Origin of the sequence: Paenibacillus sp. FSL H7-689, assembly GCF_000517905.1 — a bacterium.
Lineage (GTDB): Bacteria > Bacillota > Bacilli > Paenibacillales > Paenibacillaceae > Paenibacillus > Paenibacillus amylolyticus.
The window spans coordinates 230,686-288,356 of the sequence record NZ_ASPU01000005.1; the positions used below are offsets into that span (position 1 = coordinate 230,686).

Sequence of the window (57,671 nt, forward strand, 5' to 3'; positions counted from 1 at the left end):
TGTATGGCTTGGACAAAATGTAACGATCATGCCTGGTATCACGATTGGAGACGGGGCAATTGTTGCCTCCAATTCAACCGTTGTTAAGGACATTGAACCCTATACGATTGTTGGTGGTAATCCAGCCAAGACTGTTAAAAAGCGTTTTGACGAAGAGACGATTGCACTGTTACTGGAATTGAAGTGGTGGGATCAGGATGAGGAATGGCTGGATACGCATTTGGAACGTCTTGTCTCTACATATGATCTACAGATCTTGCGCGAACTTCTGAACAGCAAATAGGATGGTTGTGCATTGTGCTTAAAAGACAAATAAGCTGGTTCCTGACGGAGCCGGCTTCCAAGCAAATCAGGCCCTGGACCGTTTTGAGCGGATCAGGGCCTCTTGTTGTCCAAGATGAAATGTAATTTAACGGGTGGGTGGTCGTAGGGTACAATCAGACTTTGTTGATGGGGGCTTCAAATGAGTGTGATTTTCTGTATGATCCGAGTTTGTCTGTTTGCCTGAATAAAAGTTAATGATATCATCAACGGTAGTAAACACGACATTTAAATCCATATTATCATTGTGTGTTTGAATAAAAACCTCTTTTCAATAAGTTGTTGCGTTGTTTAATTTAAAGCTTCTTTCATGCTTAAGCCTGCTGTGAATACAGGAACTTTACCTGCAGGTAGTTGAATTTCTTTGCCTGTTTTCCGACTTCTTCCCGTTCTTGCCTCACGCTTCTGCACTTCAAATTTCCCGAATCCGACCAGTTGAACTTCTTTGCCTTCTTTGAGAGCTTCGAGAATCGAGTCCAATACAACGGTTACAGCTTTTTCAGCATTCTTCTTGGAGAAACCGCCAGCCTTAGCTACTTCTGTGATCAATTGTTCTTTATCCATGGGGAATACCTCGCTTTCAATCTTGGGATGTGAAATCTTTTCTTTACTGTGCAACATATGTGTAAATAAAAAGCTGCCTTATTAATAAGGCAGCTTTCATATAATTAAAGTTTAGTAACGTTCTCAGCTTGTGGTCCACGGTTACCTTGAGTTACTTCAAATTGAACGCGTTGACCTTCGTCCAAAGATTTGTAACCTTCACCTTGAATTGCACTGAAATGAACGAATACATCTGTTCCTTCTTCAGTTTCGATAAAGCCGAATCCTTTATCCGCGTTGAACCATTTCACTGTACCTGTTTGCATGTGATTCCTCCAAAAAATAAGTTTTTAGCCGATCATTATGACGAGTATAATTTAAAATTGACACTCACCTGGTGCATTTAAACCACGAACTTGATGTCCGCTAATGTATCGATTAATATGATAATACCATGTCCGCTAATATAAGTCAAGATTTGGAGGTATTTTCTAATGAATCAGTCATCAGGGGTTTCGGTGCAGCGGGAACCGACAGTAGAGGAATTCATACATATGCTTGCTAAAGAGGGAGAATTACATCCCAAAACCGTGAAGGAATATGCAAGTGATCTGAAGCACTTTATCGAATGGTACAAGGAAAGCACCATGCTCAGCGAAGAGTTCTCACTGCGAATTGAAGATGTGGATACATCCACTTTAGTCAGTTATCGTGAAGATGCTCACCAAGTTATGTTATTGAAACCAGCCACCATTAACCGGAGATTGATTACGCTGAAGCGTTTTTTCAAATGGGCTGTCTTGGAATCCAGGCTCAGTCATGATCCTTCCAAACCATTAAAATTCATCCCGGAAGACAAAGTAAGTCCACGCCGAATGACATTGGAAGAAGAGCAGGCATTCCTCGCGGCAGTGGAGTATGGTAATTCCCTTCGTGATCAGACCATCCTCACCCTTATGTTTCACACAGGCTTGCGAACGATGGAGGTATGCAACCTCAAGCCTCATGATATCGAAATTGGTAGACGAAGCGGTCACCTGACAGTGAGCGCAGATAAACGCAACGTGCAACGTAAGATCCCTCTGAATATGCAGTGTGTTGTCATGTTGAATCAGTACTTATCTGATCTTGCTACCGATCGTGCGTACCTTTTTCCCTCAGAGAAGACAAATGATCGTTTAACGGAGAGAGCACTGCGCCACCTGATTAAAAAAGTAATGATAACAGCAGGGCTGGAAGGACTGAGTTCACACGACCTGCGTCATCGTTTTGGCTACGCCATGGCTGAGCATACGCCACTGCACCGTTTGGCCGAGATAATGGGACACACCAACCCAGATACAACAATGATTTATTTTAAAGCATTAAGTACGAATCATCGTAAAGAACAAGAATGAAGACTGAATTATAGTCAGAATCAAAACACCTCTTATTAGAAGTACTTCGAAATTTTCCGTGTTTGTATTACTTTAACCTACCTTTAGCATTCATATACGATCCTTCACATTTCACTTAGGCACTGCCCGACAGGGTTGCCTTACCTCTACTAAAGAAAGCGATTACATATCCCTGATAATATTGTATATAATGATGGCAACCTTGGAACAGATCAACATGAGCCTTTGCATTTGCTTCAATTCGGTGAGCAATAAGAAATCAAATGGATTCACAATGCTACATATATATTCGTTGATAGGGCTAAGGCCGTCATCAAAAGGGAGGAATCCAAACGTGTACCGGGTACTGCTGGTGGATGATGAAGAAGATGTGCGTGAAGGACTTGTTGTAGAGGTCGATTGGGAAGCGCTCGATCTGCGGATAGTCGGTTTGGCTGAGAATGGGCGGGAAGCATTGGAGATGGCGGAGAGGGTAGAGCCGGACATTGTGGTGACGGATATCAGCATGCCATTCATGAATGGTCTGGAACTCGCACAAAGATTGAGGAAACGTAATCCACTCGTAAAGGTGGTCATTTTGACTGGATATGATGAATTTGATTATGCGAGGCAAGCCATCTCGTTAAGTGTGGACGAATATCTACTGAAGCCGTTCTCGGCAGGACATCTCACCGAACTGCTCACAAGATTGCGCGCCCAGATGGCGTCTGAAGTGGCTGAGCGTGAAGATGTACAGCAGCTGCGTGAGCACTATCATACCAGTTTGCCTTTATTACAGGCAGATCTGATGGCGACCTTGCTCCATCGACAGAAATCCTCAACATATATTCATAGTAAAGCCAAACAATGCGGATTGGATCTGACAGGGGAACGCTATGGGGTGTCCGTATTGACACTGCATATGGATGGAGATGTACAGAAGGAGAAGTCTGAGGGAGTATTCAGCGAGCCCCCACAGCGACATAACAAAACAACATCCGAGGTAGCGGATCAGTCTGAGATATTCATTCCCGGAGGTTCCTTGCGTCAATCTGAGGATGCTGAACTGAAGCGCTTTGCTGCACTTAACATTGCGGCAGAAGTTTGGGCGGAGCATGGGGCTGGTCATGCTTTTATGCATCAGGAGACGATTGTCCTGCTCTATGTGGATCGCTCGGGCGGTACAGATGGAGCGAAGCGGCAACAGAAGGCTTTGGAAAATGTGATGCGCAGCATCAACCACTATTTACGTATCCCGGCTACGGTGGGCTCTGGTCAGATTGTGGATACACTCGCGGATGTGAATCATGCCTATGAAGATGCCCTGCTGGCATTGGATTATCGGCTTGTGCCCGGGACAGATTCAATCATATACATTGCGGACGTAGAGCGACAGACGGCGGGCAAGCTGCGTTTCGACGAGTTGAAGCAGCAGACGCTGACACGATGCCTGAAGGCAGGTACACAAGCAGAGCTGGAGGAAGCACTGGCGATCATTTTCCGGGAAATTACAGTGGAACACGGGCGAAGTGATATTCAACTCTATTTAATTGAAGTATTAACAACAGTATGGAAGGCAGCACAGGCATCAGGAGAAGCGATGGAAGATATCTTTGGTGCAGGGTTCCAGTTGTATGCGGATTTGTTCCGACTGCCGGGACTTACTGAGGCACAGAAGAAGGTACGGGAAGTCTGTCTACTCGTACAACATCGCATTGCCAGCGGACGCCAGCATGTATACAAAGATATTGTCGAGCAGGCATTAGTTTTCACGAAAGAGCATTATGCTGACCCGGACCTGTCCATTCAGAAGGTGTGCGGACATTTGCATATCAGCTCCGGTTATTTTTGTGGCATTTTCAAAAAAGAAGTACAACTTACCTTCCTGCAGTACCTGATGCAGATCCGAATGGAGGCAGCGCGTGAACTGCTTCGCTCGACCGAGCTGAAGTCGTTTGAGATTGCGGAGCAGGTTGGCTTTGCCGAACCCAATTATTTCAGTTTTTGTTTCAAAAAACATATTGGCGTCTCGCCCAAAGAATATCGTAAACAGGCTTCCCAGGCGGCAAGTGAAGGTTCAATCCGATGAAGTTGTTGTCCAGATGGGTAAAGTCCATGGGACCTCAATTACGCTCTCGTCTGCGTTCGTCCAGAGTCAGCAGTATCCGGTTTATTATTACATGGTCCTTTTCCGTCTTCATCGTCTTGGTGCTAACCATCATGGCGATGCTTCTGCATGACAAGTTCACGCAGGCTGCCGAGCGAAGTGCGGAACTCACGACGAGACAAATTGTGGATCAGGTCAGTTATAACCTGGAGGATTACGTCCGCAGTATGTCGCATCTGTACCGTGCCATTGAGGAACACATGTTGCGTGACGGGACATGGGAAGGGGAACTGGTGGACAAACAGCTTGACACACTGCTCAGCAGTCGTGAAGATATCATCTCGATTACTTTGCTTGATTCCACGGGGAAATTGCTCAAGAACCGACCTACAGCCGAATTAAAAACCAGCGCCCATGTGACACAGCAAGGGTGGTTTCAGTCTGCGCTTCGTGTGCCGGATCACCTGAGTTTCTCGTTACCTCATATTCAGAACATGTACACAGGCCCATATAAATGGGTCGTTTCCATGAGCAAAGGCATAACGATACGGCAAAATGGTCAGAATCGGCAGGTTATCCTGCTGGTCGATATCAATTTCAAGCAGATGGATGAACTGAGCCGTCGGGTCAGTCTGGGGCAACGAGGATACGTGTATATCATCGATGAGAGTGCGGGCAATATCGTGTACCATCCGCAGCAACAATTGATGTATATGGGACTCAAAAGCGAGAATATCGAACAGGCTTTGGTGGCTTCCGGCAGTTACGAAGATGAAGCAGATGGGCAGAAAAGGCTGAATACCGTAAAGTCCGTTGCCAATATCGGGTGGAAAATCGTCGGTGTTGCTTATTTGGATGAGATTATGACAACGCGTCAGGAAGTGAACGGATATCTCATTCGTGTATTGGTCGTTGTACTGGTACTGGTCATTCTTGTCTCGCTGTTCTTATCCTCCAGTCTGACTCGTCCGATTCGGCGAATGGAACGTAAAATGAAGGCCGTAGAGCGCGGGGATTTCAACGTGGAGTTGCCTATTGAAGGGCCGCTGGAGGTGGAACGACTATCCCGTCGCTTCAACCTGATGGTCAATAAAATCCGAACCTTGATGGATGAGATCATCCATGAACAGGAACAGAAGCGGCGTCTGGAGCTGGAAGCCTTGCAGGCCCAGATCAATCCACACTTCCTATACAATACGCTGAATTCCGTGGTGCGCATGGTAGGCATGAGCCGCAATGAGGAAGTGATTACGATGATTACATCACTCTCGCGACTGTTCCGCATCAGTCTTAGTCAAGGTAAAACGATTATCACGATCAGGGAAGAGCTGGAGCATGCGCAGCACTATCTGACGATTCAACAGATGAGGTTCAAACGCAAATTCAACTATACCATCAATGCCGATGAGACGCTCCTGGATTGCCTGACATTAAAGCTGGTGCTTCAACCCCTGATTGAGAACGCCATTGTTCATGGCATCGAGTACCACATGGACGAAGGAAGTATTGAGATCGATGTTTATCGTGAGGACAACAAACTGGTGTTTCGCATTACAGATAATGGGGTCGGCATGACGGAAGAACAGATGTCGGGATTACTAAGTGGTCGTCCGGTTGTCAAAAGCGGTGCAGGATCAGGCGTAGCTGTACGCAACGTACATGACCGAATTCGGCTCTATTATGGGGAGGCATATGGCCTTGAATTTGCAAGTGAGTTGGAAGAAGGCACCACGGTCTGGGTTCGGATCCCCATTCAATCGCAGCAGAAGGAGGGCGAGCCTAATGACAGACAACCAAGTGAATAGGAACGATGACCATAGAGTTAAAGGATTGAATATTCGTACGTTTTGGAAAAAGGTTGCTGCGAGTTTCCCTGGAATTCGGAAACGTCGGTTAGTAACCCTGACAGTTGCAAACTGCTGTCTGCTCATATGTAGCGCCTGTGGCTTATCGAGTCCCGATACTACGGCAGTACCGCCACGTATTGCGCTCATTACGCCAGCTGGGACAGGGGAACTTGCGGAAGCTATCCGGCTTGGCGCCGAAGCGGCTGCCAAAGAGAACGGAGCCGAACTGATTACTGTGGAAGCATACCCTTCCGATGGTGATGTGTACACGCCTGCCATTCTGGACTCCGCGGGTAGTCAGATGCAGGTCAAACAGGCAAATATCAACAGCCAAACGTTGTCTCGCAGTGCGCGAGAGCAGGCTCAAGTGGAGGCCGCCGCATCGGCTCTGAAGCAGGGGGCATCAGCTCTATTGGTTGATCCCCTAAGTGAAAAGGCACTTAGTGACATCATTCAGGAGGCACAGACAACAAATTCCGATGGAACCATTGTTCCTGTCATTGTGCTTAACGATGAATTTCCCGTGAAAGGCATCACCAGTTTCATCTCAATGGATAATGTTGAGGCGGGAAGACAGGCCGGGCAGGCTATGGCGGAGCTTTTGGAAGGGAAAGGGCATGTGGCTTTATTGGGCCCCGATCCTCTTAATTCTGGTCTTATTCAGAGAGAGCAGGGAGTCATGGAAGCCTTGGTACAGTATCCTAATGTTCAAGTGGAACCCAAATCGATATGTAATACACGGGATGGATGTTGGCAGACTGCGAAGCAATTGCTGGACCAGCAGGAGGTGGATGGTTTCATTACTCTTCAGGAACCTGCTTCTCTGGGGGCGGCTGATGAACTGAATCGACGCAACTCTGCGGACAAGGTAAGGATTGTTGGATTCGGCAGTGAACAACAGCAACTGGAGCAATTGCAAGAAGGGGTCTTTGATCATCTCATCGTCCAGAATGGATACAGTGCAGGTTATCTGGGATTGAATCAAGCCGTTGCGCGGCTGAACAATCAACAGGTGCAAGCGAGAGTGTTACTTGAGACCAAGCTGGTTAGTACAGACAATATGTTCTGGATGGATAACCAGAAGCTGTTGTTTCCTTTTGTACAATGAACCAATGCTGGAACGAGTGCCGGAACGAATGCTGAATGAAGAAATGAAGGTGTGTGTTAACTTGAGGAAGATTTCGATAGAACAGGTGAAGATATTGTATTCGAATTTAATGTAAACCCTTTCATAATAAAGACATCGGTGAAGCCGAATGAACTTGGGGGAGGTCATTAGGATATGAAGAATATGAAGAAAACGTGGATGACACTTTTGATTACGGCATGTATGGTTGTGGCGGCGGGGTGTAGCAGCGGCGGAGACAGCGCAGGTGGAAGTACGGGAACAGATACAGGAGGCCAGACAGCAGCCGGTACGGAAACGCCAAAGATTGGTGTTGCCATCTACAAATTTGATGATACATTCATGACTGGTGTACGTAATGCCATGACCGCAGCAGCGGAAGGTGTTGCGACTCTGGATATCGTGGATAGCCAGAATGCACAGCCGACCCAGAATGAGAAAGTGGACCTGTTTGTGTCTAAGAAATATAACGCAATGGCCGTGAACCCGGTGGACCGGACGGCGGCGGGTGTCATCATTGACAAGGCCAAGGCAGCGAACATTCCAGTGGTATTCCTCAACCGTGAGCCGGTGGCGGAAGATATGAACAAGTGGGATAAGGTGTATTACGTAGGAGCCAAAGCGGAGGAGTCCGGTACGATCTCCGGTCAGCTGATTGTGGATTACTGGAAAGCACATCCGGAAGCGGACAAAAACGGCGATGGCAAACTGCAATACGTCATGCTGAAAGGGGAACCGGGTCACCAGGATGCAGAGCTTCGGACCAAATATTCGGTTCAGGCGATCCAGGATGCCGGAATCGAAGTGGAAGCACTGGCGGAAGACACGGCGATGTGGGACCGGGTGAAAGGTCAGGAGAAAATGCAGGCGTTCCTGGCTTCCCATGGTGACAAGATTGAAGCCGTTCTCGCAAACAATGATGACATGGCCTTGGGAGCCATTGAGGCATTGAAAGCAGCCGGATACTTCAAAGATGGCAAATCCATGCCGGTGGTAGGTGTGGATGCAACAGCTCCAGCCATTCAGGCTCTCCAGGATGGCACAATGCTGGGCACGGTGCTTAATGATGCCAAGAATCAGGGTGCAGCCACGGTGGCACTGGCTTCCGTACTTGCCAAAGGTGAGACACCAACAAAGGAAAATACCAAATACGATATTACAGATGGTAAATATGTCTGGATTGCATACAAAAAGATTACAAAAGACAACATCGCCGACGCCCAATAACAGCACGAGACAGGGACGTCCGACATTCGGGTAGCGTCCCTTTTTTGCCGGTCATATGGAAGGGAGGAACCAAGATGGAGTCACCTTACCTGCTGGAGATGAATGGAGTTTCCAAAGCATTTCCGGGTGTGCAGGCACTAAGTCAGGTCACATTGAAAGTGAAACCGGGGACGGTTCACGCCTTGATGGGAGAGAATGGAGCGGGGAAATCCACACTTATGAAATGTCTGTTCGGCATGTATCACCCGGATGAAGGAACGATACGTATCGAAGGAAAGGATGTGGATATTCCGAATTCCAAAGCGGCACTTCAGCAAGGCATATCCATGATTCATCAGGAGCTGAATCCGGTCCCGCATCGTCCGGTGATGGAGAATATATGGCTGGGTCGTTTTCCGATGAGGGGAATACTGGTGGACGAGAAACGGATGTATACCGATACGCTGGCGCTGTTCAAGGACTTGAACCTGGATATTGATCCGAAGGCTCAGGCGGGAACACTGTCTGTCTCCAAGATTCAATCCATGGAAATTGCCAAGGCGGTCTCTTTTCAATCCAAAGTCATCGTCATGGATGAGCCAACTTCTTCCCTGACAGGCAAGGAAGTGGATCAGCTCTTTACCATTATTAATGAACTGCGCAGTCGCGGTGTATCCATTATCTATATTTCACACAAGATGGAGGAGATCCTGACGATCTCGGATGAAGTGACGATCATGCGTGATGGCTTTGTTGTCGGGACATGGGATGCTGCTGATCTAACGACAGATCTGATCATTACGCGTATGGTTGGCCGTGATCTGGACGAACGTTTCCCGGAACGGACGAACGTACCCGGTGAAGTGATATTAAAAGCCGAGGGTCTGACATCAAACCAGTCCAAATCGTTTTGTGATGTATCCTTTGAGCTGCGAAAAGGTGAAGTGCTTGGCATTGGCGGCCTGGTTGGAGCACAGCGGACAGAACTGATTGAGTCCTTGTTTGGACTGCGCGGACTCGCTTCAGGTACGATTTCGATTCATGGGCGCAAGGTGAAGATTAACTCCCCCGCAGCAGCAAAGCGTCATAACATCGCGTTGCTCACGGAAGAAAGAAGGGTCACAGGAATCTTCCCGGTGTTGTCGGTGTATGAGAACACGATCATTGCCAGTCTGGGGCGCTACCGAAATCGTGTGGGCTTGCTGGACGAGAAAAAGGGCCGCGAAGAGGCACGTGAGCAGACGCAGAAGTTCAGAACCAAAACGCCTTCAGTTAACACGCTGATTCGAAACCTGTCTGGCGGCAATCAACAGAAAGTTCTGTTAGCGCGCTGGTTGCTGACCGACCCGGAGATTCTGCTACTGGATGAACCGACACGTGGAATCGATGTAGGGGCCAAGTTTGAGATTTACACCATTATTACGGAACTGGCTCGTCAGGGCAAAAGCATTATCATGATTAGCTCAGAGATGCCTGAGCTTTTGGGTATGTCGGATCGCATTATGGTGATGAGCGAAGGGCGTCTCACCGGAATCGTGGACGGAGCCGAGGCAACCGAGCAGGATATTATGAGGCTGGCCGCGCAGCAGCGGATGGCTTAGTCAGGAGGGAAACAGATGAACACACAGATGATCAATCAAGTGAAACAATATGTAACACAGCGCGCCATCTTTATCGTATTGATTCTGCTCATCATTGGTATTGCGATTGCCGATCCGAATTTTCTTGCCTTCTCCACACTGCGGGACATCTTACAGCAGTCCTCCACAAGGGCCATTATTGCGCTCGGTGCAGCCTTTATCCTTGTCACGGGCGGGGTTGATCTGTCCGCTGGACGTGTGGTTGGACTGACGGCTGTTGTATCGGCATCGATGTTGCAAATTGACGAGTATGCAAACCGCTTCTTCCCTGATCTGCCCCAATTGTGGGTGGGTCTACCGATTCTTGTTGGGATTACCGCAGGTCTATTCGTGGGATTGGTGAATGGACTCATTGTCGCCAAATTACATGTGCCTCCTTTTATCGCAACGTTGGGTACGATGGTTGCCGTGTACGGACTGAACTCCATTTATTTTGATACGGAACCCAATCAGTCACAGCCGATCGGAGGATTGCGACCGGACTTCACTGTGATTGGCTCTGGATACATTGATCTGGGCGGGGGTTATTCCATCCCGTATATTGTCCTGATCGCGATTGCGGTGGCATTAATCTGTTGGGTGATCTTTAACAAAACACGTCTAGGCAAAAACATGTACGCGATCGGTGGCAACATTCAGGCAGCGCATGTATCCGGGATTCATGTGGCACGCAACCTGGTTGCCCTGTATGCCATTGCCGGTGCGTTGTATGGCCTGGGTGGTGTGCTTGAGGCAGCACGCACAGGTGGAGCAACAAACAATTACGGTAACATGTATGAACTGGATGCGATTGCCGCATGTGTGGTAGGCGGCGTATCAACGGCAGGAGGTATTGGAACGGTACCCGGGGTTATGGCGGGTGTGCTGATCTTCGGGGTCATTAACTATGGTCTAACGTTTATCGGTGTAAGTCCATACTGGCAGTTAATTATCAAAGGATTGATCATTGTTGCTGCGGTGGCTTTTGATATCCGTAAGTATATGGCGAAGAAATAAGATGAGCCTCAAGAGGTTACACCAGTCACTCCGATGACAGAACAACCTTCTGATCGCTGTTATCCCCAGATTTTTTGATTCCCTTCTAAAGAAGTGAAAATCCGGGGATAGCATACGCTTCCGATGCAGCTTTCTTTCAGAAAGCTTTTAGGCGAACGCTCCGCTTCTTCAGGTTATTTCTGTCCTCTACGTTATCGTGTAAACAATTTGTTCATCTTATATGGAAAAGCAGCAAAGAAGCCAGCCCTCGGGATATAGAGAGCTGGCTTTAATTGTTTAACCATTGACCATCCAATCGATAACGGGGATAACTGGTCCAATGATGCATAAGAGCAACATAAATCCGGCGACGTTATAAGATACACTTGTGCCATAATGTGAACGATTTTTTTTGGCGATCAAGAAGGCTGGAATCCAGAAGAGGGCTGCTACTACAAAAGGAATGTGAAGTCCTTGAGTTCCGTTGCTATAAATAGGTATGTTTATTAAGTTGAAAAGATAATGACTGATCATAAAATTTGTTGTGCCCCATTGGAAATTAAAGGCGAGACCCATCAATAGTACGAGTAGAGAGAGCGTTCCGAGGCCCAGTGGTTTTCGTTGTGTTGTCATGTGATATCCTCCATAAGAAAGTATTTATCCTAAATTAATCCATTAATGTATTGTACCACAATATTGATCTATGCGAAGAGGAATTGTTTCACTTTTGTTGATTACAATTACATCATATGTCCTATTGCCTTCATAATTTATACATTCGTGCGAATTTGGCGAGCCTCCACTAATCGACAACATCAGCTAATCATAATCGATATAATACATGTACATAAGTTATTTGATGTGAGTTTTATGTCAAAGGGGGCGAGGCTGTTTGCTTAGTTACACGATGAAAATGGTGATATTCCCGCTAGGTTGTCTGCTTGTCATTCTGTCCTCTTATGTTCTCAGGCTTACCCCTAATATGGCAATAATGTCACTTTCGGCGACATTATTGGTAGCAAGTATTTATGGGGAGAGACGATATCCTGTGCTGCGAAAATTTCAGTGGATTTTTCTCGGGATATTCCACTATTTCAGTGAACTGAACTGGTGCAACATGCTGTATTATATGCTCATTATTTCAATGATCCAGGACAAACCAAGGTTGACGCAGACCTTGCCGATTTCGTTGCTGCTTATGCTGCAATATACGTTGATTCGGCTTTCGTATGTGCCTGTAGATACATATGCTTTGCTGGTTTCGTTATTTGACCTGTTAACCTCGGTTGTTATCATTTTTTTGTACCATACCTTAATCAACAGTGAGGTCGAGAAGCGTAGGCTTCGGGAAAAAAATCGGTTCCTGACCCTGCATGATCCGCTTACCGGACTGTTGAATTACGAAGGTTACATGGAGGTGTTACATAAGACAGTAGAAGAGCAACGGTCTTTTTTGCTTGTCCTTCTGAACGTCAATAACTTTAGCGGCTTTAAAAAAGAGTCAGAAGATCCTTGGTGTACGGTAATCACAGGTACAGGCCAGATGATCAGCAATCATTTCACCGAGGCCTATGGCATATCCCGGTATGCAGGAGACCGATTTGCGGTCGTTTTGCCAGAGATACAGGATGTGGAAGAACGAATGTCGTCACTACTATCCGTGCAACTTCAAGGACTCCAGGTAAGCTACAGCATCTCCCTGTACCCGGAAATGTCGGATTCGTTGCAGCACTTTATGACGGTAGCCGAGGATAGGCTGCTTCAACAACAGCGCAGCAAATGGCTGAAAAATGAAGAAGAAGTATTTCGTTCCGAGAGACTAAGGGCTGTAGGTGAACTGGCCGCGGGTATGGCTCACGAAATTCGGAACCCGCTTACCGCAATTCGGGGATTCCTGCAGCTGTCCCGTGGACAAGCGTTTAATATCGCGCCATGGTATGAAGTGATTATGGGTGAGGTGACAAGAGTAACCGATCTGACGGCTGAATTTTTGCAGTTTTCCAAACCACATGCGAATCACATGAAGCCTGAACATTTGGGTCACTGCCTTGAACGAGTGATGTCTTTGACCGAGTCAGATGCGGCATCCCGAGGGCATCAAATTACGCTTGAAATGACTAATGAGCCAGTTGTGATCATCATGGATCGAGATAAAATTGTGCAGGTATTGATCAATCTGATTCGTAACGCTTTTGAAGCAATGACAGACCCTGGTGAGGTCCATATGGATTTGTTGCAGGACGGAGACGCAGTGCTCATTTCAATTACAGATACAGGAAGCGGCATTCCGGAAAATTCGCTATCCACCATCTTTAATCCATTTTATACAACCAAAGAAGAAGGTACGGGACTGGGACTTGCGCTCTGCCAGAAAATCGTTCAGGATCACAATGGTAAGATTACCGTCCATAGTGAAATGGGGGTTGGTTCCACCTTCACGCTTCATCTGCCAATGGAGACGTAAATCATATAACTTACCAGAGATAGCAATTAAGTAGTCATTAGACAAAAACATAAAAACGCCGCATGGGTCCAGAAGAACCCCGTGCGGCGTTTAATATTTCGATTAATAAAGTTAATGTGTGGAGACCACATCGGTTCCGATCATTTTAGATATATAAGAGTGTGACTTTAAATTCAAGTAAGCGATATGATGATGGAGGTCAGCGTATAAAAGTCTGAAGTTCAAGCCGGTTGATCCTGGCGAATGGGTAGTCGATTTTCTAAGGAACATAGGACGTCTTATTTGGCCTTCAAGTCCTTACTTTAATTTGTAAGAAACTTCAGACACGTTATTTCCCAACATCCCATGAAAAAACGCTGAAAATGGCTGTTTATTTGGATATAACGTGTCTCAGGTTCTTTAGATTTCTGAGGGAGCTTCAAAAGCTTGAATAAGGCGCCTCAGATTCGTTAGTTTACGCTCTTGCTCTGTTCCAACCGCGAGCTGGACGATGTCCTCAAGCCCGCCCCGGCACGGAGTGGAGCTTTTCATTTGGAATAGATTAAATCCACTTTTGTGGCATATTGATCGCTTGTTCGCACGCGAAGGACATGTTCTCCCACATTCAGGATACAGCACATTCGCTTGCTCCGTACGCGCTAAGGTCCACTTCGGCATGGATTAACTTTGCAGAGTCGCTTTAGTTCGACTTATTGAGCTGTCCCTGATGTAACTGATAGTAGAATCCTTGTTGCTTCATCAACTCATCATGGTTGCCCCGTTCAGCGATCTGTCCATCATCAATGACGAGAATCTGATCGGCTTCACGAATCGTGCTCAGTCTGTGGGCGATGACAAAGCTGGTACGGTCTTTCATTAAAGTGCGCATCGCTTCCTGAATGTGCATCTCCGTGCGCGTATCAATGCTACTCGTTGCTTCATCCAGAATAAGAATGGCCGGATCAGCCAGAATTGCCCGGGCAATGGTCAGCAGTTGTCGTTGTCCCTGACTCAGGTTGCTTCCCCCGGAAATGATGGGGGTGTCGTAACCTTGTGACAGTTTTCGGATGAACGAATGTGCATTCGCCAGCTCAGCCGCTTGCCTGATCTGTTCATCGGTTGCGTCGGGCTTGCCGTAGGCGAGATTGTCGCGAATGGTACCCGAGAACAGGTAGGCATCCTGAAGTACAATGCCGAGTTGCCGACGGAGTTGATCCTTCTCCAGTTCCGAGATGTTACATCCATCGATGGTAATCCGTCCGCCTGTAATCTCGTAGAAACGGGGTAACAGGTTGATAATGGTCGTTTTGCCTGCGCCGGTGGGTCCAACAAGTGCAATCATCTCCCCAGGTTTTGCAGTAAAACTGACCTTCTTCAAAATGTCTCGCTCCGCACTGTATCCGAAAGAGACGTCTTCAAATACCACTTTACCTTGAATCTGGTCCAGTTGTTTCTTCTGTTCCTCTACGTATTCGCTAGGCGTATCCATAATGTGAAACACACGTTCAGCACCTGCAATTGCAGCCTGAATCAGATTGTACTGATTGGCCAGATCGTTGAGCGGCCGCTCAATCTGGCGGGAGTAAGCGAGAAAGCTGACGATCAGTCCGATGGACGTCATTTCATGATAAGCCATCCATCCACCTACAGAAGCCAGTATGGCAAACCCGATATTATTCATCACGTTCATCGTAGGTCCAACCAAACCCGAAACGGTCTGGGCCTGTGTGCTGGAAGTGCGCAGTTTCTCGTTCAAATTCTCAAAATGTTGATGTGCCTGATCCTGACGGTTATAAGCCGCTACGACTTTTTGTCCAGCAATGGTTTCCTGAGCATACCCATTAAGCTCACCAAGCAATTTCTGCTGGGCTGTGAAGTGTTTACGTGTTCTTGACGCGATCAGGCGAGTGGCGATGGTAATCAACGGTACAGTCACCAGACTGAGCAGGGTAAGCCGTACATCAAGTGCAAACATGATCGACAAGGAACCAACGAGCAGGATGGCACTGGACATCAATTGGGTTACGCTTTGATTCAGCGTTGTAGATACGTTATCGATATCATTGGTCGCCCGGCTCATGAGATCCCCGCTTTGATTTTTATCAAAAAAATGGACAGGCAGCTCTTGTAGTCGGGAGAACAATGCATGTCGCAGATCCTTAACGGTCAGTTGGGACACACCAATCATGACATAGGATTGAGCCCACATCAGGAGTGAGCCAAGGACATACACACTCAGCAAAAGAAGACATTCCTTCAGCAAACCCGCTGTTACTTTGGGCACAATATGTTCGTTTACGGCGCGGCCGAGAAGGTAAGGTCCTGCCAGATTGAGCAGTGTTCCAAGAGCCGTCAGCACTAATGCAGCGATAACTCCTTTGCGATGACGTCCCATGTACGACCATACCCGAATCAGGGCGTGGCGAGCATTTTTGGCTCTGACTTTGGGAACAGGTCCTCTGCCCGCTGGTCCGGGTCTTCCGATGGGAGGCACGACCGTTTGTTGTATGGAGGAAGATGCAGGTTTAGCCAAATTGAACATCCTCCTTCCGTTGCTGCGAATAATAGATGGCTTGATAGTGTGATGAATGAGCCATAAGGTCATCATGTGTGCCTCTGGCAACGATCTGTCCTTCATCAATGACATATATACAGTCTGCATCCTTCACGGAGGAGATCCGCTGTGCAATCAAAAAGGTCGTGCTGTCTTTCATCAAGGACTGCAAAGCCTTCTGAATGCTCGCTTCCGTACGCAGATCAACAGCACTGGTGCTATCATCCAGAATCAGTACTTCCGGTCGCATGAGCAGGGCGCGTGCAATGGATATCCGCTGTTTCTGTCCACCGGACAGATTGACCCCGCGTTGACCCAGCTCCGTGTCATACCCATCTTTCAGTTTCATAATAAAATCATCCGCTGCCGCAGCTTGTGCCGCAGCACGCAATTCAGCATCCGTTGCACCGGGCCGGCCGAAGCAAATGTTATCCCGGATGCTGCCGCTGAACAGGATGGATTCCTGTAGCACAATGGACACACGGCTGCGAAGATCCTGAAGATCCCAGTGGCGAACGTTCACTCCATTCACGAGCACTTCACCCTGCGAAGCATCGTATAGACGGGGAATCAGCTGCACCAGCGAGGTTTTGCCTGAACCTGTTGAACCGATCAGGGCCACTTTCTCACCCGGGCGAGCCTTCAGGTTAATGTCAGTGAGTGCATGGTCTCCGTCATAACGGAAAGATACGTCTCTGAACTCCACTTGACCGCCTGTGTGGGAGGGAAGAGAAGACGTTTGGTTTCGGGACTGATCACGAGTAGACGGGGATGACTGTACATTCCCGGAGTTATCGGTTCCCGATTGAATATCCGGCTGTGTATGTAACACCTCGTTGATCCGTGCAGCAGATACCTTGGCACGGGAGAAACTCATCATCATCATGCCGATCGACGTGAGGGACGAGAGTACAACCGTGACATAGTTGATAAAAGCAATCAGATCTCCGGCAGCAATATCGCCTCCGACTACCTGGAAACCTCCAAACCACAGCACCGCTACAATGGTAGCGTTCAGCATCAGGCTGAGTACGGGTGCATTCAGTGTGACAATACGCCAGGCTTTGACGGCAGTTGAGGTGTAATCTTCATTGGATTGTTTGAACCGCTTTTTCTCCAGACGCGCACGTGCAAACGCCTTGACGACACGAATGCCGGCAAGATTCTCCTGAAGCACAGCGTTGACCTGATCAAGCTTGCTCTGCACACTGGCGAACAGCGGATAGGAAGCTTTTATCAGAATAAATAAAATAATAAACAGCACCGGTACAGTTGCAATAAGAATCAAAGCTAGCTTTACACTGATCGTAAACGCCATGATGATACTACCGATGATTAGCATTGGTGAACGGATAAACATCCGTAGCAGCATCTGTACAAAGGTCTGCATCTGGGTAATGTCACTGGTCAGACGAGTGATCAGAGATCCTTCCTGAAACGTATCCAGATTGCGGAAGGAGAAGGTTTGAATATGGTCAAACAGTTCTTGGCGCAGATCTGTGCCGTATCCAACGGCAGCTTTACTTGAATAGAGTGTACAGCCTGCGCCGCCAACCCAGCCGATTAACGCAACAAGTAGCATGATCAGACCTGTAGTCACGATATGGGGCAGATTCCCTGCAAGTACACCATCATCCACGATGCTGGACATCAGCTTGGGCTGGAGCAGGTCCATGGTAACCTCAAGTACCATGAGCAGCGGGGCGACGATTGCCGCCGACTTATACGGGGTCAAGAATCGTTTTAACGTCCACAATAGGGAATCACCTCAATCTTCATAGCATAAGTGAATCAATTTCATAATACCTTTAGCTGCTTCAATCGCGAATCTGCATCACCTCAAGATTCACGCAGGTTTTGGAGCATACGATGTGCAAGTGCAGACATGATCTCGGATTCTTCCGGTGTAAAATCTTTCTGGGCTTGCTGTTCCAATTTCTGAATCACTTCTCTCAATTCTTGTAGCGCGGAGCGCCCCTGATCCGTCAGGTATACCCGCAGACTGCGCATATCTTTTGGGTCTGCTTCACGTCTCACATAACCGGATGATTCCATGCGCTTGAGCATCACGGTTACCGTTGCGGGACTGCGCTGAAGTTGTTTGGCCAGGTTTTTCTGGGATTGGCCATCTTCCCGTTCAAGCTGGAACAGCAAAGGGGGCTGCCCCGGGTATAACTCGGGGTGGTTCACAAGTTTCTCATGAACCTTGTAGCGTTTCAGTTTCACGAGTTCGGATAGCTGTCCCATTAACCGATCATTTTGGACTGGGTTCATATCATCTACTCCATTTCTACCTTCATTCCATCTTCTCGGTACTGAAAACCAGACTTTTTGAACATGCACATTTAGTTAGTCGACTAAATAAATCTTAAGTTTGATTTGAAATATCGTCAAGTGAATGTCGTTAATTTTGGATTTAAGGTATTTCCAGGTCGATTGGCTGGAAAGTAAACAAGTAAAATAGATAAGAAAAAAACAAAAACCTCTGCTTTGAGCGGAAGAGAGTATGATAACTAACTCTGTTCCGGTCTCTAAGAGAGGTTTTTTGGTATTGTGACACGTTAAGTGTGGAGTGTAAGGAAAATCATTTTTTGGAGAACATTTCTTTGGCTTCATCCATGGCCATTTTATTACCGATCGATGAATAATCCAGCCAAGGTTGTGCGCCAATCGTGTAGACATGGCCGGCTTTGACTGCTTTCAGACCTTGCCAGATCGGATTGTTTTGCAGCTCCTTGAACATGGTCTGGGCTTCATCATCCGAATTCACAACTACAAAGATCACATCTGCATCATAGTCCGGCAATATTTCACGAGAGACGACTTGATACGGTTTAGTCGAATCGATATCTGTGATCCCTTTGGCAGGAGTCAGACCGAGATCCTCATACAAAATGGGACCCATGGGACGGCGTGTACTGAATACACGTAATTCTTTAGCAGTAACACGGATTGCCATCACAGTCCCATCACCAATCGTGTCATGAATCAGAGATTTCACTTCTTCCGTTTCGGTTGCGTAGTCCTGAATGTATTGCTCGGCTTCCTTCTCGCGATTTACGAGTTTGCCAATGTCTTTCAGATGGTCGCGCCATGTACCGTCATCCAGATTGAAGACATGCACCGGAGCAATTTTTTCGAATTTGGCAATATCACCACCGGAGAATTCTTCGTCCAGATAGATCACATCGGGTTTCAGGGCAAGCAAAGCTTCCATATCCGGGTCTTTAACCGGACCAAGTGGCGTTGTATTTTGAAGTTGATCAGCAACATGGGACAGGAAACCTTTGGCTTCGCCACCGATAACGGAACCAACCGGAGTAATGCCGAGAGACAGCAGATCATTGGTCAGATGGATCGACATGGAGGCAATACGTTGCTCTCCCGAACTTGCACTGTTGTCTTGATTCTTGGTTGAAGTATCCGTGGACGAACCACCAGAAGCAGATGATGAATTATTGGTCGTTCCACAGGCTGCAAGCACAAGCACCAGACAGATACTCATGACAAGCATAAGATTTTTCTTTAACATGGGTAATCACATTCTCCTTGAACATCTCTTGGATGTCTTAATTGTTTTTTTGAAAAAAAGATCACTTGCTTCGTACTAACAGGTACAAAAAGTAAGGTGCACCAATCGCAGCAACCACCACGCCTGCCGGAATGGCATTAGGCTGAAAGATCGTTCGCCCGATTGTATCGGCGGTCACCAGAATAACCATACCGATGAGTCCGGCAGCAGGGATCAGATGCCTATGCATCGGACCGACAAGCCTACGCGCCAGATGCGGCGCTGCCAGACCGATAAAGCCGATTCCACCAGCCATGGATACACTGACGGCAGACAAGGCCACGGCACAGAGCAGCAAAATAACACGCTGGGATCGAACAGGCGTCCCAATACTGGTTGCGGCAGCATCACCAAGGTTGAAGGCATCAAGCGTTTTGGATCGACTCCAGATGTACGAGATACATAACACCACCCAAGGAAGCAAAGCTTGTACATGAATCCAATCCCGGCCCCAGACGCTTCCTGCCAACCAGCGAGCGGCAAAGGAATAGGTGTCTTCATCCAGACGCAGGGAAAGGTAGAGTGTCAACGCATGGAACCCGGCCGCTACCGCGATTCCCACCAGAATCAGCTTAATGGGTGATACGCCGTTGTGCCGATCATAAGATAACAGCATGATGATCAGGGCGGCAGCAACACTGCCTGCAAAAGCAAACAACGGGATCAGCAAGGCCACAGAACCATCCATCGTAAAGGAGAGACTAACAAACACCATTAGTCCAAATGCAGCCCCTGCATGTAATCCCAGAATGCCCGGGTCCGCCAATGGATTGCGGGTGATCCCTTGCAAGGCTGCTCCGGCAATACCAAGTCCTGCTCCGGCCAGTACAGTTACCAGGATGCGAGGCAGTCGGTAATCAAACAGTACAATCTGATCATCCGAACTGCCATTACCAAACAAAGTCTGTAACACAGCCGCTGGGGAGAGACGAATGGTTCCCGTGTTCAGGCTGATCACAATAACGGCAATGGCGATACAGAGCAGCGTGATACTGACGACTATCGAACGTTTACCTCGTGAAGGTGTATTAAAATTCATCGCTACAAGGCCCTCCTTTCTTTACGGGCCAGATAGAGGAAGAAAGGTACACCGACAAAAGCGACCATAATGCCTACCGCGAGCTCCTCGGGCGGGTTCACGATGCGTGAGCCCAGATCAGCGAGCACCAGTAATATCGCTCCAAGCAGAGAAGACATCGGAATGATGAGTCGATAATCCACACCCACCAGTTTGCGTGAGATATGAGGGATGACAAGTCCGACAAATCCAATCGAGCCTACTGCCGACACGGACACACCAGCCAGCACAACAACCGCTGCGAGGGCGAGAAACCTCGTCCAGCGCAAGTTAATCCCGAGATTAATCGCTACTTCTTCACCGAGTGACATAAGGGATACACGCCGGGCGAGTGGCATGATCAGTACCAGCGTCACGAGCAGCACGGGAAGGATTAACTTCAGATGCCGCCATTCTATTCCGCCAAAACCTCCCGCATACCAGAAGGCCAGATCCTGACTCAGGTCAAAATAAATGGCAACACCTGTGCTGAGCGAGGTTAACATGGCTGCAATAACCGCTCCGGCAACGGTCAGTCTGATGGAATTCAGACCACCAGGTGCTGCCATTCCAAGCAGGAAGATAAGCAGTGTGCCCAGAACAGCTCCCACGAATGATAAAAACATAATCCAGCCGTATGGCAGTCCGGGCCAAAAGGCAAAGCTCAGTGCTACGACAAAAGTGGCTCCAGCATTAATGCCCAGAATGCCCGTGTCTGCCAGCGGATTACGCGTAATGCCTTGCATTAAAGCTCCTGCAACGGCAAAGGCAGCGCCGATAATAACCGCGGCAAGGACACGAGGCAGCCGCAGCTCATGAATAATCTGATGTGGTGTCAAAGCTGGGTTGTACTGAAATATGGCAGCCCATACGGTTTCCAGCGTTAGCCCTTTGGCACCTAAAGAGATTGCGACAAACATACTTAGCAGCAGTATGGCTATGGCAGACAAAAACGTCAGCCCAACGGTCACTGCAGATTTTCTTGAATTAGACGGACGATGTGGCAGTCCCGGATGTTGAATACGGGTCACTCCTTTGGTACCAACAACGTATTTCATTGTTATTGATTATCATTATCAATTAGTGATCATTATAGAATCTTAATTCAGGCCCGTACATGGCATAAATTAAGATTCTGGAGATGGACATTTTTTAGATTACAAAAGTGAAGGTTTGTTCGTCAACATAGAGAGCGCTTCATCGAGCTGGATGTTGATGGAATATGGAGCATATACGACCCATGAATTCCAGTCGATGAGATGTACACGTCCGTTTTTTACCGCAGGATGGCTGTTCCACAGTGGATTCGAAGCCATCTCTTTCAACAGTGTTGCCTTTTCATGCATAGAATTAATCGCCAGTACCAGCACATCTGCCTCCAGTCCGTCCCATTCTCCTGGTGTGAAGGGCAGCCAGTTGAATCCAACGCCGGGAGATTTGCCAGCCAGTTCGGTTTGAATGCGCTGAGGAGCGGCCAATTGCAAGGTTCGATAAAAGACATGTCCAAAGTTCCGATGGCTGTACATCCGTGGACCTTTAGGTGTTAACGTGCCAACGGCAACGGTGATGTCCCCGACGAATTCCTTGATTTTTTTGCGTGCACGCTCTGCCTTGCGTTCATGTCGATCCAGCCAATCTGTGGCTGCCTGGGTACGATCCACAATGGATGCAATCTGATGCAGATGACCAAAGACGTCTGTCTGGTTCCAGGCAATCGTAATGATGGGCGCGACATCGCCAATATGCTCCATCGCTTTGGCAGCTGCATTGTCCTTGGTCAGAATCAATTCAGGATTCACATCCAGGAAAGCCTGACGTCCCTGTTCCCAAGGTTCATAGGCGTGGAAGGGCAGCGTCAGCGATTTGGGCATATGAGGAAGATGGCCTTGGATCTGAGCTGCGCATGGCGTGATGCCAAGTGTCATCAGGTGGTCCGTGTATGGATAGGAGAGCGACACGATATTTCGGTGGACCTGCTTCGAATAGGAAGTTGGCGCATAACCGGCATGGTTTCGGAAACGTCGGCTGAAATAAAATTCGTCACGGTAACCCACTTTACGAGCCACATCACGGATACGCAGATCGGAAGTGAGCAGCAATTCCTTGGCCCGGTTCATACGCAGATGAGTGATGTACTCAATCGGATTTTTCTGCATGCGGCTCTTGAATAGCTGCGAGTAATAGGACGGGTGCATGTCAGCCAGTTCAGCCAGCTTCTCCAGCTTGATCTCGTGCATATAGTTTTCGCGCATGTATTGCAGGGTGGACCTGAGCCACTGTTCGGGTTCATCCTGCCCAGCCCCCACGTCAGTCTGGTCTTCTTGAGGCCAGAGCATATGTAACAGTTCCGTCAGGAAGAGCTGTGCTTTCAAGCCCCTTTCCAAACCTTCATTGCTTAATTGTGTAAGCTGTGCGGCAATGCGCTGTATACCGTAAAATGGGCCCTGAATCCAGCCTGTAACAGGTGAACTGAGCTCACGTTCGTAGATTCGTCTGGCTTTTGTTTTCTCCGTAGCCCGATACATATCAAAGTGAATGATATACAGTTCAATATCATGGTCTTCATCACTAAACAGTTCAATTGCAGTTCCTGGTAGGGACAGAAAAGCTGATTTGCGAACCACGTGAGATTTGATTCCATTCATGATCAGTTGGCCTGTGAATTTGTGCATGTATATGAAGGTATGATGAGCTAACTCAGTTGTGGACCAGCGCCATTTCTCACGGGTTATAATATGTTCTGCCTGACGAAGTTCGATCAGGGTATCATTCAAGAATGTATCCAGGTCTGCTCGGATTGAGGATTCCTTTTCTGAATTGGGACTCGTCTGCTGGTGCAACGTGTGTGGATTCATGCCGCTGTGGGCGGTAGCGGGGATGGTAGTCATGTTGCTATGCGACCTCCTCTCTTTGGAACAGTTTAGGTAATAATTGAATCTGGAACGTACCATATTTTCTCGGACCTGAACGTCTATTGATACGTTTGGCATGATGTAGTGAATACTGGCTGCCTTGTCAAAAGCACGTTTGCAGTATAGCCAGATGTTTTATGAATAGCACAGGGTATATGATCCCGTTATCAGATGTGATCGATAGTTTAACCAGATTGTCGCTTTTACAAGTATGTTTACGGACAAGACTTCTTGGCCCTAGTCTGCTGATAATCTTAGCAAATCTACTGGAGAATTGAAATGTACACAGATATGTTCGAGGCCCTGATGAGCTTGAAGTCTATTGAAAGCACATAATCGAAATCGTTTTCTGACGTAAGCGTTTCTTTTTGGTAAAATAAAGGGGATAACATGTTGGCCTGATCTGAATCATGAACCTTTTCAACTCAAATTGCAGTAGGGAGGCTTTAATATGACAGAAGTAGTGGGACGGGACAAAGTACGCTGGGGCATTATGGGCACGGGATGGATTGCATCCCAGTTTGCAAGGGATCTGGAGCATGCGGGAAACGCTGTGAAAGCAGCGGTAGGTTCACGGACAGCGGGAAGTGCGGAGAAGTTTGCAGCTGAATATGGTTTTGCACGCGCTTACGGTTCTTATGAAGAGATGCTGCAAGATCCTGAGGTAGATATTATCTATGTGGCAACACCTCACCCTGTGCATAAGGAGAATGTAGTGGCTTGTCTGGAGGCAGGTAAAGCGGTGCTCTGTGAAAAGCCATTTACGATGAATGCACGTCAGTTGGAGCAACTGGTGGAGACGGCACGGGAGCGTAACCTTTTCCTGATGGAAGGGATGTGGACACGCTTTTTGCCACCGATCGCTCAAGCCAGAGCATGGATTGCAGAAGGACGAATTGGTGAAGTACGTTTGCTCCAGGCAGACTTTGGATTCCGTGTCGGCTGGGAGCCGGAAGGAAGGTTGCTTAATCCGGATCTGGGTGGAGGCGCATTGTTGGATGCAGGGGTGTACCCGATCTCCTTTGCATCGATGATCTTTGGCGAACAGCCCCAGCATGTATGGAGTACAGCCAATATCGGTGAGACGGGTGTGGACGAGCAATTTTCCGTGTTGTTGTCCTATTCCGAGGGACGTTCTGCATCACTGAGTGCTGCCATTCGTCTGAACCTTAGCAATGAAGCGGTCATATACGGTACGGAAGGCAAGATTCGTCTTCCTTTATTCTTGGCGGGTAAAGAAGCCTATCTGCATGTGAATGGTCAGGACGAGCCGGAGAAGTTCACGGATGATCGAACATGTATTGGTTATGCTTTTGAGGCAGAAGAAGCGGGACGTTGTATCCTCGAAGGTCGGATGGAGAGCAACACCATTAAACTGGACGAATCCTTGGAAATCATGAAGCTGATGGACACGATTCGGGGCCAGTGGGGATTACGTTACAAATCGGAGTAAACAGACAGGAGCTGACGTGTGATGGTGAAGATTCTGATATCCGGGTTTGAACCTTTTGGCGGGGATGCGGTGAATCCGACGGGGGTATTAATGGATGCTCTTGCAAACGAAGTGATCGAGGGTGCTGAGCTAAAAACAGTACTGTTGCCCGTGCACTTCGATGAATGTGCAGACCTGCTGATCGCAGAGATGGAAGCCTATCGGCCAGATGTCGTTATCGCCTGTGGGCTGGCCAAGGGCAGAACATCCATCACACCGGAGCGGATCGCCGTGAATGTCAAAGATATTCCGCCAGGCTCCTACGCGGATAACCAAGGACAGCGTCCTATGGACGAGCCAATTGTAGATGGCAGCCCGGACGGTTTGTTCTCCACGTTGCCCATACGTGCCATGGTGAATGACATGTCCGCAGCGGGTATTCCAGCTACCGTGTCCAATACAGCAGGTACATATATCTGCAACAACACAATGTATCGAATACTGGATTATATTCGAGTAGGGCAACTTCCAATCCGTGCCGGATTTGTACACTTTCCCGCCTCCACAGAGATGGCGGTGTTGCAACCTTCCGTCCCTTCGCTGCCTATTCCCATGATGCTGGATGCGCTGCGGATCATGATCCGTACGGTTGTGGCTGATTCGTAGGGGATGGTTGCGATCGTTCGGCTGCGGTTGCAGCAGATCGTAGGCGATGGTTGGTTGGATTCGTAGACCGCAGTTGTGAGAGGGAGAGTAGTGAGTTGGGGTGATGGAGGTACAGTAGGGTTCAAGATGACGTGGAGAGCGTGTAGTTGCATGGTTTTTGTCTGCTTCGATCTTGGGTTGAGCAGAGTGTTAGATATGAGTATAAATATGAAGTTGAATATAAAGTGAAAAAAAGAGCTGTCCCATCGTCATAAGTCTGACGTTAGGGGACAGCTCTTTCTATTTCGTGTGTCATGTGTCATGTGTAGTGTAGTCCAACATGGTTAGTGAGGTCACTAGTTTGCAGCAAGTATCTTGATGAAAGTTTTTTGCCTAGGTAAAAAATAGACTCTAAAACCGCAAACCGCAAACCGCAAACCGCAAACCGCAAACCCGAAACCCGGTAAGGCTTATATAACTTTTGCTGGAAAGTAGGGAATCAGCTAAATAGGTACAGGGGAGTTTAAAAGACGGACTCCGATTCGTGCCCTCCTGAATACGACCTTTACTACCCCTAAGTAACTAAGCTCTTAAGAAACAAGACGCAAGGACACCAGCATCACCCTGGCTAGCTAAGTGGTTTGTATCCACGAAAACCCCGAATAGACTTCTACGAAGCTTACTCCTCAGAACACCTTGGAACGGACTCAAACGAACCGAGCACACGCTATTCGCCGAGAATCCGCACACACCAATTTCTAACGAATCGTAGGATCGTTATTGGGTGGAATGAAGCGAATTTGTTGGTGATATGACCGATTTCTAACTGAATAGAGTGTCTGGGATTCGTTAGAATTTTCGTAGCATGATATTTGGCTAAATAAGGTGCACTGGGTTCGTAAGAGAAAAAAACTGCGAATTTGTAGCACCCTAAGTCTACTTTTACAAACCATTTAAAGTTCGAATACCTAGGATAGGCTTCTACGAAGCTTGCTCCTCAGAACGCTTTGGGACGGACTCAACGAATCGAGCACACGCTATTCGCCGAAAATCCGCACATACCAATTTCTGACGAATCGTAGGATCGTTATTGTGTGAAATTAAGCGAGTTGGTCGACGATATGAACGAATTCTAGCCGAATACGGTGTCTGAGATTCTTTAGAATTCTCATACCACGTTATTCGGCTAAATAAGTTGTGCTGTGTTCTTTAGATATAGAGCGAAGTGAAACTAACTCAAATTAAATCAAAGTTAGATTCGCAACAGATCAAGGTCGAACTCGGGAACGAGTCCTTCTTTTATGGCGCGGCCAAGCAGTGCAGTGATTGCACCGTAACCATCATCACCCAGGTTGGCGCTGAATTCATTAACATACAGGCCGATATGCTGTGCAGCTACATCAGGGTCCATTTCTTGCGCATGTTCCATAACGTATGCTCTCGACTCATCCGGGTGCGCCCATGCATATTCAACGGAGGCGCGTGCCCATCCGGCGAGGGCGTGAGCATCCATGTCGCGACGTGCGATGATCGCCCCAAGTGGAATTGGTAGGCCTGTGTCGCTTTCCCACCAGTTCCCGAGATCTGTCATTAGTTTGAGATCATAATTCTGGTACGTGAAGCGTGCTTCATGGATGACAAGTCCGGCATCGATCTTGCCGTCACGAACAGCAGGCATGATCTGGTCGAATGGCATGACAACAATCTCGCCTACACCGCCAGGAACATTTTGCGCTGCCCACAGACGGAATAATAGATATGCTGTCGAGCGTTCACTTGGCACAGCAACCCGTCGTCCAGACAGATATGCTGGATCGGTCGTGCCATTTGCGGTCAGAACCAAAGGACCACAGCCTCTGCCAAGTGCGCCTCCAGCAGGAAGCAGAGCATAGTCAGATAACACGTATGGCAGTGCTGCATAAGATATTTTCATCACTTCAGGTGTATTGGGTCCATCCGGATTTGCTGCCAGACCATTGGTAATATCAATATCAGCATAACGGACATCCAGCTTAGGTGCGCCCGGGATTAACCCGTGCACCCACGCGTGAAAGATAAATGTATCGTTTGGACAAGGGGAAAATGCAATTTTCATGATGTAATAACCTCCCGTAAAATGGAACTTGCAGCCTGAAGCGCATCAAGGGCATCCTTGATGCGCCAAGCGTCGCGGTCGCGTGGACCGACCGCGTTGGATATGGCCCGCAGTTCGAGTGCTGGCACGCCGAACTGCTGGGCAGCTGTTGCCACGCCGAAGCCTTCCATGCCTTCGGCGGCGGCATCGGGCACGCGGCGCAATAGCTCCGCGGCCGTCTCCGCTGTTCCGGTCGCCGTAGACACGGTGACCGCAGTGCCTCCGCTGACAGCGAGCCCAGCCCGCTTCAGCTCATGGCGCAGGCGAGCGGCAAGCTCTGCGTCCGCCGCCACAATGGACGAGCCGAATCCGAGCTCGTCCACACTAAGGAAGCCGTCTGGCGTCTGCGAGCCCAGATCGGCAGCAACCATGGCGTCGGCTACCACGAGGGAGCCGACGCCTGCCCGGCCGGGGAACCCGCCGCCGATGCCGGCACTGATCACCAGCATGTAGGCTGGTGATCCGGCTCCGGCAAGGGGCCCCGGCCCATCCGATGTGGCAGATGCCTGTGCCACATCGGATGGGCTTGGCGCAGTGGAACCCTGCGCCAACGCCCTAGTGCTCGCAGCCGCTACGGCATATGCCAATGTAGCGGCTGTTCCTGCTGCGGCCGAGGCTGGGCCAACGCCAGCAGCGATGACGTCAAATCGTTCCGCGGCCGTATTTCCCAAACCACGGAGGACCGCATCTTTCTCCGCATCAACCGCGGTTACAATTAACACACGTTGTGATGAATTTGCTTTTACCGGACTAGTATCTGAAGTCGTTGTTGCCCCGCTTAATTCTCCCTGTTGGTCACTAGTCTCGAATGAGGCGTTCGCTTTATTATTCTGATCTTTATCCTGTCTATGTTCATTCATCTCGGATTCTCCTTATGAGGTATTAGAAGTGTAACATATGCCTCCATAGTATCTTTCTTACAGCAAGCTTCTAGTTACACTTCTTAGGGTTACTACTTACTTCTATATTTTCGTGTAGATGTATAGTTCTGCTTATATAAATGGAATTCGGGCATATATTTGTCCACTACCAAGGGACATTTATCTTAATTTTGTCTTTCAAAGAGTGGACACTTTTTCTAAAAAGATACTATATCCATCCAGGAATATGAAACACTACATATAGATGTTTTCGGATATAAAATTAAAAATGATCTATATGTAGAATATCAATTCCGAAGTGCTTTCTCATGTCCGTGTCCACCCTTTGAAAGACATATCTACAATATGTATGCTCAGTGCGGACAGCTCGAGTTGGCCCTCCAAACGAACAGATAAACGATTGAAAAGGCTGGAGTCTGCCCGACCCATCCAACGCGAATCATATATAGCCTTAGGATTTTAGACCAACAAGCCAAATGAATAACGGGCCCAGTCTACACTCGACCACTGCATAGTAGCTTATTTGTGCAAACCCGAATTTAAAGCAAATACACAGTTTTGCTAGCTCTGATATAGCTGACCACTTTCCGACCTACCGTTTGTGCAGACAATAGATCTATAACGCGAGACAACACAACACAACTAACGCAAAACAGACCTAACAATCAATCAGGTTAAACGCGCACAAAAAGTAACAAAGATAAAGTGATTATTGAACAATATTTCATCTCCATCATAACGGAAGGGGAAAGACCTGAACAACCTTTGCATGTAATTCTGTCAAAAGCGGTCAAGCAAAGGTTGCGGGTAGCCGTCTCACTTCGAGTAGCCACATCTAGCCACATCGCTTCAGATAGCCGTTTTGCCTCACTTTATGTGAACGCCACCCTGATCGAGCCCCGTCGTAAGCCAGAATGAACCTGCTTCCAAAAATTATATATGTCATTTAAACCATATAATCTTTCTTTATTAACGTACTCCCAATAAAACAAGAAGTCAAAGTCAACAGTTGACAATCTGATTTAACTGTATTAATAATAGTAGTACAGTTAATACACCTAAGAGTTGAATATGAAGGCTCTACAGCAGTACAGCTTAGGTTGTATCTTTTTTACACCCAGATAACTACACATACACCTCAGATACAGTCATTTAAAACCCATAGGTTATTTCACACATTTACAGAAAGGAGGTGCGGGATGTTCGAATTAGATGTACGCAGCCGTAAGGCGATCTACGAGCAACTAGTGGACAAAGTCAAAGAAATGATCGTATACGGTATTCTAAAGCCTGACGAGCAGCTTCCTTCCGTTCGTGCGTTATCCACGCAGCTGACCGTGAATCCAAATACGATTCAGAAAGCGTATCGTGAGCTTGAACGTGAAGGTTACATTTATTCTTTGCAGGGAAAAGGGAGCTTCGTATCATCGTCAGTGGAACATCCGAATGAAGCCATGAGAGATGAGATCAGAGAGTCTCTGGTGAAGTTGATTGCAGAAGCTTCGTATTCCGGTTTGACCAAAGCGGATATGACGCTTTTGTTTGAGGAAGCGATGGCCCGTATAGAGAAGGAGGAGCCTCATGATTGAGCTGAATCAAGTCGTCAAAGCATTTGAACAGGAAAAGGCAGTGGATGGCGTAACGATGCACATACATAAGGGGTCGATCTATGGTTTGCTCGGTTCCAACGGGGCAGGCAAGACATCGCTGCTCAAAATGATGGCTGGTATTTACCGTCAGGACAGCGGGACTGTTCGTATCGAAGATAATGAGATTTATGAAAATATGGATCTCAAAGGCCGCACAATCTTTATGGCCGATTCGCCCTACTTTTTCCCGCAATCTTCAATAACTCAGATGGCTGCATTTTATCGTTCGGTATATCCACGCTGGAATGAGGAGCGGTTCAAGCAACTGGCTACCGTGTTCAAACTGGATGTAAAACGCAAGCTGCATCGCATGTCCAAAGGCATGCGCCGTCAGGCAGCCGTATGGCTGGGACTTAGCTGTATGCCTGAAGTGCTGCTGATGGATGAGCCAATTGATGGCCTTGACCCGGTCATGCGTCAGCAGATCAAAAACTTGCTGTTCCAGGAAGCAGCTGAGCGTCAGGTAACCATTGTCATCTCGTCCCACAACTTGCGTGAGATCGAAGATCTGTGTGACCATGTGGCGATTATGCACAAAGGCCGAATTATTGTAGAGAAGGATCTTGATGATCTGAAGGCCGATACGCATAAAATCCAAGTCGCTTTCCGCCACCCGGACCATGCCAAAGCCATGGATGAGCAGATTGATATTTTACATGAAGAGAAACGGGGAAGTGTATCCCTGTACATTGTCAAAGGCAACCGACAACAGGTAACGGATCAATTCCGTATACATGATCCGTATCTGCTGGATGTACTGCCTTTGACGCTCGAAGAAATCTTTATTTACGAAATGGAGGACGCAGGGTATGATATTCAACCGATTGTTCTGTAACCGGGGCATCCTGATCCAAAATTTCAGACAGCATGGATGGATAGGCATTTTATTTCTCATCACATTGTTGTTCTCACTTCCGTTATATATCGCTACCGAGTACAGAGATGTGCCACAGCAGATTACAAGTTTGTTTCAGGCCAATGGTGAAGTGCAGATTTTGTTCGCTATCACACTGCCCGTAGCGGCTGGAATCTTTCTTTTTCGGTACATTCAATCTGGTGCACCTTCGGATCTGTTCCATAGTTTGCCGTTACGTCGTAAACATCTATTAACGATTAATCTGTTGACCGGATATGCCATGATCCTGATTCCAATCTGGATTACAACTGCGATTACCGGCTGGGTATGGGCGGTACTGGATCAACCTGCGTTTTTGTTCGATGGCAGTACAATCTGGATGTGGGGCTTGAGCATGAGTATCTACTCGCTATTTATGTTCATGCTAACTGTAGCGGTCGGCATGTGTATTGGTCAATCTGTATTGCAGGGACTCACCGTGTACGCACTCGTCTTGTTACCTGTAGTCGTATGGTTCATTATGTCACTTCATCTCCAGCATTATTTGCTCGGATATGCTTTTGAAGAAGTGGGCTTTAATGCGGAGAAACTCTCACTTGTCCTGCGTGTGGGTTCGATCAGTAACCTCCCTGTAATCCGTCTGGAGTTAATTATCTATGCTATATTTGCAATCCTGTTTATTCCTCTAACCTATTTACTTTATGCGAAGAGACAGGTTGAATCTGCTACTCAAGCAGTTACGTTTAAACTTATAAAACCTATATTCCGCTTTGGATTGATGTTTACATTGGTTCTGATTGGCGGAGGTTACTTTACAATGATTGCTCCAAGAGGATCAGCTGGATGGGGAATCTTCGGATATATCCTCGGCGGAATTGTAGGTTATATCGTTGCCGAGATGATTATTCGCAAAACATGGCTGATCTGGAGCAGCAGGCTGCTACCCAAGCTGATTCTATATGGTATCATCGCTGGTCTGATACTGTACGTACCTATTGCCGACTGGAATGGATACGCCGCTCGAGTGCCTGAAATGAGCAAGGTGAACAGCATCAAGCTTGGTGGGGAGAGTTATACCTACAGTAACGGTGTCACTCAGAAAAAGGACGATACTCACCTCTATTCTAATGATCCGGAATACATGGGGGCAGTTATCGCTCTTCATCAAAAAATTGTGGATTCCGATCTTCCTTTACTGGATGATCCGATTAATACAGGTATGCGTAATGATGAGTCTATATTAATTAACTACAAGCTGGATAACGGCAAAGTGATGAAACGTAAATACTACATTCCAGAAGCCGAATTCCATCAGGAATTAAAGGCTCTGAAACAGTCCCAGGATTACAAAAGAGTCGCCTTTGAAACGTATAAGCTGGATGAAGATGCGTTAAGTTTCGGTATTCGTTCTGCCATAAGTTCATACCGGAAGGTTTATATTAGCAATCCGGAGCAAGTCCGTGAGTTCAAAGCATTGTTGAAGCAGGACATTTTGGATCAGACCTATGAAGAACAGCGCTCCCCGTGGCAGTCGTTTGCTTACGCGGAGATGAATCAGGACTCTACTTCGAAAGATCCATTTCAACCGAGGGAGATGTGGAATTATGAGATCAAACCTAGCTATGATCGGGTATTGGCTTGGCTGAAGGAGAACAAGTTATACGACCAGTTGCTTGTCCAGGCAGATGAGATTGTCTCCGCTCAGTTTGCGAAACAGGAGATTAACAGTCCGGGTTCGCTTCAGTGGACTACTCCGCAGCCAGAATATATTGATGGAAATCTAAGTGGTAACAAACAGATAGCGACTAAAAACAAAGAAATCATTAATGATTTGCTCAAACGTCAACGGTCTGGTTATCTAACAGAGAATGATACCATCTATCAGATCAAGTTGAATGTAAATCGTGGCGAGAACATCTATATGATGCTGAAAGAAGAGGATTTGACCGAGGAAATGAAAGCTATTTTGGTCAATCAATAAGCTGGGCTGTATCAGTTGTTAACTATAAGCGGGAAGGGTTCTCCCGTTGATCAAAGGTTTGATATTAGTACAGTGAGACCAGATATACTTGACCAGATCCAATGAATGGAATATATTAGAAAAAGGAAAGGTTCGAGCGACTCGTTCAATCGAATCTCATATGGAACGGCTTATGAGGGAAGCACCCGTAAGAGCAGGCAAATGCCTGACTTGCGGGTGCTTTTTTTGTCGTTCGCTTATTTTGTTGCGATTCTGCTAAATATTTTAGAAGAAAGGGTGTAGGGACGGATGCATACAGAAGCGTGGAAGGAAACGATAAATGAACAGGAGGTAATGGTATGTTGTTCCCTATTGGAACGATCAAGCGAAACTGACTTCTTAGATCATCCTGGCTTGATGGAAGGAAAGAAGGGTCGACAGCATATCAAAGATATAGCTTTAATGGAGACGAGTGACATTCTATTCCCTTCTCCAATAGCAGGTAGCCATAGTCACATGATGGAACAAAGTAACGTCCGGCGTCGTCAATTGCCATCGATGACTCATCTTATTTTTGGATCACGCCTGCTTATAGGGCTTGTAATTCTTTTCAGCGCAGGCACGATCTATTTTGCTTCTTCAGTGGAGGCTGCGGGCATAGATCTTGGCGTAACCGCGCAAAAAGCATGGGATTCTGTTTTGAACAAAGCTGATGCACAAACCAAGTTAACGTTGAAGCAAGCGTACGAGAAAGTGGGGAACTGGAAGGCTCAAGAGCAGGTTTGGGAACAAAAAATAAAGACACTTCATGCCGCCAATACCGCGGAATTGGAGCGATTACGTGTGAAAATAAGACAAACCGATGATGCGAAGGTCGCAGCTCTAGCTGAAAAGGTAAAGCAAACCCAATCCCGATATGAACCACTATTCGCCCTCTATAGTTCAGTCAATAGACAGTTGGATGCAGCCAAAGCCATCAAAAATAAGGAATGGAGTGCAGCGATCCGCACACAGGCAGAGACGTTGAGACCCGTTGTGAAGCTTGCCAGAGAAGACATCCGGATCAAGAAAAAGGAACTTGCTGAAGCACGTAAACGGAAGAGCGCTGAAATAAAACGTTTACGAGCTATGCTAGCAGGGGCCGACTCCGCGAAGAAACAGATTCAAACGGCTAAAAAACAGGCGAGTCTGGCAAAAGAACGATATTCCAAAGCTCTACAACAGTTCAAACAGAGTACAAAACAAAGCCAAACGTCACGTGTACTCAGCTCATTGAACACCTTGGCGTCTGTAGCAGAGAAGTGGGCAGGAACAAAACAAAGTATTCATACACTGGAGCAAAACGTATCCACTACGTATGTGAAAGTCAGACAGGAAATCGCCAAGAGACCCAAATAAGAGGAAACCCGGTCCTCTCTGCAACGTACACAACTTTAGATGTAAAGACGCTTCGATGATGATGGAACGAGGTGAAGCTATTGCAGTCCAAGTTGGAAACGAAACGTACGGGGGCAAAAGGTTTTAAACGTAAACGTTACTGGATTCCCAGCGTTGTACTAATTTTGATCATAGGTTTTATTGGGATTGGTACACAATGGACACCCAAAATAACGGTATTTTTATTAAAATCATTAATTGAAACTGCTAATACAGACACAAATAGCAAGGACACTATGCTCTCGGGTGGGATAACTCGTGTTGCGGATGTGCCCTATGCAGACGAAGGTCGTAATGACAGTACAATGGATATCTATTATCCTTCCGTAACATCAGAACCTTTGCCTGTCGTGCTGTGGGTTCATGGTGGTGGATGGGTCTTGGGGGACAAAGCGGACATCACAGATTATGCCGTACAATTAGCCAAACAGGGCTACGTTGTTGTCAGTATGAATTATGCGCTCGCACCGGATACGAAATATCCCATTCCCGTGGTTCAGACGAATCAGGCTTTGACTTACGTGAAGAACCATGCCAGTGAATTTCAGGGTGACCCGAAAAACATATTTCTCGCAGGCAATTCGGCAGGTGCCCAGATTGCAAGTCAGACCGCGGCAGTGGTGACCAATCCATCCCTCGCCAAGCTGATGAATATAACGCCAACCACCCAGCCGGAAGAGTTACGCGGGGTCCTTTTATTCTGTGGACCTTACAATCTGAGCACGGTAGCGGAAACGGGATTTCCGCTCATACGGACATTTCTCTGGTCATATACCGGAGTCAAAACATTTGAAGAGTACCCGCGTCTGGATGAAATGTCTACCGTGTTTCAGGCCACAACAGAATATCCACCTGCCTTTATTACCTCAGGCAATGATGACCCGTTGACCAGTCAATCGATTGAGCTGGCACAAGTATTGAAGCGCCTTGATGTTGAGGTGGAAACCTTGTTTTTCTCAAACTCATCCGAGAAGCTGGGACATGATTATCAATTTGATCTGGAGAGTGACGCTGGACAACAGGCGATACATTCGGCAGTACGATTCATGCAACAGTATAGTCGATGAGCAGACAAGTCTGTGGTACACTCGAAGCAAATGAGCGCGCAGGAGGAGAAGTATGGCAGATAAAGAAGATTTGACCCGGTTCGGGGTGGCGTTTCCTACACCTCTAATTGAGCAGTTTGACCAGTATATTGAGGAACAGGGATACAAAAACCGATCTGAGGCTTTCCGTGATCTTGTTCGCAAAACATTACTGCAACCTTCTGCACTGCAATCCGATCAGGATGTGGCCGGCACCATTGTGATGGTCTACGATCACCACATCAGTGATCTTCCCATTCGTTTGATGGAGCTGCAGCACGAGGCGCATCATGACATCATTTCCAATATGCACGTGCATCTGAACCATGACCAATGTCTGGAGGTAATTGCCGTACGGGGTAACCTGGGACGATTGCGTCATTTGCATCAACAGATCCAGGTGCAAAAAGGGGTATTGTATGCGGAGCTCTCCGTGACTTATGTGGATGAACTCAACAAACTGGCTCATGCTCAGAGCAGCGGTCAGGATCACAATCCGAATCAAAGCCTGGATCATAACCACAGTGCGGGTCAGCATGGTCACAGTCATCATCATCGCTCTGCGGATTAAAACGAATTGCGAGTGTAATTTCTATGAAAATATAGCGAATCTAAAAAACAGACTATTGGTTAGATGCCAACCGTCTGTTTTTTTGTTTGTTATAATACCTGACTCTATAGAGCGCTACAAATGCTCGGTTAAAGAATTTTTTAATTATCAATTCTGAAATATGAAAAAATATGGATTACTAAGTTAACTTTGTTGACATATGATTTGTATTTTGTGCTACAATTCCTCTAAAAAGTAACACGAAAAAGTGTGTGCAGCACATATTTAGAGGGGGAACGACCATAATGGGCAGATTTTCATGGAGATGGGGAAAACGAAAAGGTAGAACAGGATTAGGGATCCTGCTTGTATGTTCTATTGGATTAACGGGTTGTGCACAGGGCACAGCACCAACAGCTTCATCAGCAGAGAATGGACAATCAGGAACAACCTCAACCAAAGACGAATTGGTGCTGGCTGTGGGCACTGAGCCGGAAGGTGGATTTGATCCGACAACTGGATGGGGGCAGTATGGTTCACCACTTTTCCAGAGTACCTTGCTGAAGCGAGATGCCAAGTTGCAACTGGTTAACGATCTGGCAACTACATATTCTGTTAGCGAAGATGGTCTGACCTGGACAGTTAAGCTTCGGGACGATGTGAAGTTTTCGGATGGGGAGCCTCTAACGGCTGAGGATGTGAAATTTACATTTGAAACAGCTGCCAAGAGTGGGTCCGTGATTGATTTGACCAATATGGCTGATGTGCAGGCATCCGACAATCGAACGGTCGTATTCACACTGAAGTCGCCGCAGTCCACATTCATCAGTCTGCTGACGACACTTGGCATTGTACCTGAACATGCCTATGGTGCTGATTATGCAGAACATCCGGTCGGATCAGGACCGTACAAGCTGGTTCAGTGGGACAAAGGACAACAGGCTATCGTTGAAGCCAATGAAGAATATTACGGTAACAAGTCTGCATTCCACAAACTCACCTTCCTCTATCTGGATGAAGATGCTGCCTATGCTGCTGCACAGGCAGGTACGGTGGATATTGCTGCTATTCCGGCAGCGTTTAGCAAACAACAGGTGAGTGGCATGACATTAGAGGCTGTGAAAACCGTAGATAACCGGGGCATCATGTTTCCGATGCAGCCTGCTGGTGCCAAGTCCGGCGATGGTCTTCCCGCAGGAAATGATGTGACATCCGATCTGGCGATTCGCCAAGCGGTGAATGTCGTGATTGATCGTAAGGCTTTGGTTGAGGGCGTACTGGAAGGGTACGGTCGTCCGTCTTATTCCGTCAGTGATGATCTGCCTTGGAGCAATGCAGAAGCTGTATTTACAGATGCCAATCTAGAAGAAGCAAAGCGCATTCTGGCGTCTGGTGGCTGGGGGGATGCGGATGGTGATGGTATCGTCGAGAAAAACGGCGTTAAGGCCGAGTTCAATCTGCTTTATTTTGCAGGGGATTTAACAAGACAATCTCTGGCACTGGCTGCTGCGGATATGGTTGCCCCGGCGGGAATTAAAATCAATGTGGAAGGCAAAAGCCGTGAAGAGACGAAAAAGATGGCTTACTCCAACGCTGTATTGTTTGGTTGGGGCAGTCATGATCCTCTGGAAACCTATAATCTCTATAGCAGCACTCATAAAGGAGAAGGGTATTACAATGTGGGATTGTACAGTAATCCTGTCGTGGATTCTTGGATGGACAAAGCCCTTCAGGCAACCAGTGAGGAAGATGCATTGCCGTTCTGGCAGAAAGCCGAATGGGATGGAACAACAGGTTTCAGTTATCAGGGTGATGCGCCATGGGCATGGCTCGTAAATATAGATCATCTGTATCTGGTTACGAATGGACTGAACATTGGCGAGCAGCAGATCCATCCCCATGGTCACGGCTGGCCGGTGACAACCAATCTGGAGGAATGGTCCTGGGATAACAGTACAAAGTAGGAAACGTAGCGGTAGCATTAGCCTGAATTGGGGAGAGATTGGATGACAGGCAGGAATGGATGGGCCAGATTTGTTGGTTTTAAAATGTTGCGACTCGTATCTTTATTGGTCGGAGTCAGTGTGTTGTCTTTTATATTAATGCAATTCTCTCCTGTTGATCCGATCGAAGCCTACATTGGTGGAGACATGATTAGAGTAAGTGCCGAACAGCGCAGTCTTATCGAAGAACGGTGGGGATTGAATGAATCCCCTACAGAACGATTGCTCACTTGGGGACAAGCGCTTATTCAGGGAGATCTGGGAACTTCGATGATCTACAGACAACCTGTAGCGGATATTATCCAGGAACGATTCATGAATTCTGTCGCACTTATGGCTGTAGCTTGGATAATATCCGGCATCATTGGTTTTACTCTTGGTGTAGTTGCTGCCATGAGACGGGATTCGAAGCTGGATCGCCTGATCTGTTGGTATTGTTATACGCTGGCCTCCACGCCGGTATTCTGGATTGCGCTGTTGTTGCTGATGGTATTTGGTGTGTGGCTTGGATGGCTTCCGGTTGGGCTTGGAGTACCCGCAGGTCTGTCGGCTGATCAGGTCACATGGGGAGATCGGGCTATTCATATGATTCTGCCAGCGTTGACCCTCAGCTTGACTGGGGTAGCTTCAATCGCTCTGCATACCCGGCAGAAGCTCACGGATGTGCTCGAGTCAGATTATATTTTGTTTGCGCGAGCGCGGGGTGAGCGTGGATTTCAGCTGTTCCGTCGACATGGGTTCAGACATGTTGTTTTACCAGCGATAACGCTACAGTTTGCTTCGTTCAGTGAACTGTTTGGTGGGGCTGTGCTTGCAGAGCAGGTATTTTCATACCCCGGCCTTGGTCAGGCAACGGTTCAGGCGGGGTTACGCGGTGATGTTCCACTGCTGCTCGGACTTGTGATGTGCAGTGCAATCTTTGTTTTTACAGGTAATATGGTGGCCGACATTCTGTATCGCATGATTGATCCGCGGATGAAGGAGGAGCTGATATCATGAAACAGACGGTAGAACGCTCCTCCGAGCAGACCCCAGAAACAGTCGAAGTGCAGAAAGTGAACACTGCAACTCAAGAGGCAAGGGGCAACATTAATCAGGGATTGCTACAAGCTGAGACTGGAAAAGGAACAGGAACAACACGCCAAACGAGAAGAAGGTACATGGGGGACAGAAACCAACATTTCCGAAATTCTCGCCAAAGAGCGGTGATCTGGGGAAGCCTTGCGGTGATCTGGATTGCCGTTGTGTGGTTGACGGGCAGGCTGCTTCCAGCTGGTTCCACGCTGACTTTATTAATGGATCGGAATTTGGCTCCAACCTGGGCGCATCCATTCGGCACGGATTGGCTCGGAAGAGATATGTTCATGCGTACGTTAAAAGGATTGGCGACCAGCATTCAAGTTGGATTACTTGCTGCATGTGGCGGTGGACTGATCGCACTGATGTTAGGTCTAGGGGCTGCTTCTAGCAAGGCTGCTGACCGAGTGATCTCGTGGATTATCGACTTGTTCCTCAGTGTGCCTCACCTGGTATCGCTGGTCATGCTGGCATTTGTATTCGGTGGAGGTTTGGTAGGAGTGGCAGCAGCAATTGCGCTGACTCACTGGCCGAATCTGGCCCGGATTGTAAGAGCGGAGATGATTCAATTGAAATCCGCAGAATACATTCAAATTTCACACAAGTTAGGCCAATCACGGTTACAGATTGCGGTGCAGCATATGCTGCCACACCTTGTTCCACAACTGTTCGTGGGCGTACTGCTAATCTTTCCCCATGCCATTTTGCATGAAGCAGCCATTACGTTTCTGGGGCTAGGGTTGTCCCCGCAGCAACCGGCAATCGGAATTATTTTGTCCGAATCGATGAGATATTTATCTGCTGGCATGTGGTGGCTCGCCTTTTTCCCGGGACTGGCATTGTTGCTGGTTGTTCGTGCGTTTGATGTATTGGGCAACAGTCTGAAGACGTTGACGGGTACAGGTAGTTCAAGGGAGGTGAGGTAAATATGGCTCTTCTTGATATTGAGGGAGTGTCGGTGTCATTTCTGCGCGCTCGTGGCTGGTTTGGGCACGAACAGACTTATGTCATTCAGAATCTGGATCTTTCCATAAACGAGGGCGAGATCGTGGCTGTTGTAGGCGCAAGTGGATCGGGTAAAAGTGTGCTGGCGCAGGCTATCATGGGCATTATGCCTGCCAATGCCAGGTTAGAGGGACGTATTAGCTATAATAGCGAGCCTTTAACCCCAGAGCGGCAGCTTCATCTGCGTGGAGACGAACTGGTGTTGATTCCACAATCCGTCAGTTATTTGGACCCGCTGATGAAGGTGGGAAGACAAGTTCAGCCGGTAACCCGAAATCCGGGACGGAAGCGCGGCTTCATAACTCGATCCCATACGAAAAAGACGGAGCAGGAGCTGACGGAGCGATATCATCTTCCTCAAGGAACAGCCGGAAAGTACCCGTTTGAGTTGTCCGGAGGTATGGCAAGGCGGGTGTTGATGGCGACAGCGACCTCAGGTCAGCCGAAGCTGATCATTGCAGATGAGCCGACACCAGGCATTCATCCCGAAGTGCTGGCCGAGACGATGAAGCAATTTCGCGAGCTTGCAAATCAAGGCGTAGGTATCCTGTGGATCACCCATGATGTCACGACAGCCCTGACGGCAGCCGATCGCATCGCTGTATTTTATGCGGGTGCCAATGTAGAGACGGCGCTGGTTGATGATTTTAAAGGGAATGGAGAACGTCTGCGTCATCCATATACAAAAGCACTCTGGAATGCGTTGCCACAGAATGGATTTCAACCACTTCCGGGCTCCCAGCCATTGGCGGGTCAAGAGATTACAGCAGGATGTTCATTTGCTCCCCGATGTAGCGCAGCAACCGTTGCATGTACCCGCGAACGTCCTCAGCTCCGTAAGGTACGGGGCGGAGAAGTGAGGTGCTTCCATGTCACTTGAAGCACGGGACGTGAGTTACCGTTATGATCCGAAATCGTGGGTGTTCCAGCAGATGAATATGCAGGTGAAACAAGGCGAAGTCGTTGGCTTGTGGGGACCAAGTGGCTGTGGAAAAACAAGCCTTGGGCGCATCCTCGCAGGATATGCCGAACCTGTGGCAGGGCAAGTCCTTTTGGATGGGAAACCACTCCCACGTACAGGAGTATGTCCGGTTCAGCTGGTGTTCCAGCACCCGGAGAAGGCCGTGAATCCACGCTGGCGGATGCGCCGCGTGTTGCAAGAGGCGTCTGTGCATGATGAACAGTTGCTCGAAGCATTGGGTATTCAGCAAACCTGGTTGGACCGTAGGCCGAGTGAATTATCCGGTGGAGAACTGCAACGTTTCTGTGTGGCGCGAGCACTCGGTACAGCGACACGTTATGTGATTGCAGATGAGATGACAACCATGCTGGATGCAATCACGCAGGCACAGATCTGGCATACCGTCATGGAAGTGGCTCGCCAGCGTGATCTGGGGCTATTGATCATAAGCCATGATCGGGAGTTGCTGAACAGATTGTGCGACAGAATTACACCGATGCCGATATCGATGTGACTGTAATTTTAATTATGTTCGAATAAATAAAATGATCGAATGCAAAAGGGGTGCCCCTTGTGAAGTCATTGACCATGAATGTGAATCATGGACTTGACTAAGGCGCACCCCTTTTTTATATTGACAAATATTCACCATTTAACGAACAGTACACGTTCTGTTCGCAACGCATATAGATGTAACTGGCAGCTTATTTGCCCGACACATTGTTTAACAACACAGATAACCTGCGCATCGCCTCTTCAACCGTAGAACGTGGACAAGCTACATTAATGCGCATGAATCCTGTACCCTCTGTTCCAAAGAAACTCCCGTCATTGAAAGCAAGCCCTGCTTCATGAAGCAGCATATTGCATAGTTGTGCATGTGGGATATTCAGCTCCCGGAAATCCATCCATAACAGATAGGTTGCTTCAGGCAGATGCATTTTAATCTGAGGCACATGTTCCGCAACATATTGCTGTACATACTCCATATTTCCACGGATATAGGCAAGGCACTCATCCAGCCATTCCTCGGCATCATTGTAAGCAGCTTCGGTTGCGACAGCCCCCAGTGTGCTGATATTGGCAAGTCCCATCGTTTTTACACCCTGCGCGAACGATTTCCGCAACTTGGCATTGGGGATGATGATGTTGGATGTGCAGAGACCAGGAATGTTGAACGTTTTGCTTGGAGCCGTACAGATGATACTTAGATCAGAGACGGCGTCCGAGATCAGGGTCAGTGGTGTATGAGTTCCGCGCTGATGAACAAGATCGGCATGGATTTCATCTGAAACCATCAGTACGTTGTATTGCAGACACAATGACGTAAGCCCTTCAAGCTCTTCACGAGTCCATACCCGTCCAACCGGGTTATGAGGACTGCACAGAATCAGCATTTTGACCCGACCGGTCTGTAAGCTGGATTCCAGTTGTTCCAGATCCAGCGTGTAATGACCGTTATTCTCTACCAAAGGATTGGTGATCAGTTCACGGCCCTGACCACGTACTACTTCATAGAAGGGAGCATACACCGGGGTTTGGATGACCACTGCATCTCCCGGTTGAGTGAATCGTTGTACAGCAATGCTGAGTGCGGGCACAATACCTGGAGTGAATACAATCCAGTCATCGTTAATCTTCCAGTTGTGGCGCCGTTCCATCCAGCCTGCAACAGCTGCATGATACGCTTCAGTCCGTACTGTATAACCAAAAATCCCGTGCTCCATCCGTGTTTGCAGGGCCTGAATGACGGATGGTGGAGCAGCGAAATCCATATCGGCCACCCACATCGGAAGCGCATCAGCAGCGCCGAAGATATCCTCAAGCGCATCCCATTTTTCTGATCCGGTAGAGATCCGGTTAATAGACTGATCAAATGTACTGGTATTGTTCATTGCATAAATCCCCCTTGAATTCCGTTCCTTCGACCACAATCGACAAATAATTATCTAATACATTGATTATTTTCGCAACTGTTATGCATGTATGAGAGCTCCATATGTATGGTCGGAAATTCAGGACTTTATTCATATAAGAACAACTTAACGAGCGAGAGTACAGCGGGAATACGACAAAGACTATTTTTGTACGTCCTTGGTCCTGTTTTGTCCATTTATCGTTTACAACCTCTTGTCAGATGCTATTATATTGCTAACATTTGGTGGAACAACGGGCTGTTATCCGAATAAGCTCGTACCCATACATGATGAGCATAACTACATGAGTCTTTCGCGTACATCGAGCGCTCGCTTGAATCGTATTATGCATAAGGCTGACATTTGAACTCAGGAGGCGTTTAGGGATGAAAAGCAAAAAGTGGTTGATTGCTGCGGGTGTGTTTGGCATGGTGTTAACCGGATCGGCAGGTGTATATGCAGGTACACAACTGGAGACAATCAAAGCTTATCTGAACCATGGGCTCGCCATCGAAGTGAACGGACAGAAATTTACACCGACAGGTGACCAGGGCAAAAAGCTTGCGCCAATTACATATCAAGGCAGTACATATCTCCCCGTTCGTTCGATTGCTGATGCATTAAAGACCGAAGTGAAGTATGATTCCCAAAACAATAAAGTAAGCATCGGCTCTTCAAGCTCTTCTGGTGGGTCAACATCCACAGGCAACAGCGGATCGACATCGTCCTCAACAGGTACTAACACACAGGCGGCAGGAGTGAAGTCCAAGTATCTTCCGGCTGATTTCCCATTACCTAAGGATGCGAAGGCAACAAGTCTCATTGAGAACATAATGGATGGTGACAAAAAAGTAGTGCTCACGTACACAACCAAAGAAACGTTGCTAACCGTTGGAACATCCTACAAAGACTACTACCAGACCAAAAATTTGAGTCAGAACACTCAGGATATCCAGGCAGACGGCTTCAGCATCGTGGGTCGTGAAGATGGCAAATATGCCGTGACCATCACAGGTTCGGTGTCTGCAACCAACAAGGATCTGAATGAAATCACCGTAGTGTGGGGCGAAGAGTAATCCTTCCTTCTATAAAAGGTGAACAGCAAAAGCCGTCCAATGAAATCATAACAGATTTCATTGGACGGCTTTTAGGGTTGAATCCATATCTGGTTCTATACTCTGAATTAATAGTCTAAATATTAGTCCGTTACAGGTACTCGTTGAACCATCCGGCAATATGCTCCAAACGGCGTACCCTCAAGTGAGGGTGACCTCCACGGGACAACTCGTGGTTTGCCCCTGGGAAACGAACAAGTCTTGTGGTCTGCTTGCGCCGTTTTAATGCAATGAACAACTGCTCGGCTTGTTCAATTGGACACCGCAGATCCTGTTCGCCATGCAAAATGAGCAGCGGAGTACTGACGTTTCCGACATAAGCGAGCGGGGAATGTTTCCATAGTTTTTCCGTGTCATCCCACGCGTTACCGCCAATCTGGTCTTCCGTGAAGAAATATCCAATGTCACTTACACCGTAGAAGGATAGCCAATTGGAGATGGAACGCTGGGTAACAGCCGCCTTAAAGCGGTCCGTGTGTCCAACAATCCAGTTGGTCATGAAGCCACCATAACTGCCCCCGGTTACGCCCAATCGTGATTCATCGATAAACTCATACTGGGACAGGGCATAATCCACACTCTCCATGAGATCGCGATAATCGCCACCGCCATAATCTCCGCGACAGGCGTCTACAAACTGCTGCCCGTATCCGAGGCCACCGCGTGGATTGATATACACAACAGCGTAGCCTTGTGCGGCGAGAATTTGGAACTCGTGCATAAACGTAAAACCATACATCATGTGCGGGCCGCCATGAATCTCCAGAATGGTCGGGATTTTGACCCCGTCGACCATGCCATGAGGTTTCATGATCCATCCTTGCAGTCGCAGGCCATCTGAGGAATTAAACCAGAAGGTCTCAGGTGTACTAAGGTGGATCTCATCCTCAAGCTGTGGATTGCTACGGGTGAGCTGAATCGGTTCTACCTCAGAATCTTCCGGTTGTTCATATATATATAGATCACCAGGATTTAGTGTATCGGCTACAGCGGCAACGATCTGCCCGTTTTCCAACTCGGCAAATTGATAAATCTCCCGTTCGTTAGGCCATATATAGTCAGCACTGCTGCCGTCTCGAGCGAATTTGGCGATGCGTACACTACCATGGATGGTCGCCAGACAGAAGATTGAAGAACCATCCCTGCTGAATACTGGCCCCGTGGTTGTCAGATGTGAACGCATGTCGCCAACAATGCTGTGATTCAACTGTACGTCCCAATCCGTGCTCAGACATACGAGTTCACCACCTGATATCTGAAGGGTGTACAACTTCACAAGCGTGGCATTTCCATAGGAACGGTCACTGGCGAGCAGTGCAAGAGATTGTCCATCCGGTGCAAAGGCCAGTCGGCTGAACGTATACCCTTCAGGGGTCAACTGTTGCACATCCGATCCGTCTGCTTTGGCAAGGTACACATGATTAGTCAGGGTGTAATCATTATGGTCCTCGCCTTCTTCGGGCATCTGCGCAATCCAAGCGATGGATGTTCCGTCCGGGGACCAGGCGTAGTCTCCGACGTCATAATGACCTGTAGTTACAGGAATTGCTTCCGCATCGATCGGTGCGAGAGCGAAAAGGTGGGAACGTCGACCGTTCCACAATCCACTGGCATCTGACTTCATGCGAATCCGGTCTACGACATGTTCTTGCAGCAGTTTGGGTTTATCGTTTATAGGATCTGTATGTTCTGATTCTTCATCTCCGCTCATATCCACGGATGATTTCACAAGCAAAGTATGACCATCCGGTGACCAGAGCAGGGAACTGACGCTATGTTTCAGGTGACTGATTTGCTGTGCTTCTCCGCCATCTGATGCGATAATCCACACTTGGGATTTCCCATCAACCTCTCTTAAAAAGGCAAGCTGAGACCCATCGGGCGACCAGGCAGGGGAATGATCCTTCTCACCAGAGGTAAAGGGCCTGTCCTTCTGACTCCCCAGATGCAGCAGTCTCAGGTGAGAACAATAACCGTCACGTGCTTCATTCGTTTTCCGGCTTACATATACCAGTTGTCCGCCTTGAGGGGACGGAGTTGGATCATTAACCCATGTAATCTGATAAAGATCTTCCGATGTTATGCCGCGCTGACTCATCATTGTTTGTCCTCCCACCGTGAATTAGAATCGGTTAATTTCCTAACCTTTCCATTTATATTAACGGAAAGCTAGGGACAGGACAATATGACTAAGGATGGGAGGGGAGAATTTTATAACAGAGATCGGAAGGGTGTTCTGTCATCGGAGTGGCCAGTGCAAACATTCTTTGTTCAATTCATATAGGTGTGTTAAAAGGATTTGCTCGAAGGATGACGAATCCTAATGTTGAATAAGCGCAGAAATGACGAAAAATGGTCGTAATTCAATGTTTAACATTGATGAATTTGGTTTAATGTACAATGCAATTCCTGTTCTACATTTAAGTATTTGGTTCATAGCCATTCGTTTATATAGAACTCGTATGATTCAGTCACAATGGAGGAGGAACGTCACGTTGAGCACATCCTATGAGCAACATGTGGAATATCCAAACCGGAAACGAATGGCGTGGCTCACGGCAGGGGCAGCACTTTTTGTGGCAGCCGGATTTTTTTTGATTTTTGATCGTTCTTCAGTTACGAATGATTCCATCCTTTCGGATGTGATTGGGCTTCTATCCATTTTGTTTTTCGGGCTATGTTTCTGTTACAGTCTGGTAAAGATGATTAAGAAGGAACCTTCTTTTGTAATCGATGAGGATGGGTTTGTGGATGCATCTTCTTATACCGCAGGAGGAGCCGTGGCTTGGAACGACGTTGAGAATATTTTTATGTATGAATTGATGGGACAGAAAATGATCGGGGTCAAGTTGCGGGACGAGAAAGCCTTTCTGGATCGCCAGAACGGGATGAAACGCAAATTGATGACGGTCAACAGCAATATGGTCGATGCAACCATCAGCGTTGCCCAAAGTAGCCTCACAGTGCCACTGGATCAATTGTATATCATGATGATGAGCCACTGGAGACATGTGAGTGATAACATGATTTATGATTCGTATAATCGTCGTTAGAGAGGTCAGAATGTCCATAAGTCTTCAGAATGGAGGAATATAGATGATGCATGGTAATCAAACACGCACGATTCTACTTCCGGATGGAACTGCACTGCCTGCGATAGGACAAGGCACATGGAACATGGGAGAGAAGCAATCCAGCCAGCAAGAAGAAGTACGGGCACTGCGTTCCGGTATTGAACTGGGAATGACCGTGATTGATACGGCGGAGATGTATGCAGAAGGTGGGGCAGAAGTTGTTACGGGAAAGGCCATCGCGGGCTATCGTGATGAAGTTTTTCTCGTATCCAAAGTGTATCCCCATCATGCGGATCGCAAGCAGATGATTACTGCTTGTGAGCGTAGTCTCACGCGTCTTGGTACAGATCGTCTGGATCTGTATTTGCTTCACTGGCGTGGAGGAGTACCGCTCGAAGAGACGGTTGAGGCTTTGGAACAATTGAAGCAATCCGGTAAAATCATTCGCTGGGGTGTATCAAACCTGGATACAAGGGATATGCAGGAGTTATGGAGTCTGCCGGAGGGGTCTCAGTGCATGGTGAATCAGGTGCTCTACCATGCAGCTTCGCGTGGTATTGAACATGATCTGCTTCCCTGGATGCGGGAACGGAGCGTTCCTGTAATGGCGTATTGTCCACTGGCACAGGGTGGCAGACTTCGAAGTGAATTGTTGGAGCATCCAGTCATTCAGAAGATTGCGCAGGATCGAGGAGTTACGACTTCGCAGATCGCATTAGCCTGGGTGATCAGGGATGGAGATGTACTGGCGATTCCGAAGGCGGTACAGCTGAATCATGTGGCAGACAATGCAGCAGCAGTGAATATCGTTTTGACACAAGAGGAACTCGCCCGTTTGGATGAGGCATTCCCTGCACCTAAAGGCAGTGTACCTCTAGATATCGTGTAGCTGGCTCTTTTTTATTGGATAAGCATATGAAAAAGATAACAATACGATTAATAATGTTATGCAGAGCAGATCTTCACGATCTGCTCTTTTTTTTGTATGGATATCGATAGCAGAAGCTTGCCCATCAATTGAGAGAATATATATTTTAACAAATGGGCTTTACAACACTATTTCACTAGTGTACTATGTAACTAACACACCAGTACAGAGGGGAGCGAGAGCTTTGTGACTATAGAATTTGATAACAATTTACCAATCTATCTGCAGATCATGCAGTACATCAAGAGACAGATTGTAACCGGGACACTTCAGGCAGGTGACAAAATTCCTTCGGTTCGTGAACTGGCGGCTGAACTACAGATCAATCCAAATACAGTACAACGGACATTTCAGGAGCTTGAGCGGGAAGAAGTGGTCGAAACCAAACGGGGCTTGGGCAGATATGTGACCAGTGAGGAGCGGAAGATTATGACGATCAAAAAAGAGATGGCCGGTGAATTGCTGGAACGCTTTCTGACCGGAATGCAGGAACTGGGGATCGAAGAGCAGGATATCTTATCCATCGTAGCCGATGCCGTTGCGGAAGGAAAGGGAGGAACAACGCATGAGTAACATCCTTGAACTGAACCAGATCAATAAGACATATGGCAATAAGAAAGCGCTCAGTAATATTACATTGGACATTGCTCCAGGACGAATCGTAGGTCTGCTGGGTAGCAACGGTAGTGGAAAAAGTACGCTCATGAAGCTGGTTGCAGGGTTGTTACATCCGAGCAGCGGAACGATTCAAGTCACAGGTAAGCCTGTTGGGCTGGAGACGAAGGCGTTGGTTTCATTTATGCCGGATCGTCCATTAACCGAAAAGTGGATGAGAGTGCGGGATGCGATTGCGTACTATCGCGATTTCTATGCTGATTTTGATGAGGAGAAGGCGCGGGAGATGCTGGACTTCATGAACCTTGTCGAGAGTGACCGGGTAAGGCATCTGTCGAAAGGGATGAATGAACGACTACAACTAACACTGGCACTTTCTCGTAAGGCTCGTCTGTATTTGCTGGATGAACCGATTGGCGGAGTAGATCCGGTTGCGCGAGGCAAGATTCTGGATGCGATCGTCAAGTTCTATGATGAAGACAGCAGTCTGATTATCTCCACGCATCTTGTGAATGATATCGAACGGATTTTTGATGAAGTTGTCTTTATTCGCGAGGGTGAGCTGGTGATGCGGGAAGAAGTGGAAACGCTCCGTCTGAAATATGGGAAAAGTGTGGATGAGATGTTCAAGGAGGTCTATGCGGAATGATGACATTATTGAAGTATGACTTTAGAAGGAACTGGAATACACTGCTGGCTGGGCTAGTTATTTTGATTATCGCTCAAGTGGGGCTTTCCCTTTTCGTGTCTGAGGTCACAGGGATTGTGCTTGGCATTATGGGTTATGTTGGAGTTGGTGTGGCTATTTATGTGAAAATGATCAAAACATACACGTCCAATATCCGCTCTTATAATCGCCGCCTTTTACCCGTAACGGGCCTGTCACATGTGTTGTCTCCCTTGATCTTTGGAGCCCTTTGCGGGTTGGGGTTAGTCATTATATTCGCGACTCATGCCTACATCTATATCTCAATGAAGCTACGAATGAACATGGCAACCAATATTGATCTTTCGGGTCTGCATGTTTCGGATTATATTAGTTTGTTGCTGTTTAGCGCATGGGTTATGGTATTCATGACCGTCATTATCTTCCTTTCGATCTCGATTGCAGGCAGCTTCCGTTGGAGAACTGGGCCATGGATTGGAATCGTTGCATTCTTTGTCCTCGTTAATCTGCTTGGCTGGTTGGAAAATATCATTACGACAGGACGTTTTAGTCCAAATGAAATGTTCCGGTACACGGAAGAAAGTACAGGGATCTCGATCACAGCCAATGGCGTATTATGGTCGGACGGCATGTGGGGAAGCATTGTTTTTGAAGTCATTGTGGCGGTCATCTTGGTGTGGGCTACCATTTACCTGAACAACAAAAAAGTCGAAGTCTGATAACAGGATAACTTGAACGTGATGCGAGCAACCAGGGTTGCTCGTTTTTTTACATCCAGTAATAATCCACTTTTTGAATCCACTACCATTAATTATACGTATATATAGATATATTGTGTGCTCGATGCGAGATTAGGTTAAAGAGAACAAAAGGATATGTAAGCGAAAGGAGGAAACGTTATGGAATTATACTTCAGGGATAACTTTTTTAACGCGGGTTACACCGAGATTATGAATCCAAATCAGGAACAGGCGGGGCATCTGGATTTGAAAAGTGTATTTGGTTCTTCGCTCGATGTATCGGATAACTCGGGATTAGTCTGTAGCGGCAAATTTCGCATGTTAACGAATCGTTGGGATATCACTGCAGCAGATGGGAGACATCTGGGTGTGTTGCGGGCCAGGTTCAGTTTCTTTAGCAAAAAGTATGAATATGACGCAGGATCACGCGGTACATATGATGTGTCTGCCCCAGCATTTTCGCAGGAATATGATATAAGTGGCAGTGGTGGCCGCATCGTGGCCAGTTTCCGTCGCACCAGCGGCTGGTTTAGTTCAGGGGCATTTGTATTAGATAACCAGTCGGAACAACTGGACACGTATGAATTAATTGCAGTGGTCATGGGCGTGCACGCGATTAACAAAAGACGGAACTCGGCTGCCAGCAGTGGTGGAACGTAGTACAGGAGCGCATTAACCGTCATCTTAGCAAAGGCAGTCCCTTCAAGACTCGCTTAACCTTGTTCATAGCAATGTGTTGGACACTGGAAACGATTTTAAGTGGAACGGAGTAAAGCTGGTTGCCACTTCACGATATTTTACGAGCAAGCAAGTATACCAAAAAGGTTTGGATGAAATTATCCAGACCTTTTTTTTTCGTATATGGATTTGATTTGGCTTTTGAGCAATAGTTATGGTTAACCCAATCTTACAAAATCATTGACCATCGGCTTTCGCAAGGGGCTTTTCCTCACGTTGGTGGTGCTGAACTTCATTGGAGCATTCGGAGTCCGTATCAGGATCTTTTTCCGCATAACGTGCCAGTGCCTTCGCAGCTGTTTCGGACATTCGCTCCCGCAGTACTGTGTGGTCAGCAATTCGAACCCGTTTGCCGAGAAAACGCATTTTGGATAAGACGTAATCCATCTCATTGCGCGGAACGGTCAGCTCGATCCGATATGTCTGCTTGGCTTCCAGGTACTCGACCTGTTTTTCGAAGCAGGAGAAGGCATAGAGGATTCGGGACAGCTCCTGATTGAACTCGGGCAGTACCTCGATGGTGATGGTCGTTTTACGCTTCTCTGTTATCGCAGCAATTCGGGCAGTGTAACCCGAGGCGGTATCCGGTTCAACCGGTTGGGCTTCCACGGTAACGATGCTGTGCAGCTTGGTCGACATGAGTTTGTCGAAGCGAGGAGCATACCAGAGCACGTACCATTCTTTTTTGACCATGGAATACTCCAGTTTATACGGGAAGCCGAATTCATCATGGCTCGTGCGTCCATTGCGGACGCGACCCGTCATGCGAAATCCCTGATGATGCAGAATGATTAGCCGTAACTGTCGAAGTAGTGGGTGAGAGACACTGTTTTCTTCGCTTTTGGCTTTTTCGGTCAGGTAATCTTGAAGGTTCAGGTCCTGCTCACTATTCAACATATTGTGCATTTTATCCAACGTTACAGGGCTCAGCGCTTCTCTCGTAGCAGGGTGATTCAGCATCATGCGAAGCCAGGCCCGTTCCTGTGAGGTCCAGGTGAACAGTCCGGTTTCATTCAGTCGTGTCATCATCTGATAGTTGAACATCTTCTCGAACAGGTTCATAATATTCCGCAATCTCCTTCCATTCCTTGATCATCTCTTGGCGTAGTCTCTGAGGTGCGATTACTTCACAGCTTGAGCCAAAACTCCGCAACCACGGTTTGATCTCAGTGGTACCGTTGACCTGGATTTCGTAGAGAAAGGTATGATCCGTTTCGGGTATAATTTTGCCCCATTGACCTTGCAGACGAACCCGATCCAGAATAAAGTTGCGCTGACCACGCTCCGGGTGGAAAAAGCGAGCTTGAACCGTCACGGTATTTCCCGTATCCACGAGCCAACTGTAGCGACTAATGTCGGTCCACTGCTGCTTCAGTTTGAGCATGTATTGCTCTTCTACTGAATCCTGTTCCTCCAACTGTGTTATGCCTTCCATGCGGAATTTCACAAAGCCGCGCCGGCCCTGATATCCAATTACATACCAACGACCATACTGATGGTCATAGATCACTTCAAGGGGCACGATCCGGTTGGATCGACCACCTGCTTCCCGTTCAAAGCGCGGATTCGTATTCTGTGAACTGTAGCTGGATGGTTTTTTCGGTGAATAGTATAGGAACTGCACACGTTTACGCTGACGAATCGCACTAAGCAGCGTGTAGAGATGAGCTTCGTCCAGGATACGAGAATAATAGTGATACTTATAGATATAGGGCTCGGTAGCTTCTTCTTGCGGGAAACTTGCCGTAATGGCTTTTTTTAAACTGTCGCGCAATAAGTACCCCTGTACGGAAGGAACCTGGGTGTTCGCCATCATATCCACAAAATCATACAACTCCAGCTGTTCCTCCACTGTTAATTGGGTAAGGACGTCCTGTTGTAAGGCATATTGATATGGCCTGCCACCCGGCTCTTTTCGAATAACCCCAACCTCTTCCAGATACTTTAGATCGGAACGAATGGTTTTCTCGTCAGGTAACGCCAGATCCTCCGGCAGATCAGCACAGCAGGCGTCCAGCAGTTCCATCGCGGTCAGGGTTTTATGTTGTAAGGTATGCAAAAGGACAGAAAGCCGCTGAACTTCAGTCTCTTTCATCGACTTGGCGCGGAAGAGGAAGAGCAACATAGGCTCTGCCGACTCCCCGTATTGGAAGCGGACGAGATCTGCCATTTCCCGGCCTGCTTCGGCACTTGAGCGTTGGTCGGCGACGGTCTGCATGATTTCTTTTAATCTGCGATTGGTTTTATCAAAGGTATGTACGGATATGCCAAGCCGCTCGGCATATTGTTTGCGGTTATATGCACCGCTTGTTAGGGATAACATGCGTAAGAACTGAATTTCTTTGTCAAAACTCTCTCTTGCCATGAACATTCACTCCTTGTTATCCCTTCATTGTAGCAGGATGAGTGGCAGGTTTCATTTTAAACTTATGATGGTCGCCATACTTTCGCCATGTTCGCGTGCAGATGTGTGAGGCATAATAAGGTTGTGAAGCGGGGCAGCAACAAACGCTGCGGATCAAGGTTCCGAGGCGCCAGGGAGGGTTACTTCGACTGTTAATCGACCAGGTCGTTGGTTCGAATCCAATCGCCGCCGTACATGGCGGTGTAGCTCAGCGGTAGAGCGGGTATTATACCTTCCCACCTTTTTCCTCGGAACATTTTATTATGGAATATCAGTAAATAGACTCACACCGGGAGGTCATGAGTGATGAGCAGAGCGAAACAATTATTTAATCAACCTCAGCCAACGACACGTAATCATGGGGGCTACGGAGCCTATGAGCGATTGGTGGAGGAACAATATATACAGATGTTGATGACCAATACTTTGAACAATACGTTCTATGCAGATACCCAGCAACTGATGGACGATGCGATGGTCAGTCATCAGGAGATGGCTGAGGTCGATGCAGGGTTTATGGCGCGGGCGCTGGTCTATGCTCGTAATGAAGGTTTGATGCGGTTACAGCCTCTATACGGGCTGGCACTGCTGTCCAAAGTGGATGTGGATCATTTTGCAAAGGTGTTCTCCCAAGTCGTACAGACACCGGCTGATTTGGCTGATTTTCTGACCATTCTGAGAGGATTGGGTCGGGGGCAGGGCGGCCGAGCGGTGAAGCGTCAGGTGAGTCAATTTTTGAACGGCATTACTGAATATTGGGCGATCAAATACAACGGGCGTGGGCGTGGATACAGTCTGGGCGATATGATCGCTACAGCACATCCCAAGCCGATAGATACGAAGCAAAAAGCCTTATTCCGTTATTTGCGCGGGCATGAGGTGGATCTTACGGAACTTCCGCAGTTGCAGGCGCTTGAAAAGCTGAAAGCTACCCCAAACCCGGCAAGCCGGATGCATCTGATCGAGAAAGGTAAACTCCCGTATTCGGTGGTCACCTCGATCATGCAACCGACACGTACGGTGTGGGAGGCGTTAATGTCACAAATGCCGACTTTTGCGTTGCTGCGCCATCTGAATGCAATGGATCGTGCGGGTGTTTTTGAGAAATCGAAAAATATCGATTACGTAACAGGTCGTCTAACGGATGCAGAAGCCCTGCGTAAGTCGCGCATCTTACCTTTCCGATTCGCCAGTGCGTATGAAATGATTGCGAGGGAAGAACTGCGGGATGCTTTGCGACAAGCGGTAGAGCTATCCATTGGCAACCTACCAACGCTGCCGGGAAGAACGGCTATTTTCCTGGATCGTTCCGGTTCCATGCAAGGGGATTATTTACGGATTGGTTCGGTGCTGGCACTGGCGCTTTATAAACAAACAAGAGGTAACGCACTGTTCTGGTTATTCGACCATATGGTTGAGGATGCTCGTCCCAAGATGGATGAGAGCATCCTTTCCCAAGCTCACCTTATTCGCGCACAAGGTGGAACAGACACCGGTCGACCGGTGCGGGAACTTCGGGATATCGGAGAAAAAGTGGATCAGATCATTATGATCACCGATGAACAGCAGAATGAAGGCAGCCCGTTATATGCTGAGCTTGAGCGATATCGCCGGATGATGAATCCGGAGCTGAAGGTATTTATTGTGGATATAGCACCTTATCAGCAGGCAATGGTACCGCCACGGGATGGCAAAACCTTTTACATCTACGGTTGGAGTGAAACGGTATTGACGTATATTGCCGAGACTGTGGCAGGATATGATACACTCGCGAACCGGGTGAGAGAGATAGAGATTTAAATTGGGGAATTTGGAGGGGACGGACCATGACCTACGTTCATGAAGAAATGAGAGATACGATTAGACAACAGCTGAAGCAGATTGAACAGGAGGAGCAGGTAAGGATCATCTATGCCTGTGAATCTGGCAGTCGGGCGTGGGGGTTTCCTTCACAGGATAGTGATTATGATGTTCGTTTCTTGTATGTAAGACCGCTGGAGTGGTACTTGTCGATTGAGGATAAAAGGGATGTTATCGAACGCCCCATCAGTGATCAGCTCGATATTAATGGTTGGGATCTGCGTAAGGCTTTGAAGCTGTTTCGCAAATCAAATCCACCGTTACTGGAGTGGCTGCAATCCCCCATTCAGTATGATGAACAGTATAACGTGGCACAGCATATCCGTGCACTGTCGCCTTTGACCTTCTCGCCCAAGTCCTGCATGTATCATTATCTCAATATGGCAAAGGGGAACTTCCGCGATTATTTACAAGGTGAGCAGGTGAAGATCAAAAAGTATTTCTATGTTCTACGTCCATTGCTCGCTTGTGGCTGGATTGAACGTTATGATGCGATGCCACCGATGGCATTTGAAGAGCTTGTGCAAGAACTTGTACCTGCGACTACGCCGCTATATATGGAGATTCATGAATTGCTGCGCCGGAAAAAGGCGGGCGAGGAACTGGATCTGGAGCCGCAACTGCCCGCAATACAGGCTTTTTTGGCGGAGAAGATTGAGCATTTTGAACAACTGGCCGGCCAGATGGAGAATGAGCGGATTATTCAATTTGAAGAATTGGACCGGATTTTCCGTTTGGCACTGCAAGAAGTATGGGGGAACAATTAGGACGTTTCTTCTCACCCAGGCAAGCGATTCGATGATGAATGTCCGCGTCCGAATGTTTTATAGTCCAGGTCGGCTGGCTGATTGTGACGAATTGCAATTGCTAGGGAGAGTATGTTCTAAGGAACACAGGACGTCTTATATGGCCTCCAGGGTGCCTTTTTAAAATGTAAGGAACATGGGACACGTTATTGTCCGAAAAAGTCGGATAAAAGGCTGGAAAATGGCGGTTTAGCCCCATATAGCGTGACTTGGGTTCGTTAGGTTTCAAGGGGGCTTCTCATCATGAAATAAGACGCCAGCGATTCGTTAGCGCTCCATCATGCACTTGTGCTGCTTTGGCTCAGGGACGTTTAAGTACGCTTGGGCTTTCAGCAGGTTTGCAAGAAACGCACTAGTGCGTGACGACATTTTTCATATATAAGGAGGAGAACTGATGCATCTGATCTTGAAAGCAAGCGGCGCTGACGCGGGGGTTGTATCCCATTTATTAGCGAAGAATCCGCTGAATATATATGACCGCGTAGACAAAGGTGTGCGTGTAAGAATGGTGTACACTGCGGCTACAGAGAACGAAACAGAAGTACTAATTCATGCCGAGCCTGATCCTGTGGATCTGGTCAGAGGTACACCTGATGGGTATGACATTACGCAATATATCAATGATCGTGAGTTCGTGACCAGCAGCTTGTTCTGCTCCTACATACGTGGGGCGCTAGGGACGGCCTTGAATGGTAAGCCCAAGGAAGACTATGTGCAATGGGTAGGTCATGCTTTTGAGTTGGAACTGACCTTTGGACCAGTGGCTTCCGATCTGCCGGATCGAGTTGTGGAAGAATTATTCTCGCCATTAGGATACGCCGTTTCGGTGGAGCGTGGAGAACTATCGTATTCATTTGATCTGAAAAATAAAAGCACGGTTCGCCATATCATCCTGCGTGGACGTAATACGGTACAACATGCACTGCGTCAGCTTTTTCTACTGATTCCAGTGCTGGATAATTACAAACATTATTTCATCAGTGAAGATGAGATCGATAAAATCAAACGGTATGGTGAAGGGTGGCTGGATGCTCACCCACTGAAAGAACTCATAGTGAAGCGTACGCTACGTTTTACCGAACTGATTCGGCAGTATGAGCGTCAAGAGGGTGCTTTGACTGTGTCCTTTGGACAGGACAGAGGAATAGGCCACACCTCGGAAGCGATTATTCAGGAGAATAAAGCAGGACATCAGGAAGAAGGAGAACAAGAGCACCTGGGGTCCGAGTCCGATAGCGATGAGAAGCAACTGAATGCAGATTCTAGAGGTACAGGTGAAGGTACGGATGCAGATACAGAGATAGAAGATGGTGATGCAAAGATTGCTGATGTAGATACAGGTACAGCTGGAGGAGATGGCGGGCAATCTGAACAATCTGAACCTCCTGTGCGGTTAAACGAGTTGCGTTATCGTGCGATTACAGATGTGGTTGCAGCGTTGCCAGTCAAACGGCG

Annotated in this window: 48 protein-coding genes (2 of these 48 only partly in view); 32 read left to right on the forward strand and 16 right to left on the reverse strand. The window is 47.7% G+C overall.

Translation table 11 applies throughout. The annotated features are described in order from the left end of the window. Window positions 1-283, forward strand: the final stretch of a protein-coding gene (locus tag C170_RS03690) for a Vat family streptogramin A O-acetyltransferase (RefSeq protein ID WP_036606366.1). The gene continues 362 nt to the left of window position 1, outside the view; the window shows 283 of its 645 coding nt (coding positions 363-645); the start codon falls outside the window, past its left edge; it ends in the stop codon at window positions 281-283. A 329-nt stretch (window positions 284-612) separates the two neighbouring features. On the opposite strand, the gene C170_RS03695 is transcribed toward C170_RS03690, so the two are convergent. Both C170_RS03695 and C170_RS03700 read right to left on the reverse strand, forming a co-directional pair. Next, window positions 613-885, reverse strand: a complete 273-nt coding sequence (locus C170_RS03695; RefSeq protein ID WP_036606368.1) for an HU family DNA-binding protein — start codon at window positions 883-885, stop codon at window positions 613-615. A 104-nt stretch (window positions 886-989) separates the two neighbouring features. Continuing rightward, window positions 990-1,190 carry a cold-shock protein gene (locus C170_RS03700; protein WP_017690333.1) on the reverse strand — a complete coding sequence of 67 codons (201 nt, stop codon included), beginning with the start codon at window positions 1,188-1,190 and terminating at the stop codon, window positions 990-992. Between the two features lie 168 nt (window positions 1,191-1,358). Here C170_RS03700 and C170_RS03705 point away from each other — a divergent pair, with 168 nt between their 5' ends. The 7 genes from C170_RS03705 to mglC all read left to right on the forward strand — a co-directional run bounded on the left by C170_RS03705 (window position 1,359) and on the right by mglC (window position 11,162). Further along, on the forward strand, window positions 1,359-2,261 hold the full coding sequence (locus C170_RS03705) for a tyrosine-type recombinase/integrase (protein ID WP_036606375.1): 903 nt from the start codon (window positions 1,359-1,361) through the stop codon (window positions 2,259-2,261). Window positions 2,262-2,595: 334 nt separating this feature from the next. Then, a complete protein-coding gene (locus tag C170_RS03710) occupies window positions 2,596-4,329 on the forward strand; it encodes a response regulator (RefSeq protein ID WP_036606377.1) in 1,734 nt (577 codons plus the stop codon). 26 nt (window positions 4,330-4,355) lie between these two features. Further along, complete coding sequence (locus tag C170_RS03715) at window positions 4,356-6,152, forward strand: sensor histidine kinase (protein ID WP_051446996.1); 1,797 nt, start codon at window positions 4,356-4,358, stop codon at window positions 6,150-6,152. Then, a complete protein-coding gene (locus C170_RS03720; protein ID WP_051446983.1) occupies window positions 6,130-7,302 on the forward strand; it encodes a substrate-binding domain-containing protein in 1,173 nt (390 codons plus the stop codon). Before C170_RS03715 ends, C170_RS03720 begins: the two co-directional genes overlap by 23 nt. 183 nt (window positions 7,303-7,485) lie before the next feature. Further along, window positions 7,486-8,547 carry a galactose ABC transporter substrate-binding protein gene (locus C170_RS03725; RefSeq protein ID WP_036606548.1) on the forward strand — a complete coding sequence of 354 codons (1,062 nt, stop codon included), beginning with the start codon at window positions 7,486-7,488 and terminating at the stop codon, window positions 8,545-8,547. Window positions 8,548-8,621: 74 nt separating this feature from the next. Continuing rightward, window positions 8,622-10,127 carry a sugar ABC transporter ATP-binding protein gene (locus C170_RS03730; protein WP_051446984.1) on the forward strand — a complete coding sequence of 502 codons (1,506 nt, stop codon included), beginning with the start codon at window positions 8,622-8,624 and terminating at the stop codon, window positions 10,125-10,127. A 15-nt stretch (window positions 10,128-10,142) separates the two neighbouring features. Then, window positions 10,143-11,162, forward strand: a complete 1,020-nt coding sequence (gene mglC / locus C170_RS03735; RefSeq protein ID WP_036606383.1) for a galactose/methyl galactoside ABC transporter permease MglC — start codon at window positions 10,143-10,145, stop codon at window positions 11,160-11,162. Window positions 11,163-11,438: 276 nt separating this feature from the next. Here the strand turns inward: mglC and C170_RS03740 are convergent, their stop codons facing one another. After that, a complete protein-coding gene (locus C170_RS03740; protein ID WP_036606384.1) occupies window positions 11,439-11,774 on the reverse strand; it encodes a hypothetical protein in 336 nt (111 codons plus the stop codon). Window positions 11,775-12,189: 415 nt separating this feature from the next. On the opposite strand from C170_RS03740, the gene C170_RS03745 reads away from it, so the two are divergent. Next, window positions 12,190-13,605 carry an ATP-binding protein gene (locus C170_RS03745; protein WP_051446985.1) on the forward strand — a complete coding sequence of 472 codons (1,416 nt, stop codon included), beginning with the start codon at window positions 12,190-12,192 and terminating at the stop codon, window positions 13,603-13,605. A 679-nt stretch (window positions 13,606-14,284) separates the two neighbouring features. Here the strand turns inward: C170_RS03745 and C170_RS03750 are convergent. From C170_RS03750 to C170_RS03780, 7 genes are all read right to left on the reverse strand, one after another. Continuing rightward, a complete protein-coding gene (locus tag C170_RS03750; RefSeq protein WP_155985020.1) occupies window positions 14,285-16,117 on the reverse strand; it encodes an ABC transporter ATP-binding protein in 1,833 nt (610 codons plus the stop codon). Continuing rightward, the gene (locus C170_RS03755) at window positions 16,110-17,894 is read right to left on the reverse strand and encodes an ABC transporter ATP-binding protein (RefSeq protein ID WP_036606385.1); all 1,785 of its coding nucleotides are present in this window, start codon (window positions 17,892-17,894) and stop codon (window positions 16,110-16,112) included. The genes C170_RS03750 and C170_RS03755 overlap by 8 nt, the downstream gene beginning before the upstream one ends. Before the next feature lie 83 nt (window positions 17,895-17,977). Further along, window positions 17,978-18,412 carry a MarR family winged helix-turn-helix transcriptional regulator gene (locus C170_RS03760; protein WP_036606386.1) on the reverse strand — a complete coding sequence of 145 codons (435 nt, stop codon included), beginning with the start codon at window positions 18,410-18,412 and terminating at the stop codon, window positions 17,978-17,980. A gap of 310 nt (window positions 18,413-18,722) precedes the next feature. Then, entirely contained in the window at window positions 18,723-19,670 is a 948-nt protein-coding gene (locus tag C170_RS03765; protein ID WP_036606387.1) for an iron-hydroxamate ABC transporter substrate-binding protein, read from the reverse strand. A 61-nt stretch (window positions 19,671-19,731) separates the two neighbouring features. Further along, complete coding sequence (locus tag C170_RS03770; protein ID WP_036606388.1) at window positions 19,732-20,748, reverse strand: FecCD family ABC transporter permease; 1,017 nt, start codon at window positions 20,746-20,748, stop codon at window positions 19,732-19,734. 2 nt (window positions 20,749-20,750) lie between these two features. Continuing rightward, window positions 20,751-21,824, reverse strand: coding sequence for a FecCD family ABC transporter permease (locus C170_RS03775; protein ID WP_081745833.1), 1,074 nt, complete (start codon window positions 21,822-21,824; stop codon window positions 20,751-20,753). 99 nt (window positions 21,825-21,923) lie between these two features. After that, a complete protein-coding gene (locus C170_RS03780) occupies window positions 21,924-23,654 on the reverse strand; it encodes an AraC family transcriptional regulator (RefSeq protein WP_036606389.1) in 1,731 nt (576 codons plus the stop codon). Window positions 23,655-24,129: 475 nt separating this feature from the next. On the opposite strand from C170_RS03780, the gene C170_RS03785 reads away from it, so the two are divergent. Both C170_RS03785 and C170_RS03790 read left to right on the forward strand, forming a co-directional pair. Next, window positions 24,130-25,131, forward strand: a complete 1,002-nt coding sequence (locus C170_RS03785; protein WP_036606390.1) for a Gfo/Idh/MocA family protein — start codon at window positions 24,130-24,132, stop codon at window positions 25,129-25,131. Window positions 25,132-25,152: 21 nt separating this feature from the next. Next, window positions 25,153-25,776, forward strand: coding sequence for a pyroglutamyl-peptidase I (locus C170_RS03790; protein ID WP_036606392.1), 624 nt, complete (start codon window positions 25,153-25,155; stop codon window positions 25,774-25,776). Window positions 25,777-27,007: 1,231 nt separating this feature from the next. Here the strand turns inward: C170_RS03790 and C170_RS03795 are convergent. Both C170_RS03795 and C170_RS03800 read right to left on the reverse strand, forming a co-directional pair. Continuing rightward, complete coding sequence (locus C170_RS03795; protein WP_036606394.1) at window positions 27,008-27,850, reverse strand: 1,4-dihydroxy-6-naphthoate synthase; 843 nt, start codon at window positions 27,848-27,850, stop codon at window positions 27,008-27,010. Next, window positions 27,847-28,749, reverse strand: a complete 903-nt coding sequence (locus tag C170_RS03800) for a futalosine hydrolase (protein ID WP_036606396.1) — start codon at window positions 28,747-28,749, stop codon at window positions 27,847-27,849. Before C170_RS03800 ends, C170_RS03795 begins: the two co-directional genes overlap by 4 nt. Window positions 28,750-29,969: 1,220 nt before the next feature. Here C170_RS03800 and C170_RS03805 point away from each other — a divergent pair. The 11 genes from C170_RS03805 to C170_RS03855 all read left to right on the forward strand — a co-directional run bounded on the left by C170_RS03805 (window position 29,970) and on the right by C170_RS03855 (window position 41,867). Then, window positions 29,970-30,359, forward strand: coding sequence for a GntR family transcriptional regulator (locus tag C170_RS03805; protein WP_036606399.1), 390 nt, complete (start codon window positions 29,970-29,972; stop codon window positions 30,357-30,359). Further along, complete coding sequence (locus C170_RS03810) at window positions 30,352-31,254, forward strand: ABC transporter ATP-binding protein (RefSeq protein ID WP_036606401.1); 903 nt, start codon at window positions 30,352-30,354, stop codon at window positions 31,252-31,254. The genes C170_RS03805 and C170_RS03810 overlap by 8 nt, the downstream gene beginning before the upstream one ends. Continuing rightward, window positions 31,229-33,256 (forward strand): hypothetical protein, encoded by a 2,028-nt coding sequence (locus C170_RS03815; RefSeq protein ID WP_036606403.1) that lies wholly within the window; start codon window positions 31,229-31,231, stop codon window positions 33,254-33,256. Before C170_RS03810 ends, C170_RS03815 begins: the two co-directional genes overlap by 26 nt. A gap of 495 nt (window positions 33,257-33,751) precedes the next feature. Next, complete coding sequence (locus tag C170_RS03820; protein WP_155985021.1) at window positions 33,752-34,633, forward strand: hypothetical protein; 882 nt, start codon at window positions 33,752-33,754, stop codon at window positions 34,631-34,633. Between the two features lie 80 nt (window positions 34,634-34,713). Then, window positions 34,714-35,739, forward strand: a complete 1,026-nt coding sequence (locus C170_RS03825) for an alpha/beta hydrolase (RefSeq protein ID WP_051446987.1) — start codon at window positions 34,714-34,716, stop codon at window positions 35,737-35,739. A 52-nt stretch (window positions 35,740-35,791) separates the two neighbouring features. Then, on the forward strand, window positions 35,792-36,328 hold the full coding sequence (nikR, locus tag C170_RS03830; protein ID WP_036606407.1) for a nickel-responsive transcriptional regulator NikR: 537 nt from the start codon (window positions 35,792-35,794) through the stop codon (window positions 36,326-36,328). 284 nt (window positions 36,329-36,612) lie between these two features. Next, entirely contained in the window at window positions 36,613-38,271 is a 1,659-nt protein-coding gene (locus C170_RS03835) for an ABC transporter substrate-binding protein (RefSeq protein WP_036606414.1), read from the forward strand. A gap of 42 nt (window positions 38,272-38,313) precedes the next feature. Then, entirely contained in the window at window positions 38,314-39,309 is a 996-nt protein-coding gene (locus C170_RS03840; protein ID WP_036606416.1) for an ABC transporter permease, read from the forward strand. After that, window positions 39,306-40,313, forward strand: coding sequence for an ABC transporter permease (locus C170_RS03845; RefSeq protein WP_200868487.1), 1,008 nt, complete (start codon window positions 39,306-39,308; stop codon window positions 40,311-40,313). Before C170_RS03840 ends, C170_RS03845 begins: the two co-directional genes overlap by 4 nt. A gap of 2 nt (window positions 40,314-40,315) precedes the next feature. Further along, window positions 40,316-41,272: an ABC transporter ATP-binding protein gene (locus C170_RS03850; RefSeq protein ID WP_036606418.1), complete on the forward strand. Its 957-nt coding sequence runs from the start codon at window positions 40,316-40,318 to the stop codon at window positions 41,270-41,272. Further along, window positions 41,262-41,867, forward strand: a complete 606-nt coding sequence (locus tag C170_RS03855) for an ABC transporter ATP-binding protein (protein WP_036606420.1) — start codon at window positions 41,262-41,264, stop codon at window positions 41,865-41,867. Before C170_RS03850 ends, C170_RS03855 begins: the two co-directional genes overlap by 11 nt. A gap of 190 nt (window positions 41,868-42,057) precedes the next feature. On the opposite strand, the gene C170_RS03860 is transcribed toward C170_RS03855, so the two are convergent. Beyond that, the gene (locus C170_RS03860) at window positions 42,058-43,248 is read right to left on the reverse strand and encodes a MalY/PatB family protein (protein WP_036606422.1); all 1,191 of its coding nucleotides are present in this window, start codon (window positions 43,246-43,248) and stop codon (window positions 42,058-42,060) included. Window positions 43,249-43,655: 407 nt separating this feature from the next. On the opposite strand from C170_RS03860, the gene C170_RS29945 reads away from it, so the two are divergent. Continuing rightward, window positions 43,656-44,345, forward strand: a complete 690-nt coding sequence (locus C170_RS29945) for a stalk domain-containing protein (RefSeq protein ID WP_051446988.1) — start codon at window positions 43,656-43,658, stop codon at window positions 44,343-44,345. Window positions 44,346-44,475: 130 nt separating this feature from the next. On the opposite strand, the gene C170_RS03870 is transcribed toward C170_RS29945, so the two are convergent. Next, a complete protein-coding gene (locus C170_RS03870) occupies window positions 44,476-46,485 on the reverse strand; it encodes a S9 family peptidase (protein WP_036606424.1) in 2,010 nt (669 codons plus the stop codon). Window positions 46,486-46,879: 394 nt separating this feature from the next. Between C170_RS03870 and C170_RS03875 the strand changes: the two genes are divergently transcribed. The 6 genes from C170_RS03875 to C170_RS03900 all read left to right on the forward strand — a co-directional run bounded on the left by C170_RS03875 (window position 46,880) and on the right by C170_RS03900 (window position 51,068). Further along, complete coding sequence (locus tag C170_RS03875; protein ID WP_051446989.1) at window positions 46,880-47,437, forward strand: STM3941 family protein; 558 nt, start codon at window positions 46,880-46,882, stop codon at window positions 47,435-47,437. A gap of 46 nt (window positions 47,438-47,483) precedes the next feature. Further along, window positions 47,484-48,347: an aldo/keto reductase gene (locus C170_RS03880; RefSeq protein WP_051446998.1), complete on the forward strand. Its 864-nt coding sequence runs from the start codon at window positions 47,484-47,486 to the stop codon at window positions 48,345-48,347. 225 nt (window positions 48,348-48,572) lie between these two features. Next, a complete protein-coding gene (locus C170_RS03885; RefSeq protein WP_036606428.1) occupies window positions 48,573-48,959 on the forward strand; it encodes a GntR family transcriptional regulator in 387 nt (128 codons plus the stop codon). Next, window positions 48,952-49,650: an ABC transporter ATP-binding protein gene (locus C170_RS03890; protein WP_017690291.1), complete on the forward strand. Its 699-nt coding sequence runs from the start codon at window positions 48,952-48,954 to the stop codon at window positions 49,648-49,650. Before C170_RS03885 ends, C170_RS03890 begins: the two co-directional genes overlap by 8 nt. Next, a complete protein-coding gene (locus C170_RS03895) occupies window positions 49,647-50,387 on the forward strand; it encodes a hypothetical protein (protein ID WP_036606429.1) in 741 nt (246 codons plus the stop codon). The genes C170_RS03890 and C170_RS03895 overlap by 4 nt, the downstream gene beginning before the upstream one ends. 180 nt (window positions 50,388-50,567) lie before the next feature. Beyond that, window positions 50,568-51,068, forward strand: a complete 501-nt coding sequence (locus C170_RS03900) for a hypothetical protein (protein ID WP_036606430.1) — start codon at window positions 50,568-50,570, stop codon at window positions 51,066-51,068. Between the two features lie 255 nt (window positions 51,069-51,323). Here the strand turns inward: C170_RS03900 and C170_RS03905 are convergent, their stop codons facing one another. Beyond that, window positions 51,324-52,208, reverse strand: a complete 885-nt coding sequence (locus C170_RS03905) for a WYL domain-containing protein (RefSeq protein ID WP_036606431.1) — start codon at window positions 52,206-52,208, stop codon at window positions 51,324-51,326. Continuing rightward, on the reverse strand, window positions 52,156-53,511 hold the full coding sequence (locus C170_RS03910; protein ID WP_036606433.1) for a helix-turn-helix transcriptional regulator: 1,356 nt from the start codon (window positions 53,509-53,511) through the stop codon (window positions 52,156-52,158). The genes C170_RS03905 and C170_RS03910 overlap by 53 nt, the downstream gene beginning before the upstream one ends. Window positions 53,512-53,856: 345 nt before the next feature. Here C170_RS03910 and C170_RS03915 point away from each other — a divergent pair, with 345 nt between their 5' ends. The 3 genes from C170_RS03915 to C170_RS31250 all read left to right on the forward strand — a co-directional run. Beyond that, window positions 53,857-55,350, forward strand: coding sequence for a TROVE domain-containing protein (locus C170_RS03915; protein WP_036606435.1), 1,494 nt, complete (start codon window positions 53,857-53,859; stop codon window positions 55,348-55,350). Window positions 55,351-55,376: 26 nt separating this feature from the next. After that, window positions 55,377-56,177, forward strand: coding sequence for a nucleotidyltransferase domain-containing protein (locus tag C170_RS03920; protein WP_036606437.1), 801 nt, complete (start codon window positions 55,377-55,379; stop codon window positions 56,175-56,177). A gap of 433 nt (window positions 56,178-56,610) precedes the next feature. Further along, window positions 56,611-57,671 carry the 5' portion of a methyltransferase type 12 gene (locus tag C170_RS31250; protein ID WP_036606439.1) on the forward strand. The gene runs 550 nt beyond the window's last position, so 1,061 of the gene's 1,611 nt are visible here — the first part of the coding sequence; it begins with the start codon at window positions 56,611-56,613; its stop codon lies beyond the right edge, outside the window.

Excerpts from the sequence above, each read along its gene's own strand:
- C170_RS03775 (WP_081745833.1), bottom strand. The coding sequence starts at position 21,824 with ATGAAATACGTTGTTGGTACCAAAGGAGTGACCCGTATTCAACATCCG.
- C170_RS03915 (WP_036606435.1), top strand. The coding sequence starts at position 53,857 with ATGAGCAGAGCGAAACAATTATTTAATCAACCTCAGCCAACGACACGT.
- C170_RS03790 (WP_036606392.1), top strand. The coding sequence starts at position 25,153 with ATGGTGAAGATTCTGATATCCGGGTTTGAACCTTTTGGCGGGGATGCG.
- C170_RS03770 (WP_036606388.1), bottom strand. The coding sequence starts at position 20,748 with ATGAATTTTAATACACCTTCACGAGGTAAACGTTCGATAGTCGTCAGT.
- C170_RS03920 (WP_036606437.1), top strand. The coding sequence starts at position 55,377 with ATGACCTACGTTCATGAAGAAATGAGAGATACGATTAGACAACAGCTG.
- C170_RS03800 (WP_036606396.1), bottom strand. The coding sequence starts at position 28,749 with ATGAATGAACATAGACAGGATAAAGATCAGAATAATAAAGCGAACGCC.
- C170_RS03805 (WP_036606399.1), top strand. The coding sequence starts at position 29,970 with ATGTTCGAATTAGATGTACGCAGCCGTAAGGCGATCTACGAGCAACTA.
- C170_RS03695 (WP_036606368.1), bottom strand. The coding sequence starts at position 885 with ATGGATAAAGAACAATTGATCACAGAAGTAGCTAAGGCTGGCGGTTTC.
- C170_RS03730 (WP_051446984.1), top strand. The coding sequence starts at position 8,622 with ATGGAGTCACCTTACCTGCTGGAGATGAATGGAGTTTCCAAAGCATTT.
- C170_RS03795 (WP_036606394.1), bottom strand. The coding sequence starts at position 27,850 with ATGAAAATTGCATTTTCCCCTTGTCCAAACGATACATTTATCTTTCAC.
- C170_RS03905 (WP_036606431.1), bottom strand. The coding sequence starts at position 52,208 with ATGAACCTGTTCGAGAAGATGTTCAACTATCAGATGATGACACGACTG.
- C170_RS03860 (WP_036606422.1), bottom strand. The coding sequence starts at position 43,248 with ATGAACAATACCAGTACATTTGATCAGTCTATTAACCGGATCTCTACC.
- C170_RS03785 (WP_036606390.1), top strand. The coding sequence starts at position 24,130 with ATGACAGAAGTAGTGGGACGGGACAAAGTACGCTGGGGCATTATGGGC.
- C170_RS03890 (WP_017690291.1), top strand. The coding sequence starts at position 48,952 with ATGAGTAACATCCTTGAACTGAACCAGATCAATAAGACATATGGCAAT.
- C170_RS03850 (WP_036606418.1), top strand. The coding sequence starts at position 40,316 with ATGGCTCTTCTTGATATTGAGGGAGTGTCGGTGTCATTTCTGCGCGCT.
- C170_RS03765 (WP_036606387.1), bottom strand. The coding sequence starts at position 19,670 with ATGTTAAAGAAAAATCTTATGCTTGTCATGAGTATCTGTCTGGTGCTT.
- C170_RS03780 (WP_036606389.1), bottom strand. The coding sequence starts at position 23,654 with ATGACTACCATCCCCGCTACCGCCCACAGCGGCATGAATCCACACACG.
- nikR (WP_036606407.1), top strand. The coding sequence starts at position 35,792 with ATGGCAGATAAAGAAGATTTGACCCGGTTCGGGGTGGCGTTTCCTACA.
- C170_RS03810 (WP_036606401.1), top strand. The coding sequence starts at position 30,352 with ATGATTGAGCTGAATCAAGTCGTCAAAGCATTTGAACAGGAAAAGGCA.
- C170_RS03740 (WP_036606384.1), bottom strand. The coding sequence starts at position 11,774 with ATGACAACACAACGAAAACCACTGGGCCTCGGAACGCTCTCTCTACTC.
- C170_RS03760 (WP_036606386.1), bottom strand. The coding sequence starts at position 18,412 with ATGAACCCAGTCCAAAATGATCGGTTAATGGGACAGCTATCCGAACTC.
- C170_RS03815 (WP_036606403.1), top strand. The coding sequence starts at position 31,229 with ATGATATTCAACCGATTGTTCTGTAACCGGGGCATCCTGATCCAAAAT.
- C170_RS03840 (WP_036606416.1), top strand. The coding sequence starts at position 38,314 with ATGACAGGCAGGAATGGATGGGCCAGATTTGTTGGTTTTAAAATGTTG.
- C170_RS03880 (WP_051446998.1), top strand. The coding sequence starts at position 47,484 with ATGCATGGTAATCAAACACGCACGATTCTACTTCCGGATGGAACTGCA.
- C170_RS03870 (WP_036606424.1), bottom strand. The coding sequence starts at position 46,485 with ATGATGAGTCAGCGCGGCATAACATCGGAAGATCTTTATCAGATTACA.
- C170_RS03845 (WP_200868487.1), top strand. The coding sequence starts at position 39,306 with ATGAAACAGACGGTAGAACGCTCCTCCGAGCAGACCCCAGAAACAGTC.
- C170_RS03835 (WP_036606414.1), top strand. The coding sequence starts at position 36,613 with ATGGGCAGATTTTCATGGAGATGGGGAAAACGAAAAGGTAGAACAGGA.
- C170_RS03855 (WP_036606420.1), top strand. The coding sequence starts at position 41,262 with ATGTCACTTGAAGCACGGGACGTGAGTTACCGTTATGATCCGAAATCG.
- C170_RS03715 (WP_051446996.1), top strand. The coding sequence starts at position 4,356 with ATGGGACCTCAATTACGCTCTCGTCTGCGTTCGTCCAGAGTCAGCAGT.
- C170_RS03700 (WP_017690333.1), bottom strand. The coding sequence starts at position 1,190 with ATGCAAACAGGTACAGTGAAATGGTTCAACGCGGATAAAGGATTCGGC.
- C170_RS03820 (WP_155985021.1), top strand. The coding sequence starts at position 33,752 with ATGATGGAACAAAGTAACGTCCGGCGTCGTCAATTGCCATCGATGACT.
- C170_RS03725 (WP_036606548.1), top strand. The coding sequence starts at position 7,486 with ATGAAGAAAACGTGGATGACACTTTTGATTACGGCATGTATGGTTGTG.
- C170_RS03900 (WP_036606430.1), top strand. The coding sequence starts at position 50,568 with ATGGAATTATACTTCAGGGATAACTTTTTTAACGCGGGTTACACCGAG.
- C170_RS03720 (WP_051446983.1), top strand. The coding sequence starts at position 6,130 with ATGACAGACAACCAAGTGAATAGGAACGATGACCATAGAGTTAAAGGA.
- mglC (WP_036606383.1), top strand. The coding sequence starts at position 10,143 with ATGAACACACAGATGATCAATCAAGTGAAACAATATGTAACACAGCGC.
- C170_RS03895 (WP_036606429.1), top strand. The coding sequence starts at position 49,647 with ATGATGACATTATTGAAGTATGACTTTAGAAGGAACTGGAATACACTG.
- C170_RS03910 (WP_036606433.1), bottom strand. The coding sequence starts at position 53,511 with ATGGCAAGAGAGAGTTTTGACAAAGAAATTCAGTTCTTACGCATGTTA.
- C170_RS03705 (WP_036606375.1), top strand. The coding sequence starts at position 1,359 with ATGAATCAGTCATCAGGGGTTTCGGTGCAGCGGGAACCGACAGTAGAG.
- C170_RS29945 (WP_051446988.1), top strand. The coding sequence starts at position 43,656 with ATGAAAAGCAAAAAGTGGTTGATTGCTGCGGGTGTGTTTGGCATGGTG.